The sequence below is a fragment of the Actinoplanes sp. NPDC051513 genome, from assembly GCF_044454685.1.
Lineage (GTDB): Bacteria > Actinomycetota > Actinomycetes > Mycobacteriales > Micromonosporaceae > Actinoplanes.
In genome coordinates this window covers 164,547-221,281 of sequence record NZ_JBITDW010000003.1, presented here as the reverse complement: position 1 = coordinate 221,281, position 56,735 = coordinate 164,547, and the positions used below count along the sequence as shown (strand labels likewise).

Here is a 56,735-nt window from a genome sequence, read left to right as displayed (position 1 = left end):
GGCGGTGAACTGGCGGAGCTTGAGTTTCGCCAGCTCGTCGCGGGTGTGCCAGCGGGCCAGGTCGGTGGGGTGGCCGACCCGGTCGATCAGCGTGCCACCGCGGATCGAGACCGAGTAGATGAGGCGGTCGGTGTGGATGGTGACGCCACGGTGCGGCAGCGAGCGCATGTCGGCCAGCACATCGCGCAAGCCGGTGACGGCGACGGACAGGCCCGTCTCGGCCGCGGTCTCGCGGACGACGGTGTGGTTGGGATCTTCACCATGGTCGACTGCGCCGCCGGGGAGCGACCAGACGCCGGGGGTGCCGGAGCGGCTCGAGGCTCGGACGAGCAGCACACGACCGTCGTCGTCGGTGGCGACGGCGTACGCGGCGATTCGCCGAAGTGGTTCCAGTGCGGGGGTCACGGGCGGCAATTCTGCCCGGAATATGTTACCTACAGAAAACGTCTGTCGGATTCCTGACAGCGTGATGACCGTGCGTTATCGCAGGTAAATTGGGTGTTCCCTACCGCCGGTTGCCACTTCGTCACCCTTTGTTCCTCGTCTTGTGAGGCCCGATTTCAGGGTCGTTCTCGGGGCTCTCACCGAGGTCGCCGGGCCCCCGCGGCAGCCACCATGGTGGCATGACTGACGCACCCTACCGCCGCCTCCTCCGCCCCCAGGACGACCGCATCGTCGCCGGTGTCTGCAGCGGCATCGGACGCTACTTCGGCGTCGACCCGGTGCTGATCCGGGTCGCGTTCGCCATCTTCGCCGTGGTGACCTGGGGCGTGGCGCTGATCGCCTACCCGGTCTGCTGGTTCCTCATCCCCGAGGCGCCGGTGCCGGCCGCGCCGGCCTGGCGCGACTCCTCCGACCCGACCTGGGGCCGGCCCACCAGCTGACCCGCAGCCGCCGCCGCCCGCGTTCCTCGATGTGATCGACGTCGATCACATAAGGCCAGAACCCAAAGATCTCCTGCAACGCGGCGCTCAGTCGCATTTCGGTGTCGCTGGGCATGATCGGCCCTCCCTTCACTCAGGGAGACACACCGACGACGCACGGAGGTTGCCTATTCCCACTCGATGGTGCCCGGCGGCTTGCTGGTGACGTCGAGGACGACCCGGTTGATCTCGCGCACCTCGTTGGTGATGCGGGTCGAGATGCGGGCGATCAGGTCGTACGGCAGCCGCGACCAGTCGGCGGTCATCGCGTCTTCGCTGGAGACCGGGCGCAGCACCACCGGGTGACCGTAGGTGCGGCCGTCGCCCTGGACGCCCACGCTGCGGACGTCGGCCAGCAGCACCACCGGGAACTGCCACACCTCGCGGTCGAGGCCCGATGCCGCCAGTTCCTCGCGGGCGATCAGGTCGGCCGCGCGCAGGATGTCGAGCCGGTCGGGGTCGACCGCGCCGATGATGCGGATCGCCAGCCCGGGGCCGGGGAACGGGTGGCGGCTGACCATCTCGTCGGGCAGGCCCAGCTCTCGGCCGAGCGCGCGCACCTCGTCCTTGAAGAGGGTGCGCAGCGGCTCGATCAGCGTGAACTGAAGGTCGTCGGGGAGGCCGCCCACGTTGTGGTGCGACTTGATGTTGGCGGTGCCGGTGCCGCCGCCGGACTCGACCACGTCGGGGTAGAGCGTGCCCTGGACCAGGAACTCGATGTGGCGCTCGGCGTCCAGCTCGCGGGCCGCGGCCTCGAAGGTGCGGATGAACTCCCGGCCGATGATCTTGCGCTTCTGTTCGGGGTCGGTCACGCCGGCCAGGTGGCCGAGGAACACCTCGGAAGCGTCCACGACCTTCAGCCGGATGCCGGTGGCGGCCACGTAGTCTTTCTCGACCTGCTCGGCCTCGCCGGCGCGCAGCAGGCCGTGGTCGACGAAGACGCAGGTCAACTGGTCGCCGACGGCCTTGTGCACGAGGGCCGCGGCGACGCCCGAGTCGACGCCGCCGGAGAGCGCGCAAAGGACCTGCTTGTCGCCGACCCGGGCGCGGATGGCGGCCACCTGGTCGTCGATGATGTTGCTGGGCGTCCAGGTGGGCTCGATGCCGGCGATGTCGTACAGGAAGCGCTTGAGCATTTCCTGGCCCTGCTCGGTGTGCGCCACCTCGGGGTGGAACTGCACGCCGGCGCGCCTGGCCGTGAGGTCTTCGAAGGCGGCGACGGGAGCGCCCGGGGTCGAGGCGGTGACCGCGAAGCCCTCGGGGGCCACCGCGACGCTGTCGCCGTGGCTCATCCAGACCGGAAGGTCGGCCGGGAGGTCGCGCAGCAGGGTGCCGCCCTGGGCGGAGAGCAGGGTGCGGCCGTACTCGCGGGCGCCGGTGTGCGCGACCGTGCCGCCCAGCGCCTGGGCCATCGCCTGGAAGCCGTAGCAGATGCCGAAGACCGGCACCTCGTTGTCGAACAGGGTGGCGTCGAGCGCGGGGGCGCCGGCCTCGTACACGCTGGACGGGCCGCCGGACAGGATGATGGCGGCGGGGTTCTTGGCGAGCATGTCGGCGACCGGCATCGAGTGGGGCACGATCTCGGAATAGACGCGCGCCTCGCGGACGCGGCGGGCGATCAACTGGGCGTACTGGGCGCCGAAGTCGACGACGAGCACGGGACGCGGGGTACTCACCCGCCGAGTTTACCGGCGGACGGTGACCGCCCGGACGTTGCCCGCCCTGTCGTAGGCACGGACCACGACGGTCTTCGCCTTCTTCGGGATGCCGAACCAGCGCAGGTAGCCGGCGTAGCGCGAGGTGACCTTGCCGTTGACCACCAGCTCGAGCCGGGCGATGCCGGAGGCGTCGGTGGCGCGGGCCGTCACCGAGGCGGCGCGGGGATAGACCGTGACCGCGGGCACGGTGTTGTCGGCGCGGACATAGCGACGGACCAGGGTCATGTTGCCGGCGCGGTCGTACGCGCGCAGGTCCAGCGGAACGTTGCCGGTCATGGATGCGGAGTTCCAGCGGAACGAGTACGGCGCGGTCGTGTCGGTGGCGATGAGCTTGCCGCCCGCGTACAGCTGAACTCGCTGAACCCCATGCTGATCCGCCGCGGCCGCGGTGACGGTGACCACTCCCCTGGCTCGCGTGGGTGTCGCGCCGAAGGCGACAGCCGGCTTCGTCTGGTCGCCGGTGTACGGCAGGGCAGCCAGCGAGCGCAAGGCGTCGACCCGGCCGCCGGTCAGCGCCTTGCGGATCACCGCGGCGGACGGCGCGGGGTCGGTCGAGGCGAGCAGGCCCGCGACACCGGCGACGAAGGGGGTCGCCGATGAGGTGCCGCAGTACTGGCCGATCGCGCCGTCGGGCCGCTGGGCGGGATTGCAGCCGGGGGCGGTCACGTCGACCCAGCTCGAGCCGTAGTTGGACCAGGAGTACCGGCGGTCCCGCTCGTCGACGCCGCCGACAGAGAGCACCGACGGGATGGCCGCGGGGTAATGCGGCTGCGGCGAGCCCTGGTTGCCGGCCGCGGCCACGACGAGCGAGCCCTTCGCGTCGGCGTAGGTGACCGCGTCGCGCAGGAGCTTGCTGTCGTCGGCGCCGCCCAGGGAGAGGCTGATGATGGTGGCGCCCTGGTCGGCGGCGTACCGGATGCCCTCGGCGATCTTGTCGTAGCCGCCGTTGCCCTTCGCGTCGAGGACCTTGACCGGCAGGATCCGGCAGTACCAGCAGACGCCGGCGACGCCGGTCTTGTTGTAGCCCGAGGCGGCGGCGACGCCGGCGGCCATCGTGCCGTGGCCGTTGTCGTCGGCGGGATCGTCGTCGTCGTTGACGAAGTCGTGGCCGGTCAGCATGCGCGGGGCCAGGTCGGGCAGGCGGGTGACGCCGGTGTCGACGATCGCGATGGTGACCCGGGCGTTGCCGCGGCCGGACGACCAGGCCTCGTTGACGTGGGTGCGGACGATGCCCCACTGGCCGGAGTAACCGGGGTCGTCGGGGCGGATGGCGTCGGCGTGCGCGACGGGGGTGGCCGCGAGCAGAAGACTCAGAAGTGCGCGCATCGACCCGCCCCCGTGACGTGAAAGAAGCCGGCCATGGTGGCCGGCTCCCTCACCTTCGGTTTGCGGTCAGATCTTTACGGTTCTTCGCAGTTGCAACCGGGTTGCCGTGGCGACCGCCGGATCATGAGGCATTGAGCGAGTGGATGGCGTCCTCTACTGTTCCGCTGTGCGGAACCGGAAGTTGTCGTGGTGGATCGTCGGTGCGGTCGTGGTCGTGCTTCTGGGCGGCGGCGGGATCGCCCTGGCCGTCGCACGCAAGCCGGCGCGCACCGAGCCACAGGCCGCGCCGCCGGCGTCGCCATCCGCCGTGCCGACCACGGAAAGCCCGTCACCGGCGCCGCCCCCGTCGCCCGGCGCGGACATCACCGGGCCCCTCGACCTCGTGCTGCTGGGCGTCGACACCCGGGTGAGCGTCCCGGACTGGGAGCCGCACTCCGACACGATCATGCTGTTGCACGTCGAGCCGGGACTGAAGAAGGCCTATCTCTACTCGCTGCCGCGCGACCTGCGGGTCAAGATGCCGGCGTTCGCCAAGGCCGGGTTCGGCGGCGGGACGTTCAAGCTGACCGAGGCGATGAGCCGGGGATCACGGGTTCCGGGGTCCAAGAAGCACAGTGTGCAGCAGGGCTACGCGCTGCTCACGAAGACGCTCACCGCGTACACCGGGATCAAGCAGTTCCAGGCCGGGGCGATCCTCAACTTCGGCGGGCTCGACAAATTGGTCGACGAGCTCGGCGGCGTCGACATGGTCGTCGACCAGAAGGTGAAGTCGCACCACCGCAAGCCGGACGGGTCGACCCGGCCGCTCAAGCCGGGCGGCGGCGACTACCTCGGCCCGCAGGCCGTCTACCAGCCGGGCAAGCGGCACTTCGTGGGGTGGCAGGCGATCGACTACGCGCGGCAGCGGTACGGCCTGCCCGACGGCGACTACGACCGCACCCGTCACCAGCGGCAGCTCGTGCGGGCGATCCTCGGCAAGGCGCTCGGCCAGGGCCTCGCCGACAATCCGGACAAGTTGCAATCGGTGATCTCCGCCCTCGGGGACGCGCTGGTGTACCTGGGCGGACGGACGCCGCTGGAGTACGCGTACGCGTTGCGCTCTTTGCGGCCGGAAGCGATCACGCTGGTGCAGCTTCCGGGCAGCGGGGTCGGCAGCGGCGGCTCCTACCTCGGGGAGCAGCTCACCGCCGAGAGCAAGGGCTTCCTCCAGGCCGTGGCGAAGCGGCAGATCGCGCCCTACCTCGCCAAGCACCCCAAGCTGATCAATAAGTAGGCGCCTTCTTGCCGTACAGCCAGGCCCGGAAGAACGTGTCGAGGTCCTGGCCCGAGATCGTCTCGGCCAGCGTGATCAGGTCGGCGGTGTCCACGTTGCCGTCGCGGTGCTCGCTGGTCCAGGTGGTGAGCAGCTTGCCGAAGGCCGCGTCGCCGATCTTCAGGCGCAGCGCATACACGGTCATGCCGCCGCGGTCGTAGACGGCGCTGCCGAACAGGTGCGCGACGCCGGGGTCGCCGGGCGCCTGGGTCCAGTCGAAGCCGGCGTACGTGCGCTCGAAGTTGTCCTTGATGGACTCGGTGCCCTCGTGCTCCTGCCACAGCCACTCGGCGTAGGTGGCGAAGCCCTCGTTGAGCCAGATGTCCTGCCAGCGCTCGAGCGCGACGCTGTCGCCGAACCACTGGTGGGCCAGCTCGTGCGCGACGACGGTGGGGTTGGGATCGGAACTGAAGAACCCCTGGCCGTACGTGGGCCGGGACTGCGTTTCCAGCGCGTAGTGGATCCGGTTGTCGTCGACGACGATCCCGCCGTACGAGTCGAAAGGGTACGGTCCGAACTTGGTGGCCAGGAAGTCCGCGATCTCGCCGGTGCGGGCCATCGACTTCGCGGCCGGCCCGGTGGCGGGCAGCGACGCGGGCACCGCGGTGACCATCGGCTTGCCGTCGTGGGTGGTCGTGGTGACCCGGTACTTGCCGATGACCACAGTGGAGAGGTAGCTGGCCAGCGGCGAGCTCTCGGTCCAGCGCCAGGTCGTCCAGCCGCCGGCGCTGTTGCGCGGCCCGGGCACGCCGATGCTGAGCGCGGTCAGGCCGTCGGGGACGGTGATCGCGAGGGCGAACGTGGCCTTGTCGGAAGGGTGGTCGTTGACCGGGAACCAGGTGCTCGCCGATTCGGGCTGGCCCAGGGCGAGGGCGCCGTCGGTGCCGCTGCTCAGCCAGCCGCCGTCGCCGAGGGTCTTGTTCGCCAGCTGGCCCGGGGTGCCGCCGTAGTCGATGACGACGGTGAAGGTCTTCCCGATGCGCAGGCCGGTCGCCGGGGTGATGACCAGCTCGTTGCCGTCGTCCTTCGCCGCCGCGGCCGCACCGTCCACGGTCACCTTGGAGGCGGTCAGGTGCGCGAGGTCCAGGTCGAACCGGGACAGATCCTGGGTCGCGGCGGCCGTGATCGTGGCGGTGCCGGTGAGCTCGCGCTTGGCCGGGTCGTATCTGACCTTCAGGTCGTATCCCGAAACGTCGTAGCCGCCGTTGCCGTAGGTCGGGAAGTACGCGTCACCGGCGCCCGGCGCGCCGGGCGCGAAGTTGACGCTGGGCGGGGCGGCGGGCGACGGATGGCCCGCCGAGCACCCGCCCAGCAAAAGCACAGCAACCAGACATCCCGCACGCCTCATGCGCCGAGAGTATCCAGTGAGGGTTATTCACGACGGTGGAGACCACGTCGCCTACCTCGCCCTTGCTGCAACTTGAGGAAGGTCGTGAATAACCCTCAGTGATTACCGGTCGAGGACCAACGCCACCTTCTGGAACTCCTTGACGTCGCGGTACCCGCACTTGGCCATCGCCCGTTTGAGACCGCCGAACAGGTTCAGCTGGCCGTCGGGCCGGTCGGCCGGGCCGTACAGCAGCTCCTCCAGCGTCCCGTCCGGCTCGCCGGCGATGCAGAAACCGCCGCGCGGCAGCGACGGGTGGCTCGCCGACGAGTGCCACCAGGCGCCACCGGCCGGCGCGCCCTCGGCCAGCGACAGCGGCTCGCCGAGCATCACCGCGTCGGCGCCGCAGCCGATCGCCTTCGCGATGTCGCCCGATGTGCTGATCCCGCCGTCGGCGATCAGGTGAACGTAGCGGCCGCCGGTCTCGTCCAGGTAGTCGCGGCGGGCGGCCGCGGCGTCGGCGATCGCGGTGGCCATCGGCACCCGGATGCCCAGGACCGTGTCGGTGGTCGACCACTCGTCGGCGCCCACGCCCACGATCACGCCGGCCGCGCCGGTACGCATAAGGTGCAGCGCTGTCTTGTAGTCGGTGCAACCGCCGACGATGACCGGCAGGTCGAGGTCGGCGATGAACTCCTTCAGGTTGAGCGGCTCGTCGGTCACCGAGACGTGCTCGGCGCTGACCAGGGTGCCCTGGATGACCAGCAGGTCGATGCCGGCGTCGAGCACCACCGGGGCGAGCGCGAGCGTGTGCTGCGGCGACACCCGGACGGCGACGGTGACGCCGCCCTCCCGCATCGTCTTGACCCGCTCGGCGATCAGTTCCGGCCTGATCGGCTCGGCGTACACCTCCTGGAGGCGCTTGGTGGCGTCGGCGTCCTCGCCGAGCGACGCCAGCTCCTCCAGGATCTTGGTGGGGTCCTCGTAGCGCGTCCACAGGCCCTCGGCGTTGAGCACGCCCAGGCCGCCGAGGCGGCCCAGGGCGACCGCTGATTCCGGGCTCATCGTGGCGTCGGACGGATGGGCGACGCAGGGAATCTTGAAGGGGTACGCGTCGACGCGCCACTCGGTGGACACGTCATCCACGTCGCGGGTGCGCCGGCTCGGGACGATGGCAATGTCGTCCAGGTGGTAACCGCGCTGAGCGGTCTTGCCGAGACCGATCTCCACGACGTCACGCATCTCTTCAGTCCTTGTTAGCGGGAGTGATAATTCGGAGCTTCGACCGTCATCTGGATGTCGTGCGGGTGGCTCTCCTTCAGACCGGCAGCGGTAATCCTGATGAGCTGGCCACGCTCCTGCAAGTCCGGAATGGTCTCGGCGCCCGCGTAGCCCATGGCCAGCCGCACGCCGCCGACGAGCTGGGCGAGCACCCGCGACAGCGGCCCGCGGTACGGCACCTGGCCCTCGACGCCCTCGGGAACGAGCTTCTCCTCGGGCACGTCGTGCTGGAAGTAGCGATCCTTCGAGTACGACTTCGCCTGGCCGCGGGACTGCATCGCGCCGAGCGAGCCCATGCCGCGGTACTGCTTGTACTGCTTGCCGTTCACGAAGATCAGGTCGCCGGGGCTCTCTTCCGAGCCGGCCAGCAGCCCGCCCAGCATCACGGTCTCGGCCCCGGCCACGAGCGCCTTGGCGATGTCGCCGGAGTACTGGATGCCGCCGTCGGCGATCACCGGGACGCCGGCCGGGCGGCAGGCACGGGTCGCCTCCATCACCGCGGTGATCTGCGGTACGCCGACGCCCGCGACGATGCGCGTCGTGCAGATGGCGCCCGGGCCCACGCCGACCTTCACCGCGTCGGCGCCGGCCGCGACCATGGCCTTGGCGCCCGCGAAGGTCGCGACGTTGCCGCCGACGATATCGGTCACCGTGTCGCGCTTGAGGCGGGCGATCATGTCGAGCACCTGGCGCTGGTGGCCGTGCGACGTGTCCACAATGATCACGTCGACGCCGGCGTCGATCAGGCCGCGGGCCCGCTTGTAGGACTCGTCGCCGACGCCCACCGCGGCCGCGACCCGCAGCCGGCCCTGCTCGTCCTTGGTGGCGAACGGGTACTGCTCGGACTTCGTGAAGTCTTTCACCGTGATCAGGCCGCGGAGCCGGCCGTTCTCGTCGACCAGCGGCAGCTTCTCGACCTTGTGGCGCTGCAGCAGCGCGAGCGCGTCGTCCTTGCTGACGCCGACCGGCGCGGTGATCAGCGGCGACCTGGTCATCACCTCGCGCACCTTGACCCCGTGGTCGGTGACGAAGCGCATGTCGCGGTTGGTCACGATGCCGACCAGCGTGCCGTCGCCGTCCACGACCGGCACGCCGGAGATGCGGTACCGGGCGCAGAGCGCGTCGACCTCGCGCAGGGTGTCGTCGGGGCTGCAGGTCACCGGGTTGGTGATCATGCCGGACTCGGACCGCTTCACCAGGTCGACCTGGGCCGCCTGATCTTCCGGGGAGAGGTTGCGGTGCAGGACGCCGATGCCGCCCTCGCGAGCCATGGCGATCGCCATGCGCGCCTCGGTCACGGTGTCCATCGCCGCGGACAGGACCGGGACGGTGAGCCCGATGTTCCGCGTCAGGCGGGTATTGGTGTTGACCCGGCTCGGCACGATGTCCGATTCGCCGGGCTGGAGCAGCACGTCATCGAAGGTCAGACCGAGTGGAACCGTACGGGCCGAGTCGCTTTCCACGGAGCATCCCTAACTGCCGGAAGACGGATGGTTCATCGTACCCATCCACCTGGTGCGGCCCCGTGCGACGGACAGGACGTGCGGGCCAGCACACATCCGCCCGAGGTGAGTACGGTATGAGGGTGCAGGATGAGCCCATCGACCCGTTCAACGGCGACCCCACCGACCCGGCGGCGGAGCTCGAAGACCTCGGCGACGACGCCGAGGCCGAGCCGCTGACCGAGGCGGAACGGCAGGATGTCCTCGAGGACCTCTCCGACCTGGAGATCTACCAGGCGCTGTTGAGTCCCACGGGCATTCGCGGGCTGGTCATCGAGTGCGAGGACTGCCACGAGCCACACTACTTCGACTGGGACCTGCTGCGGGGAAACCTGCGGCATCTGCTGTCGAGCGGCCGCCCGCGGGTGCACGAGCCGGCGTACGACCCCGACCCTGATCACTATGTGACGTGGGAGTACGCGCGGGGTTACGCCGACGGCGTACACGACACCCTGACAGAAGGAACCGACGACGCTGAGTAGGTTGGCTGAGCTAGCTGGCTCCGCGTCGCTCCGCGGGCAATCGCCCCTTCGGGGCCGATGAGCGGGCAGGCGATTTCCCGGCGCCGCAAACCCCGCGGCGACGACAAATCGACTGCCCGCTCATCGGCGGGGCGATCGCGAATATTCAATCAGGCCACTAGTTCGTCAGGCCACTAGTCCGGCGCGGAAGCCGGCTGCTACCGCGTGTGCGCGGTCGCGGGCGCCCAGCTTGCGGAACAAGCGGCGGGCGTGGGTCTTGACCGTGTCCTCCGAGACGAAGAGCTCGCGCCCGATCTCGGCATTGCTCTTGCCGTCGGCCATCCCCCGCAGCACCTGCAGCTCGCGCTCGGTGAGCGTGAGCCGCCGGCCGGCGGGCGCCGGGTCGGCGACGCCGACCTGGGTCTCGTTGCCCGGCCAGGCCACCATGGGCCGCCCGGTGGCCGGGTCGATCGGCGCGTCGCCACGCTGGGCGGGCACCATCGGCGAGTTGGGCAGCATGGCCGGCACGGCCGCCGCGTTCGGCGCACCCATGCCGAGGCCGTTCTGATAGGCGGCGGCCCGCGCCGCCGGCGAGTTGTTGTTCCGCGCGCCGCCGGCGACCCCCGCCGGCTGCGCGTTCGTTCCGTTGATCGGCATGCCCTGCGGCCGCACCGGCAGCAGGAGAAGCAGCAACGCCTTGGCGACGACGCTGACCAGGTCGTGCTCGACGCCGCGGATGACGCCGCGGGCGCCGGCCGCGACGGCCGCCGCGGCTACCCGCGGATCTTCCGCGCCGAAGAGCACCAACTGCGCCTGCGGGGCGCGGGCGAGGACGCGCCGGGTGAAACCGACGCTGTCGGGACGGGTCACAGCGGTGTCGGCGAGGACCACTTCGGCCGGCCGTTCAGCCAGTCGGATCATGGCCTCGGTCTCGCTGACCGCGGTCCGGACGACGCCGGTCATGCCGAGCCGGGCCGCGGTGGACGCGACGGTCTGGGCCGCCAGCGGGGTACGGACGCACACGAGGACGGTACGCACAGTGATCCTCCTTCTCTCTCAGAGGAGATCACGCGAGGGCCGCAGCATTACGCGCTTTAGATGGAAAAAATGGGAAAGATCGGTATGAGTTGCTCTACCGATGTCATGCGGCTCGTGAAGACATCGAAGATCGGTGTGTGAGCCGGGGATCACCGGGGTAACACCCCGCCAGGCCTGTGCAAGGCCCCTCATGACCGAGGAGGGCGATTGATGTCGAACGTTCGCAGACTGCCCGGGCCCATCGCCGACCTGTGGGACTGGCAGCGACTCGGCCTGTGCCGTGGTCGGGACAGCGCGCAGTTCTTCCACCCCGATGGCGAGCGCGGATCGTCCCGCAACCGCCGCGAGGCCAAGGCCAAGGCCATGTGTGGCGCCTGCCCGGTCCGGGCGGAATGCGCCGCGCACGCCCTTGCGGTTCGCGAGCCGTACGGGGTCTGGGGAGGTTTCAGCGAAGCGGAGCGGCTGCGGCTGCTCGCCGTCGGCTGGGAAGACCTCGCCGACCGTCATCACGGACGCGTCGACCTTGCTCGGCTCGAGGCGCGCCTGGGCCGCCCCCACAAGACTGCCGTGCCGGCGCAGCGGCAGGCCCCGGCGGCCTGAGACCGCCCGGCGCGGGGCATCACCCCCACGACCCGATACCCGGACGGAGGCCGCCGGGTCCGGTTGTACGACGGCTCTTCAACAACCGCATCGGTGGACATGCAACCCACCGTATGAGCGACTTGCGCTCCGAAGCCGCACTGGTAGTGCGGCGTCGGGCCAATGGCACTACCCGACGCTGACCTGCACGGAATGCCATCCTGTCGCCCCGTCGGGTGCCGGAGAGGCCGGCGTGCTCGTCTGTGTGTACCCCGAGTTGTCGGTTGCGCGTACCCGGATCGTGTGCTCTCCCCCGGTCGCCTGCCAGGCGTAGTTCCATTGCCGCCAGGTGTCGCTCGAGACGGTGGCGGCCAGCGTCGCCTCCACCCACGCGTCCCCGTCGATCTGTACCTCGACCTTCTTGATCCCTACGTGCTGCGCCCAGGCCACCCCCGCGATCACCACCGTGCCGGGCGAGCGTTGGGCGCCGTCGTGGGGCGTGTCGATCCGCGACTCGGTCTTGATCGGCGCCTGCTGGGCCCAGCCACGCGGCACCCAGTAAGCGTCGAAATCGGAGAACCGCGACAACTCGATCTCGGTGATCCACTTGCAGGCGCTGACGTAGCCGTACAGGCCGGGCACCACCATCCGCACCGGGAAGCCGTGGTTGACCGGCAGCGGCTCGCCGTTCATCCCGATCGCGAGCAGCGCGTCCCGCCCGTCGCGCAGCGTCGCGGTCGGGCTGCCGCAGGTCCAGCCGTCCACCGACCGCTGCACGACCTGGTCGGCGCCGGGCAGCGGGCCGGCCTCGTCGAGCAGCTCCTTGATCGGCGTGCCGAGCCACAGCGCGTTGCCGATGAGATCGCCGCCGACTTCATTGGACACACAGGCCAGCGTCACGTACCGCTCGATCATCGGTCGTTGCAGCAGCTGCTCCCAGCTGATCGTGATCGGGTTGCGCACCATCCCGTGGATCCGCAACTGCCACGTCGAGGGATCGACCTGCGGCGGATACAGCGCGGTGTCGATCCGGTAGAAGTCTTTGTTGGGCGAGATGTAGGGGGTCGCACCGGGCGCCTGCACCCCGGCGGGCAGCGGCGGCGGGGACTGGCGCGGCGCCGGCAGCACGACCGCCTTGCGCGCCGTGGTGACGGCCTTGCGCGAGGTGAGCAGGCGTCCGGCGACGCCGGAGACAAGAGCGGCGCCGGCCGTGATCCCGAGGGCTTTGAGAAAGCGCCGGCGGCCTTCCGCATTGAATTTTTCGTACGGGTCGGGAGAAGCACCCCGGTTCGGGGCTACGGCGCCGTCGTGGTCCGGGCCGTCTCCCGCCGCCGGGCCGGCGCCAACGGACACGGCCGGCCCCACCCGGCCGACGCCGACCCCCGCCGGGAGCGCCGCCTCGGCCGGTGGTGCCACCGCCAGCTCGGCGCCCGCCAGTTCCAGCAGATAGCGCAGCAGCCAGACCGCCAGGCCGGCGCCGATCAGCGTGGGCAACGCCGCCACGATGCCCGCGTCGTGCCGGGTCAGGGCCGAGGCCACCCCGATCGCCGCGAACAACCCGATCCCGGCCAGGCCGAGCCGCCACCACCGCGCCGCCACCACGCCGAGCCCGAAGGCATAGGCCGCGAGCAGGATCGCCGTCCCGGTGATCAGGGCCGTCTTGTCGTGCACGCCGAAGACCTGCACGCCGAAGTCCTTGACCGCGGGCGGCACGTGATCGACCACCACGCCGCCGACCGCCAGCAGCGGCGCCGACAGCGGCCCGGTCCAGACCGCCACCACCTCCGCGACACCCACGGCCGCGCCCGCGGCCGCCACGCCGGAAAGCCCGGCGCGCACGGAAAGATTCACCCCACCATCCTGCTCCGCGCGGGCCCGGGCGACGACCTCCGTAAGCGGCCGGTAAGAACTACCGCGTCACAGTCCCCGGCCGCCGACGGACCCGGTCAGCGCTGCCCGCGCAGCCGCCGGGTCGAAGCCCGGATGCCGAAACCGCCCGAGATCGCCACCGCGATGAAAAGCACCATCGGGACGGCCAGGTAGACGCGGTCCTCGGTCTCCGTGAACAGCGAGATGAGCATGAGCACACCGACGACGCCGAAGACGATCGTGACCGGCCACAGCACGATCAGGAAGAAGATGTTGACGGCGCGGTGCGCCCCTGTGGCGCCGCCGCTTCCCGCGGCCGGCCGGGACCGCGGCTGCGGCGTCGGGATGTCGTCGGGGTCGCGCGGAGGCTGGAACACCCGCACCGGTCCGGTCGCGGCGTCGATCGCGGCGACCGCCCGGTGACCGTCGGCGAAGAGCGTCGGCTCGGCCCGCACCACGATACCGTCCGCGCCGACCAGCTGCCGGCCGCCGTCCGGCCAGGCCCGGACGATCGAGCAGTCGGCGTAGAGAACGGTCGCGACGCTCTCGGCGTCCACGACGCTGACGCCCTCCGGCGCCACGATCAGGATCTCGCCCTGGCCCTCCAGCGACCGGTGCGCCTGGCCGTGCACGGCCGCCTCGGACCGGCTCGGCGCGGCGGTGAAGCCGAGGTGGCCGGGCCGCGCCGGCGACATGAGCAGCCCGGACTGCCAGGCCATGGCGGCCACCTCGGCCACGTCGGCCGCGGTCACCGCCCGGGACTGCCCGATCACCTGCTCGACGTCCTCGACCTCGCGGCCGACCAGCAGGTTCAGCGCCTGCCCGGGCAACCGGCCGGCGACGCTCTCGGCGTGCCGCAGCTGCTCCTCCCGCTTGTCGAGCACGGCGGTCACGTCGGCCGTGTCGACCCGGCCGGCCCGCAACGTGGCCAGCACGTCGACGAGCGCGCCGAGCACCGCGCCCTCGTTCTCCGGCAGGCCATCGGCGACCGCCGTGACCACCGCGCCGTCGCGCCCGATCGGCTCGTAGTCGGTCTGCGCCATGTACGACAGGCCGGACTCCTGGCGCAGCTCGCGGAACATCATCCGCTCGAGCACGTCGGCGAAGATCGCGGACTTCGCGCCACGCGGAAGCACCGCATCCCAGACGACGATCCCCGGGGGGCCGGGGAAGTAGGCGGGCGTGACCGGCAGCGCCGACGAGGGCGTCGGCGTCGGGTGGCGTACGCCGGACGGCAGGTCGAGAGCCAGCCCGGCCGGCACCGCGTCGCCGGCCACCCAGAGCACGGCGTTCTCCCGGGTGAAGTAGCGGGCCACCCAGGCGCGCAGCTCGTCCGGTGTGAGCGCGGGCAGCCCCCACTCGGGGTAGGCGTGCGTGCCGTAGTCGCGCGCGCCGTGCCGCCACAGCGCCATCGGCTCGGCCACGTTCGTGCCGCGGCCGCCCGCCTCGGCCTGGAGCACGTCCTTCTCGACGGCCAGCCGCTGCATCGGCAGGTCGCGCAGCGCGGCGCAGACGCCGTTGAGGAAGGAGACGATCCTCTCGTCGCCCTGCATGTGGAAGTAGGTGAACTCGACGCCGGTGGCGCCGTTGTAGTGGTAGTCGGTGACGCCCATCGAGTGCAGCGCCAGGTGCTCGATCAGGTGGGTGATGCCGCGGCGGGACAGCGGCTCGTCGGCGAACCCGACCCGGAACGCCAGCCCGGCATGCGTGGGCCCGCTGGTCGGCGCGAGAAGGACCGGCACGCCGCCGACCTCGGTCTGCTTGATCATCGCGAGCCCCCGTTCTCCAGCGCCCACTTGCGGTTCCGGCGGATCCGGTCGCTGACCTCGCCGGCGCCGAAGTAGTGCCACGGGTGCTCGGTGCCGAGGTCGCCGAGCAGGCCGAACGCCGCGGCCGCGGTCTTCGCGTCGTCGAACAGGACGAACAGCATCGCGAACGTGCTGGCCGCCTGGACCCAGCCGTAGTTCCGGCGGAACTCGGCGTGGAAGATCGACCGCTGCGCCGCCTCGTAGACCTCGGCCCGGACCGGCGGGGACTCGAGGTAGCGGGCGTCGGCGCCGTCGTCCAGGTCGAGCCAGTGCTCGATGTGCGCGTCGGCGACCAGCACGCCTTGGACGGCGCCGGGCGGCGCGGCCAGCATCGCCTCGCGGCACCACGGGTGCAGCGTCTCCCAGCTGCCGCTCCATTTCGGGCACAGCCGCTGGAGGTACTGGCTCTGGCCGGGCAGGTGGTGCGGGTCGATCGCGGCCAGCTTCTGGTAGCGGCGGCGGGTCTCGGCCAGGCCCAGCTCGAGGCCGCGGGCCGAGGTCAGCCGCGCGAACCAGAGCGCCGGGTCGGCCGGGTTGCGGGCCACGCCGTCCAGCAACACCGCCTCGGCCCGGCGCAGCCAGTCGTGGAAGCTCTCGAACTGCTCGCTCGACACGTACTGGGCGCGGGCGCCGGACCGGATGTTCCAGCCGATCTTGATCAGGTGCATGCCGAGCATCGCCACGGCCGCCGTGTCGTCCGGGTCGGTGGCCACCACGTACTGCAGGAAGTCCTCGAGGTCGTCGCCCTCGGCGGCAAAGTCGATGAGCATCGAACGGCCCGCCGGCGACGCCGCGTCGAGCACCGCCCGCGCGGCGCTCCAGTCACGGCCCGCGAGGGCGTCGCGGACCTTCGTCACCTCGGGATAGGCGTCCGCTGCATCGAGCAGCACGCGGTCGGGCATGGCCAGGGAGCATAAATGACAGTGATCATTTATGGTGACCCGCTTCCGGGCAGACCCTAGGCGAGGAGCAGCGGGTCCTCGAGGAGGTGCTCGAAGGCGAGCTCCGCGGCGCCGATCAGGGCCGCGTCGTAGCCGAGCTCCGGGGTGCGCAGGCGGATGTGCTCGCGGCAGGCCGGCAGGGCGATGGCGTTCAGGCGGCTGCGGATCTGCGCGGCCGCGACCAGGTAGACGTCCCGGAGGGTGCCGCCGAAGATGACGGCCTCGGGGTTGAAGATGTTCATGAGGTTGCCGACGCCGAAGCCGATCCACTCGCCGACCTGACGCACGGCGAACTGGGCCTGGCTGTCGCCGCGCATGGCGGCGTCGACCACGCCGAGGACCGCCTCGCGGCCGGTCTGGTCGCCGCGGCCGGCGTGCTTGAGCAGCGCGTACTCGCCGATCTCGGTCTCCCAGCAGCCGCGCGAGCCGCAGCTGCACTCACGGCCGTACGGGTTGACGACCATGTGGCCGACCTCGCCGCCGTACCCGCCGTGACCGGCCACGCGCCGGCCGTCGGTGATGATGCCGGCGCCGACGCCGACGTCGCCGTACAGATAGACAACGTTGTCGCAGCCGGCAGCGGCGCCCCGGCTGTGCTCGACCAGGGCGGACACGTCGGCGTGGTTGCCGACCGTGAGCTTGCCGGCGTCGCCGAGCTCGGAACGCAGCGCGGCGCCGACCGGCTCCTCCACCCAGCCGATCGTGGGCGCGAGCCGGACCATGCCGTCCTCGCGCCGGACCATGCCGGCGACCGCCACGCCGGCGCCGACGTAGATGGCGTCGTCGGAGACCGCGGCACGCATCTCGTGGACGAAGCTCGCCAGCGGCTGCACCGCGTCGAGCACCTGCATGCCGCGCGGCCGGTCGGTCTCCCGGCGGTCCAGGATCTGGCCGCCGAGGCCCACCCGGGCCGCGCGCAGGCGGTCGACCTCGATGCTCAGGGCGTACGCGTAGACCTTGGACGACTCGGGCCGGACGACCAGCGACGGTCGCCCGGCCCGGCCGGTATCCCGCGGTGTCGCCTCGCTGACCAGCCCGGCGGTGGTCAGTTCGGCGGTCAGGGCCCCGATGGTGCTGCGGTTGAGGCCGAGCCGGCTGGTGAGCTCGGCCCGGGAGGTCGCGCCGTGCACGTGCACGTACCGCAGCAGGGTCCCGAGGTTGTGCCGGCGAACCTCCTCCTGGCTGGGGCCGGCTCGCATCAGCGTGCCGTCCCCGCGCCCAGGATCTCTCTCATCGGTTTCCGGTAGCTGCCGCCCTGCGTCGCGCGAGGGCGTCGACGCTCGCGGCGACCAGCAGGATCAGACCGGTCACGATGTACTTCGTGCCGGCCGAGTAGCCCAGCAGGCCCATGCCGTTGTCGATGACCGTGATCACCGCGCCACCGATGACGGCGTTGATCGCCTTGCCCTTGCCGCCGAAGAGGCTGGTGCCGCCGATGACGGCCGCGCCGACCGAATACAGCAGGATGTTGCTGCCGCCGGTGTTCGGGTCGACCGAGTTGGCCCGGCTGACGGCCAGAATGCCGCCGATCGAGGCCATGAACGAACAGATCATGAAGACCGAGATGCGGATCCGGTCGACCGGGATACCGGCACGGCGGGCCGCCTCGGTGTTGCCGCCGACCGCGTAGACGTGCCGGCCGTAGGTGGTGCGGCCGAGGACGAACGTCCAGATCACCAGGAACACCGCGATGATCGGTACGACGATCGGGACGCCCTTCACCGAGTTGAGCACCGGGTTGATCGAGCGCTCCTGGGTGAGCACGATGGTCGGGATCACCAGCACGAGGGCGACGCCGGCGATCCGCATCGCCACGATCCCCATCGGGTCGGTGACCAGGCCACGAGCGGCGCGGCTGCGGACCCGGTTGAGCTGCAGCAGCGCGTAACCGACGATCGCGACGATCGTGAGGGCCCAGCTGACCACCGCCGACAGGTTGCTGTTGGCCAGCTTCAGCACGAAGGTGTCGGTGATCGAGATGTTCTTGCCGCCGCCCAGCAGGTACAGCAGGATGCCCTGGAACGCGAGGAACGCGGCGAGGGTCACGACGAACGACGGGATCCCCAGCTTGGCCACCATGAAGCCGAGCACGAAGCCGATCACGATGCCGGTGACCATGGCCGCGGGGATGGCGCCGTACCACGGCCAGCCGTGGTTGGTCAGCAGGATCGCCATGATCGCGCCACAGACGCCGGAGGCGAAGCCAGCGGAGAGGTCGATCTCGCCCAGCAGCAGGACGAAGACCAGACCCATCGCGATGAAGATGTACTGAGCGCCCTGCGAGAACAGATTCGCGAAGTTGAGCGAGCTGAAGAACGTGTCGCGCGCGACGCCGAAGATCAGGCTGAGAATGATCAGGCCGATGACGGCGGGAAGGCTGCCGAGGTCGCCGCCGCGGACCCGGCCCCAGTAGTCGTGGAAGAAGCCCGCGACGGTCGGCTTGACGACCTTGACGCCGCCGGCGGTGGTGGTCGTTGCGGTCACTGGTCGCCTCCGGGCGTGATGTCGACGACGTCGCCGTTGAACTCGGACGGCTTCTCCGGGGGAAGGCCGATGTTGCCGCTACGGCCCGCGGTGATCAGCTCCACGATCTGGGAGTGGGTCACGTCGGTGGCCTTGACCTGGGCGGCCAGCCGGCCGAGGTAGAGCGCCGCGATCCGGTCGGACACCGCGAAGACGTCGTTCATGTTGTGCGAGATCAGCACGACCCCGAGGCCGTTGTCCGCGAGGCGGCGGACCAGCTCCAGCACCTGGGCGGTCTGCGCGACGCCGAGCGCGGCGGTCGGCTCGTCGAGGATCACGACGCGGCTGTTCCAGAGCACCGCCTTGGCGATCGCCACGGTCTGCCGCTGGCCACCGGAGAGGCTGGCCACGAGCTGCCGCAGCGACTTCACCGTGCGGACCGAGAGGCTCGCGAGCGTGTCGCCGGCCATCTGCTCCATGGTCGGCTCGTCGAGGATGATGCCGCGCTTCTTCTCCCGGCCGAGGAACATGTTCTGGACGATGTCCAGGTTGTCGCAGAGAGCGAGGTCCTGGTAAACGACCTCGATGCCCAGCGCGGATGCGTCGCGCGGGCTGTGGATCGCCACCGGGTTGCCCTCGAAGGTGATCGTGCCCGAGTCGATCGTGTAGATGCCGCTGACGCACTTGACCAGCGTCGACTTACCGGCGCCGTTGTCGCCGACGAGAGCCGTGACCTCGCCGGGGTAGACGCTCAGACCGACGTCATGCAGGACCTGAACAGGACCGAAGCTCTTGTCGATCCCGCTGAGCTCCAGGAGGGGTGTCGCGGCCACGGTGGTTCTCCTTCGCTTAGTGACCGGTTTCGTCGTCGTGGCTCCGCCACAGGCGAGAAGGGAGGGGGGTGTGACCCAACTCCGGCGCCGCCCACGCCCCGATGGCCGGGGGTGAGCGGCGCCGTCGTCAGTCGTTCGGGACTAGCCCGTCACAACTCGGGTCAGCTGATGCCCGCGTCCGTGCAAGCCTTCGCAAAGTCAGCGGTGCAGAGCTCCGCCTTGGTGACGAAGCCGTCGTTGACGACGTCCTTCACGTTGTCCTTGGTGATCGACTGCGGGACCAGCAGCACCGAGGCGACGTCCTTCTTGGACTCCGGGTCGTTGACCTTGCCGGTGGCCGAGGTCGGCTTCTGGCCCTTGGCGATCGCGATGGCGAGCTCGGAGGCCGCGTCGGCCTCCTTCTTGATCGCCTTGTAGACCGTCATGCACTGGTCGCCCACGAGGATGTTCTGCAGACCCTGAACGGTAGCGTCCTGGCCGGTGACCGGGACCTGGCCGTTGAGCTTGTTCTTCTTCAGAACCGAGATGACCGCGTTGCCGAGGCCGTCGTTCGCCGCGAGGACACCCTTGATGTCCTTGTTCTGGGTCAGCATCTGCTCGAAGATCGTGCCGCCCTGGGCGTTGTCCCAGTCCGGAACGGCCTGGTTCGGGCCCTTGGTCAGGGTGCCGTCGGTGTACAGCGGGTTGAGCACCGAGTCGTAGCCCTGGGCGAACAGGGTGGCGTTGTTGTCGGTCGGGGAGCCGTTGAGCTCGGCGACGACCGGCTTGGTCAAGTTCTTGGCCTTGAGGCAGTCGACCAGGCCCTGGCCCTGCAGCTCGCCGACCTTCACGTTGTCGAACGACACGTAGTAGTCCGCGCCACCGTTCAGGGTGAGACGGTCGTAGTCGATCGTCGCGATACCGGCGGCCTTGGCCTTGTCCAGCACGGCCTTGCCGGTGCCGGAGTCCAGGTTGACGATGATGAGGACCTTGACGCCGCTCGAGATCATGCCGTCGGCGATGGTCTGGAACTGGGTCTTGTCACCCTGCGCGTTCTGGATGTCGGCCTGCACGCCGGCCGCCTTGAAGGCGTCCGTCAGGTATTTGAAATCCGCGGTCGCCCATCGGGCCGAGCTCTTGGTGTCGGGGAGGATGACACCAACCTTGCCAGTACTCGAGCCGCTGCTGCTGCCGGAGTCGCCGCTGCTGTCGTCGCCACAGGCAGCGATGCTGCCGGTGGCCAGCAGGCCGACCGTGGCAAGGGCGAACAGTCCCTTACGCATTCCTTGTGTCCTTTCGGGTAATCCGGGCCTTCGATCGGATTCGATGGTGTGCGCTGCGGGAGTGTCGCTCCCCGAGACGCCGAATGATCAGGAGCTAGTTTGTTGTGCCCGGCAACGTATTCCCGTTGCGGCCCGTCGCACAAGCGGTGCGCCCCGGCGATCTCGTAACCCGGCATAACAATCCGGCAACACAGCGGTGATACGGGGATTCCGGACCCGGCGAGGGCCGGGAACCGGTTCCGGACGATCGCTTGAGGTCGCTCACCTTGTGACGCTAAGTCACGCCCGTGCCCGATCTCGCCCGATCTCTGGAGAAAGATCCCCCCAGTCAGTAACGTTGTCGTAACGGCCTGCCCGCCGACGGGGCTTATGTCCGGATAGTGGCGGTAACTGCGTCGGTCAGCCGAATCAGGTCGGCCGGCGCGAGCCCCACCTGGAGGCCGCGGCGGCCCGCCGAGATGAACATCCGGTCAAGGGCGAGCGCCGACGAGTCCACCACCGTTGGCAGCTTCTTGCGCTGGCCGAGCGGGCTGATGCCACCCCGGACGTAACCGCTGCTGCGCTCGGCCGCGGCCCGCTCGGCGAGGACGGCCCGCTTCCCGCCGGCCGCGCCGGCGAGGGCCTTGAGGTCGAGGTCGCCGGTGACCGGCACGACGCCGACGACCAGCCGGCCGTCGACCTCGGCGACGAGCGTCTTGAAGACCCGCTCGGGCCCGATCCCCAGCGCCTGCGCCACGAGCGCGCCGTAGTTGGGCGCCTCCGGGGAGACGTCGTAGGGGTGCAGCGTGTGCTCGATCTGCTGGTCGTTCAGCACGGCGGTCGCCGGGGTTCCGGCCGCGGCCTTCTTTGCCATGGCAAGAAAGTACTCGTCCCGCCTTCGGGCCGCCCGTGTGATTTTTGCCCTTTTGCCCGGCTGTACCTGCCCATCCGCTCGTGCGTGGTGTGCCTCAGACCGGTCGGCAGAGCAGCGCGGTCGGGGCGCCGGCCACCCGGGTCAGCACCAGCGAGGCCGCCTCCGGTCCGGACAGCCGCAGGTCACGACGAAGTTGATCAGGCTCGAGGGCGGAGCCGCGCTTGCGGATCTCGAGGCGGCCGACGCCGCGCTCCCGCAGCAGGGCCCGCAGCCGTTTCAAAGAGAAATGCACCACATCCGTTATCTCCAGCCGCCGGCCGAAGGGGGTCTCGGCGGGCTCGTCGGCGTAGACGTAGGCGATGTCCGGATCGGCGAGCCGGCCGCCGATCGAGGCCGCGAACTCGGCCACCAGATGCGAGCGCACGACGGCAGGGTCCGGGTCGAAGACGTACGCCCCGACGGGACCGACCGGCGCCCGCACCTCACCGCTGCCGGTCAGCTCGGCGCCCCCGGGGAGCAGCGTGGCGCGGCGCGGGGCAGCGGCGAGCGGGCCGCACCAGAAGGCGGCCTCGACCAGGTCGCCGTCGACGCTCACCCACTCACCCTCGGCGCCCGGCGGCAGGAGGGCGTGGTCGATGCCGGGGGCCAGCTTCAGCACCGTGCACGGCACGCGGCCGGCGAGCGCGGCGACGAAGTCCCACGGCGGCGAGTAGGAGCGGGGGTCGAACACGCGGCCGCGGCCGGCACGCCGGCGGGCTGGATCGGCGAAGACCGCGTCGTAGTCCTCGACCCGGACCGTCGTGGCGTCCGCGCAGTCGACCTCGACCCGGTCGTCGAGGCCCAGGGCAGCCACGTTCGCGGCGGCGATCGCGGCGGTCAGCGGATCGGCCTCCACGGCGTACACGTCAATGCCGGCACTTGCCGCCGCCATTGCATCGGAGCCCAGCCCGCACCCCAGATCGGCCATGCTCCTGACCCCGGCCGCCGCGAGGCGCGCCGCGCGGCGATCCGCCACCACCGCTCGCGTCGCCTGCTCGAGCCCGGGCCGGGTGAAGAACATCCGGGCGGCCCGTTCCCCGAACTTGGCGGTCGCCCTCCGGCGCAGCTCCACCTGAGTCAGCGCCGCGGCGGCCAGCTCCGGAGCGAAGCCCCTCGACCGCAGCGCCGAGGCCGCCGCCAGTGGGTCGCCATGATCAACGGCGGCCGCGGTGGCCAGGGCGTTCACCCCTTCGGGGGTACGGAGGCGGGCCAGGAGGTCAGGAGTCACGAAGGCATTCTCCCCGGCGTGACGACACTGGCACTCTGGTTGACGGAGTGCTAGTTCCGGCATAACCTCGCGATTAGCACTCTCAACATGAGGGTGCCAACCGAAAGCCCTCACGGGCCGACGGTCAGGCACCAGGCGGACCGGCACCCGCGACGACGGCCCCGCCCGGTGGCATGAGGCATGAGACCGGCCTGGTTCATGGCCGGCAAACCTGTACCCAGGAGGGTATGCCCGTGACTACCGCGACCAAGGTTGCGATCAAGCCGCTCGAGGACCGCATCGTGGTCCAGGCGAACGAGGCTGAGACCACCACGGCGTCGGGCATCGTGATCCCCGACACTGCCAAGGAGAAGCCGCAGGAGGGCACCGTCCTCGCCGTCGGCCCGGGCCGCATCGACGACAAGGGCAACCGCGTCCCGATCGACGTCCAGGTGGGCGACACGGTCCTCTACTCGAAGTACGGCGGCACCGAGGTCAAGTACGCCGGCGAGGAGTACCTGGTGCTCTCCGCCCGCGATGTCCTCGCGGTCATCGAGAAGTGACCTACTGACAGTGCTTGCCGCCCTGGCCCGGGCTTCCGGGCCAGGGCGGTGGCGCGCGAAGGGACCTATACATGGCGAAGATTCTCAGCTTCTCTGACGACGCCCGGCACCTGCTGGAGCACGGCGTCAACACGCTCGCCGACACGGTCAAGGTCACCCTCGGCCCGCGCGGCCGCAACGTCGTCCTCGACAAGAAGTTCGGCGCGCCCACGATCACCAACGACGGCGTCACCATCGCCAAGGAGATCGAGCTCTCCGACCCGTACCAGAACCTCGGCGCCCAGCTGGTCAAGGAGGTGGCGACGAAGACCAACGACGTCGCCGGCGACGGGACCACCACGGCGACGGTGCTCGCCCAGGCGCTGGTCCGCGAGGGCCTGCGCAACGTGACCGCCGGCGCCAACCCGCTCGGCCTCAAGCGCGGCATGGACCTGGCGGCCGAGGCCGTCTCCAAGGCGCTGCTGGCCAAGGCGGTCGAGGTCGACGACCACAAGGCGATCGCCAACGTCGCCACCATCTCGGCGCAGGACGCCACCATCGGCGAGCTGATCGCCGAGGCGATGGACCGCGTCGGCCGCGACGGTGTCATCACCGTCGAGGAGGGCTCGGCGATGCTGACCGAGCTCGAGGTCACCGAGGGTCTCCAGTTCGACAAGGGCTTCATCTCGCCGAACTTCGTGACCGACGCCGAGTCGCAGGAGGCCGTCCTCGAGGACGCGTTCATCCTGATCACCACGCAGAAGATCTCCAGCATCGAGGAGCTGCTCCCGCTGCTCGAGAAGGTGCTGCAGACCGGCAAGCCGCTGCTGATCATCGCGGAGGACGTCGAGGGCCAGGCCCTGTCCACCCTGGTGGTCAACGCGATCCGCAAGACCGTCAAGGTCGCCGCGGTGAAGGCGCCCGGCTTCGGCGACCGTCGCAAGGCGATGCTGCAGGACATGGCGATCGCCACCGGCGGCGAGCTGATCGCGCCCGAGCTCGGCTACAAGCTCGACCAGGTCACCCTCGACATGCTGGGCAGCGCCCGGCGCATCGTGGTCGACAAGGAGAACACCACCATCGTCGATGGTGGCGGCAAGACGTCCGAAGTCACCGACCGGGTCGCGCAGATCCGCAAGGAGATCGAGGCGTCCGACTCCGACTGGGACAAGGAGAAGCTCGCCGAGCGTCTGGCCAAGCTCTCCGGTGGCATCGCGGTGATCAAGGTCGGCGCGGTCACCGAGGTCGAGATGAAGGAGCGCAAGCACCGCATCGAGGACGCCATCGCGGCGACCCGGGCGGCCGTCGAGGAGGGCACCGTCCCCGGTGGCGGCGCCGCCCTCGCGCAGATCGTCTCCGAGCTCGACGGCAACCTCGGCCTGACCGGCGAGGAGGCGATCGGCGTCGGCATCGTGCGCAAGGCGCTCGTCGAGCCGCTCCGCTGGATCGCACAGAACGCCGGCCACGATGGCTACGTCGTGGTGGGCAAGGTCGCCGAGCTGGGTTGGGGCCACGGCCTCAACGCGGCCACCGACGAGTACGTCGACCTCGCCGCATCCGGCATCATCGACCCGGTCAAGGTGACCCGCAACGCGGTCTCCAACGCCGTGTCGATCGCCGGCCTGTTGCTGACCACGGAAGGCCTCGTGGTCGAGAAGCCGGCCGAGCCGGAGTCGGCCGGCGGCGGCCACGGTCACAGCCACGGTGGCCACGGCCACCAGCACGGTCCGGGCTTCTGATCGGGTCAGCTGTTCCACCGAAAGGGCGCGCCGGACGGCGCGCCCTTTCGCTTTGCTCCCGGCTCCTGCTCTTCGCGGTCGCCGCGATCACGCTCATCGTGCTCGGCGTCTTCATCGCTCTGAGCCGCTAACGGGTGGCGCTGGCGGCGTCGGTGTCGGCCAGGGGCTCGTCGGTGTCTTCCGGGGTGCGCTCGCCGTGCCAGGAGCGCCACAACGACGCGTACGGGCCGTTCGCCGCGACCAACTCGTCGTGGGAGCCGAGCTCGGTGATCCGGCCGTCCTCCACGACGGCGACGCGGTCGGCGTCGTGGGCCGAGAACAGCCGGTGCGCGATCGCCACCACCGTGCGCCCGTGCAGCACCGCGCCGAGCGACCGTTCCAGGTCGCGCGCCGCCCGCGGGTCGAGCAGCGACGTCGCCTCGTCGAGCACCAGCGTGTGCGGGTCGGCCAGGACGAGCCGGGCCAGCGCGATCTGCTGCGCCTGCGCCGACGACAACGGCCGGCCACCCGCGCCGACCGTGGTGGCCAGTCCCTCGGGCAGCGCCAATGCCCAGTCGAGCGCGCGCACCGCCGCCAGCGCCGATCGCACCTCCGCCTCGCCGGCCTCCGGACGCACCATCGCCACGTTGTCCCACACCGAGCCGATGAAGACGTGGTGCTCCTGGCTGACCAGCGCCACCTCGGTGCGCAGCTTGTCGAGCGGCAGGTCGCCGAGCGGCGCCCCGCCCACGGTGATCGTCCCGGCGGTGGGCTGATGCACCCCGGCCAGCAGCCGGCCGAGCGTCGATTTGCCCGCGCCGGACGGCCCGACGATCGCGAGCCGCTCCCCCGGCTCGAGCGTCAGGTCGATCCCGTGCAGCACCTCGCGCCCTCGCACGTACGAGAAATGCATGTTGCGGATCTCGATGCGCGTCCCCTCCGGCTGTGGCGCCACCTCGGCCGGCGCGGGCGGCTCGTCCTCGGCGACGCCGAGCAGCCGGGCCAGCGACGCCGTGCCGACCTGGAGCTCGTCGAGCCAGCCGAGCAGCCGGTCGAGCGGGTCGATCAGCAGCTGCACGTAGACCACCGCGGCGGTGAGCTGCCCGAGCGTGACCGCGCCGTCCAGGTAGAGCAGGCCGCCGACCAGCAGGGTCGCCACCACCGGCAGCACATAGCCGAACTCGACCACCGGGAACCAGACCGTGCGCAGGAACAGGGTGTACTTCTCGGCGAGCCAGGTGCGGTGCAGGTCGGCGTCGGTTCGATCGATCCGGCGGCGACGGCGGCGCAGCGCGTCGACCGTGCGGGCGCCGTCGACCGTCTCGGCGAGGCCGTCGGTCACCGACGAGTATTCGGCGTTCTGTTTCAGGTACGCCGACGGGGAACGCCGCAGGTACCACCGGGTGCCGATCCACAGGATCGGCACGGCGATCAGCAGCGGCAGCGCCAGCAGCGGAGTCACCACGACGAGCGCGCCCACCACCAGCACGATCGTGATGACCGCGATCATCGTCTCGGGCACGGCGAGCCGCACGCACCGCGACAGCGCGTCCACGTCCCGGGTCGTACGGGTCAGCAGGTCGCCGCTGCCCGCCCGCTCCACGGTGGACAGCGGCAGGGCGAGCACCCGCTCGACGAACTCCTCGCGCAGGCTGGCCAGCACCCGCTCGCCGAGCTGGGCGGAGGCGAGGTACGCGAAGCGGGTCAGCACCGCCTGGAGCACCACGAACCCGGCGATCAACGCCGCGAGCCGGTCGATCACGCCCGCGCCGCGATCGTGCTGGATGCCCTCGACGAGGTCGCCCAGCAGGCGCGGCCCGACCAGCCCGGCGATCGCGGCGAGAACGTGCAGCGCGACCGCGCCACCGAGCACCCGCGGATAGCGCCGGAACAGCTCGCGCACGTACCGCCGCACCTGGGCGATGTCGGCGACCGGCAGCATCCCGCTCATTCGGGGTCCTCGCCCCTCAGCACGGTGCGGGCGTAGCGCGGCTCGTGGTCGAGCAGGCCGTGGTGGGTGCCGGTCGCGACCAGGCGGCCGTCTTCGACGAAGCAGACCCGGTCGACCCGGTCGAGGACCAGCGGGCTGGACGTGCAGATCACCGTGGTGCGGCCGGTCCGGGCGGTGATCAGCCGCTCGGCGATGCGCGCCTCGGTGTGGGCGTCGACCGCGCTCGTCGGCTCGACCAGGATCAGCGTGTCGGGGTCGGCGACCAGGGCCCGGGCGAGGCGCAGCCGCTGCTGCTGGCCGCCGGAGAACGACCGGCCGCGCTCGGCCACCTCGCTGTCGAGCCCGTCGGGCAGGGCCTCGACGATGTCGGTCGCGGCCGCCGTGTGCAGCGCGGCCGGCAGCGAGCCACGGTCGTGCGGGTCGAGATCGTCGTGCAGCCGGCCGGTGAACAGGCGGGCGTCGTTGTCGGCCACCAGGATCCGCTCGCGGACCGTGGCCATCGCGAACTCGTCCAGCGGCCGGCCGCCGGCCGTGCCGCCCTCGGCGTAGCGCCCGAGCCGATCGGCGATCTCGGTGGCCTCGGCCGGGGCGGCCGCCACGATCGCGGTGATCTCGCCGGGGCGAACGACCACACCGGACCGCGGGTCGGCGAGGTCGCCGGCGAGGCGCTCGGCCGGCAGCGGCGCGGACGGGTCGGGCAGGTCGGTGACCGCGCCGAGCATGGCCACGACCCGGCGGCTCGCCACGTGGCCGCGGGTGATCTTGTCGAGCGTCTCGGTGAGCTGCCGCAGGGGCGCGACGAGAAACGCCGCGTACGCGTAGAAGGAGACCAGCTGCCCCACCGTGATCTGCCCGTTCAGGGCGAAGTGGGCGCCCAGCCAGGTGACCAGCACCAGGAAGACGCCGGGCAGCAGCACCTGGGCGGCCTCGAGCAGCGACTCGACCCGGGCGGTGCGGACCCCGGCCGCGCGCAACGCCTGCGACTCGGCGCGATAGCGCTCGGCCATCACCGCCTCGCCGCCCACGCCGCGCAGCACGCGCAGGCCGCCCACCAGGTCGGCGGCGCGGCCGGTGAGCAGGCCCTGCTGTTCGCGGGTGACCTGCTGCCGGTGGTGCAGCGGCTTGATCAGCAGACCCACGACGGCCATCAGGATCGGCACGCCGAGCACCACGACGAGGCCGAGCGGCACCGAGGTGAACAGCAGGATGACCGTCACGGTGACGACCGCGACCAGCGAGCCGGTGCCGCGGGCCGTGATGTCGATGGCGGCGCCGATCGCCCGGATGTCGGCCGTGCCGATCGCCACCACCTCGCCGGTGTCGAGCCGCCGGGACAGCGCCGAGCCGAGCCGGGCGGCGTGCCGCACGGTGATCTGGACGGTGACGAACATGGCGCTCAGGAAGTTGACCACCGCGAACCGGTGGCGGGACACGCCGGTGATCGCCTGGACGGTACCGACGCCGAGCAGCACGAGACACCAGATCAGCAGGTCGTGGTCGTCGCGCCGGGTCGCGGCGTCGATGGCCCGGCCGATGATCGCGGGCACGACGGCCTGGCAGAGCATCCAGACGACGGCCAGCGCGATGGCGGGGACGACGGTCAGCCGGTAGCGCCGGACCAGCCAGCCCAGGTAATGGGTGGCGGACCGGCTGTCGGGTACGCCGCAGTCGGCGTCGGGCAGCGTTCGCATCAGGGCCCGACGTTACGGGCGGGGTCTGACGTTTTGCGACCCGTTTCCTACCGGCCGATCGGTGCTGACGAGACCGGCGCTACCGATCTACCGGCGAGAAGTCCCATACATGCGGCGCGCGGGCGACGAGCTTCGCCGGCGGCGCGGGCAGACTCTCGGGCGTGTTGCGCCACTTCGAGATGACCACGATGCGGTGGTCGGTCGACGAGTACACCTCGCTCGACACATGTTGCGGCAGCACCTCGAGCCGGGGCACCGCCACATCGCAGACCCAGGTCAGCAGCTCGTCGAAGCCGCTAGCCAGGGCCCGCACCTCCCACATCCGCGCGATCATGGTGGCTTCCTACCCCGCCACGCTGACCGAGGTCAATGCCATCGAGGAATCGGCGGGCAGATCGAGACGCGACGGGGCGACGCCGGCCGCCACGAGCCGCGAGCCGAGGGCGGCGACCATCGCGCCGTTGTCCGTGCACAGTTGAGGGCGCGGAACGCGTACGAGAATGCCGTGTTTTGCTGCCTTTTGCTCGGCCAGCACGCGCAACCGGGAGTTGGCCGCGACCCCACCGCCGATGATCAGGGTCGCCACGCCGTTGGCCAGGCACGCGTCGACCGCCTTGGCGGTGAGCACGTCGCAGACCGCCTCCTGGAAGCTCGCCGACACGTCGGCCACCGGCACCGGCTCGCCGTCCCGCTCGCGGGCCTCGACCCAGCGCGCGACCGCGGTCTTGAGGCCCGAGAAGGAGAAGTCGAAGCGGTGCGCGGCGAGATCTTTGGGGGCGGTCAGTCCACGCGGGAACGCGATCGCGGCCGGATCGCCCTCGCGCGCCCGCCGGTCGATCACCGGCCCGCCCGGGAAACCGAGCCCGAGCAGGCGGGCCACCTTGTCGAACGCCTCCCCGGCCGCGTCGTCGATCGTGGCGCCGAGCGGGGTCACGCCGTTGGCCAGATCGTCGACCAGCAGCAGCGACGAGTGTCCGCCGGACACCAGCATCGCGATCGCCGGCTCGGGCAGCGGACCGTGCTCCAAAGTGTCCACTGCGACGTGGGCGGCGAGGTGGTTGACGCCGTAGAGAGGCTTGTCGGCCGCCAACGCGTACCCCTTGGCGGCGGCGACGCCCACCAGCAGCGCGCCCGCGAGACCGGGCCCGCTGGTCACCGCGATCGCGTCGATGTCGGCGAGGGTGACTCCGGCGTCGTCGAGCGCGCGCTGCATGGTCGGCACGATCGCCTCGAGATGGGCGCGGCTGGCGACCTCGGGCACCACGCCACCGAACCGGGCATGCTGGTCCACACTGGACGCGAGCGCGTCGGCGAGCAGGGTGTGGCCGCGCACGATGCCCACGCCGGTCTCGTCGCAGGAGGTCTCGATCCCGAGGACCAGGGGCTCGTCAGGCATTGCGCATCATCACCAGGGCGTCCGTGTTGCTGGGTTGGTAGTAGCCGCGCCGGATCCCGACCGGCTCGAAGTCGTAGGTCGCGTACAGCTGCTGGGCGGGCGCGTTGTCGACCGCGACCTCGAGCAGCGTCTGCTTGATGCCGCGCCGGGCGGCCTCGGCAAGCAGCGCCTCCAGCATGGCGCGTCCGACGCCGCCGCGCTGGGCGGTGCGGCGGACCGCGATGTTCTGCACCCAGGCCTCGTCGGTGGTCATCGCGAGACCGGCGTAGCCGAGCAGCTCGTCGCCGTCGAGCGCGACGATGTAGAAGTTGCGCTGGGCCAGCTCGTTCCAGAACATCGCCGACGACCACTTCTCGGCGCCGAACAGCTCCTGCTCGATCGGCAGCGCCTCGGCGATGTGCCACCACCGGAAACGCTCGATGCCCACCCGGACTTTGTCACCCATCAGTTCAGCACGTGCTTGCGGCGAGTCAGCTCGACGGCGTCGGGGCGCCGCAGGTAGAGCGGCGTGAGCGGTTCGCTCGGCGAGGCCTCGCGAATCCGCTCGGCCGCGAGGGCCACGAGGGCAGCGCCGGGCGGGTAGAGAAGATGTTCTTCCATGGGTACGCCGAAAACGTCGCCATATTTGAGGCCGCCCTCGCCGCACACGCGGTCGTACTCTCCTTCTACCTCTGTGGGCTTGGCCACCTGGGGGCCGGTGGCGCGCACCCCGTCCACATAGGTCGCGTAGTAGACCTCGCGCCGGCGCGCGTCGGTGGCGACGAGCACCCGGCCCGGGCCGGCGGCACGGCCGAGCCCATCGAGCGAGCACACGCCGTAGGTGGGGATGCCGAGCGCCTGCGCCATGCTCGCGGCGGTGGCCAGGCCGACCCGCAGGCCGGTGAACGGCCCCGGCCCGAGCCCGGCGACGATCGCCGTGAGGTCGGCGGGCCGGACCCCGGCCTCGGCCAGGGACGCCGCGATCTCGGGCGCCAATCTCTCCCCGTGGGCACGGGGGTCGACGGTGCGCCGCTCGGCGACGCCGCGCAGGCCGTCGGCGGTGACCTCCACCAGCGCGGCCGTCGACGCGGGGGTCGCGGTGTCCAGAGCGAGTACGAGCACGTGCCGACCCTAACGCGGATCCCAGTCGATCAGCGGACGGCCGCCGTCGGCCAGGGCCTTGTTGGCGGCGCTGAACGGACGGACGCCACGGAAGCCCTCCCGGTTGAGGGGGCTCGGGTGGCCCGCCTCCAGCACGACGTGCGCCGGGTTGGTGATCAGAGCGGCCTTCTTGCGGGCGTACCCGCCCCAGAGCAGGAACACGACCCGCTCGCTGCGGGCGTCGAGCGCCCGGATGGTGGCGTCGGTGAACACCTCCCAGCCCTTGCCCGCGTGCGAGGCGGCCGCACCGCCGCGCACGGTGAGCACCGCGTTGAGCAACAGCACCCCCTGCCGGGCCCAGCCGGTGAGGTCGCCGGACTTCGACGGCGCGACACCGGCGTCCTCGGCGAGCTCCTTGAAGATGTTGCGCAGCGACGGCGGGATCCGGACCCCGTCGCGGACGCTGAAGCTCAGGCCGTGGGCCTGCCCCGGCCCGTGGTAGGGGTCCTGACCCAGGATCAGCACCCGGGTCTCGGCCGGCGGGCACAGCCGGTAGGCCGCGAACAGGTCCTCGATCGGGGGATAGATGGTGTGCGCCGCGTACTCCGCGGCCACGAACTCGCCGAGCTTCGCGGTTGCTTCGGCGTCCAGGAAGGGGGTCAGCTCGTCCCGCCACTCGGCCGGCAGCAGGTCAGGCAGATTCAACTAGCTCTCCAGTTCGTGAAGGCGGATGGCCCAGTCACCGCCGTGCGGCACCAGCTCCACCGTGCGGGTGTCGTCGTCCAGCCGGTCGATACGGACCTGCAGGTATTCGTCGTTGAGCTGCTCGACCAGGCCCGCGCCCCACTCGACGACGGTGACCGCGTCCTCGGCCGAGGCGTCCAGGTCGAGGTCGTCGATCTCGGCGCGCGGGTCGGGCCGGTCGCCGAGACGGTACGCGTCCGCGTGCACGAGCGGGACGGGACCCCGGTGCACCCGGGCGATCACGAACGTCGGCGAGGTGACCGCGCCCTCGACACCGAGGCCGGCGCCGATGCCCTGCACGAGAGCGGTCTTGCCGGCCCCGAGCGGGCCGGTGAGCAGCACGAGGTCGCCGCGGCGGAGGACGCCGGCCAGTCTGCGCCCGAAAGCCTGGGTGTCCTCGACCGTCGCGAGCTTCACCTCGGTGGTCACGAGATCTTCTCCACGAAGGGCAGCATCGCGGCGTTGACCTCGTCGGACTTCTCCAGCATCACCACGTGCCCGGTGTTCTCGATGGTGACGAGCCGGGCGTCGGGCAGCCGCTTGATGATTTCCTGCGAGTGGGCGACCGGAGTCAGGTAGTCCTTGTCGCCGACGATGACCAGCACCGGAACACCGCGCAGCGCCGCCAGCGCCGGGTATCGGCTGTGGTTGTACAGCGTGGCCAGGTATTTGGTCAGCGTCTCGACCGAGGTCTTGGAATTCATCCCCTCCACGAACGAGACCAACGACGGGCTCGGCTTGCCGTCGCCGAAGCCGTACCGCCGGGTGAGCAGCCAGGCCAGGTCGGAGGAGGCGAACCGGGCCCGCTCGATCACGTTGCCGCCGAGGTGGGCGGCGGTGCCCCAGAGCGGGAAGAACGGCGCGCTGGCCCGCGCGACCAGCGACGGCAGGGCCAGCTTGGCGCGGTCGATCAGCCGGGCCGAGGTCGAGATCAGCACCACGCCGGTGACCCGGTTGCCGAACCATTCCGGGTACTTCTCGGCGAACGACATGATGGTCATGCCGCCCATCGAGTGGCCGACCAGGATGATGTGGCCATCGGGCACGGTCGCGTTCAGGACCGCGGCGAGCGACTCGCCGAGCCCCGCGATGTCGTAGTTGCCGGACTTGAGCTTGCTGGACTTGCCGTGGCCGGGCTGGTCGTAGAAGACCAGACGGTGGTCGCCGCGCTCGGTGAACATCTTGCGCTGGAAGTAGAACGTGCCCATGTCGAGCGCGAACCCGTGCACGAAGACGATCGTCGGCTTGCCGGTCGGCGCCTTGGGCTCGACGACCTCGACGTGCAGGTTGGTGCCGTCGCCCGCGGTGACCGTGAGCTCGGCGTCGAACGACGGGTCGGCGAAGTCCTCGTCGGCGTGCGGGTCGCCGGGGGCGTTGACCGAGCGGCGGACCAGCGTGCGCTCGACCGCGAACGCCGTGGCCAGGCCGGCCGCCACCACGCCGAGGGCGGCTCCGGCGATGCCGACCTGCTTGGCCCGCCGTCGCGGGATCTTGGGGCTCACGCGGATGTCACCGTCCCGGCGGCGCCGTCGTACACCCGCGGGACCCGCGAGCTGCCGAAACGGGTCACGATCTCGTAGTTGATCGTGCCGACCACCTCGGCCCAGTCGTCGGCCGTCGGGCCGCCGTCGTCACCGGGCCCGAAGAGCGTGGCCACGTCGCCGGCCGCCACCTCGTCGTCGCCGACGTCGAGCACGATCTGGTCCATGCAGACCCGGCCGGCGACCCTGCGGCGCTTGCCGCGCAACTGCACCGGCCCCGCGTTCGAGGCGGCGCGCGGCACGCCGTCGGCGTAACCGAGCGGCACCAGCGCCAGCGTCGTCTCGCGCTCGGTGAAGTAGGTGTGGCCGTAGGAGACGCCCTGACCGGCCGGAACCCGCTTGGTCTGCGCGACGCGGGCGTGCGCGGTCATCGCCGGGCGCAGCCCGAACGTCTCCCCCGGCACGGGCGACAGGCCGTAGACGGCGATGCCCGGCCGGACCAGGTCGTAGTGGGCGTCCGGGCGGGTCAGCGTGGCCGCCGAGTTGGCGATGTGCCGGTAGCGCGGCGCAATCCCGAACCGCTCGGCCACGGCCAGCCCGTCGGCGAATACCGCCAGCTGCCGGTCGGTGATCTCATCGGCGGGCGCGTCCGCGCTGACGAAGTGGCTCCACACCCCCACAACGTCGATGTCGCCGTCGGCCTGCGCCTTCGCTGCGGCCTCCAGCAGGGCCGGCCATTCGGCCGCCGTCGCGCCGCCACGGGACAGGCCGGTGTCGAGCTTCAGGTGTACGCGTGCCTGCCGTTCCGCGCGGCGTGCGGCCTCGACCAGCTCGCCGACCAGCTGGAGCGAGCTCGCGGACAGGTCGATGCCGGCCGCGACCCCGTCGTGCAGCGGCATGCCCGGCGAGTGCAGCCAGGCCAGCACCGGCACGTCGAGACCGGCCCGGCGCAGGGTCAGCCCCTCGTCGAGGGTCGCCACGCCGAGCCAGGTCGCGCCGCCGGCCAGCGCCGCCCGAGCGGACGGCAGCATGCCGTGCCCGTAGCCGTCGCCCTTCACGACCGCCATCACCTCGGCGGTTGTGCCGGCGCGCATCAACGCCACGTTGTCCCGGATGGCGTCCAGATCGATCCGGACCTCGGCCTGCCACATGATTCCCAGCCTAACGATCGGTACGACAGTTTCCGTTACGGCTGCTCAGCGGGGTCACCCCAGCAACGCCGCCAGCGTCGGGCGAAGCGCGGCCGCGACGTCGGGTGAGGTCACCGGGCCGGACTCGGCCGCCCAGCGGCCGGCCAGGCCGTGCACGTACGCCGCCGCGACCGCGGCCCGTTCGGGAGCGAGCCCGCCGGCCAGCAGCGAGCCGAGCAGCCCCGCCAGTACGTCGCCGCTGCCCGCGGTGGCCAGCGCCGAGCTGCCGGTCGGGTTGGCCCAGACCTCGCCACCCGGGGTCGCCACGATCGTCCGGTCGCCCTTGAGCAGCACCACCGCGTTGATCCAGGTGGCCAGCCGGCACGCGGCCCCCACCCGGTCGGCGCCCGGCGCCTCACCCGCCAGCCGCTTGAACTCCCCGTCGTGCGGCGTGATCACCAGCGGCGCGTCCCGGCGCAGGTCCTCGGCGTGCGAGCCGTCCACCAGCAGCGTCAGCGCGTCCGCGTCGAGCACCACCGGCACCGAGGTCGCCAGCACCGAGCGCAGCGTCGTACGTGCTTCGTCGTCGGTGCCGAGACCCGAGCCGCACACCCAGGCCTGCACCCGCCCGGCGTCGCCCACCCGGCTCACCGCGACCACCGACGGATGCGCCCGGACGACCTCGCGGTAGCCGCTCCCGGCATAGCGCACCATGCCGGTCGGACCGGCCAGCGCGCCGCTCGTCGACAGCAGGGCCGCGCCCGGATACTTCGCCGAGCCGGTCGCGATGCCGACCACGCCTCGGGTGTACTTGTCGGAAGCCGGGCCCGGGGCCGGCCACCACTCGGCGATGTCATCGGCGTCGGGCACCCGCACCGCCGGGTCGGCCCGCAGCACCCGGCCCAGCCCGATGTCGACCAGTTCGACCTGCCCGCAGCGCACCGCGGCCGGCCCCAGCACGTGGGCCGGCTTGAGGCAGCCGAAGGTCACCGTGACATCGGCCGTGACCGCCTCGCCCGGCACGTCGCCGGTGTCGACCGCCACGCCGCTCGGCACGTCGACCGCGACCACCGGCGGCCGCGCGCCGGACCGCCCGCGCAGGTCACCCAGGCGGGCCACGTAGCCGGCCGCCGGTGCCCGCAGGCCGCCGCTCGCCCCGATGCCGACGATGCCGTCGAGCACGAGATCGGCCCGATCGGGCAGCTCGCGCACCGTGACGCCGCCGGCCGCCCGCAGCGCCGCGAGCCCGGCCAGGTGAACCCGGTCGGGCCGCAGCAGAAGAGCCCGCACCTGGGCGCCGCGCTGGGCCAATGCGGCGCCCGCATAGAGTGTGTCGCCGCCGTTGTCGCCGCTGCCGACCAGCAGCAGCACCCGCGCGCCGTACACGCCGCCGTCGTCGTCGTCCAGGAGAAGCGCGCAGCGCCGGGCCAGGCCGGCCGCGGCGCGCTGCATGAGCGTGCCCTCCGGCAGCGTCGCCATCAGCGCCTTCTCGGCCGCCCGCACGTCGGCGACCCGCCATGCCTGCCGCATCTGCCCTGTCCTCCAAGCCGTTCGTGATGCCGTCGGTTTTAGGCCCCGGGTACGACAGTTTCGCGTTCGCGGTGGTCGAGCCCTTGATCAGGACTCCGCGACGACCATCGCCGACGCGATGCCACCGTCGTGCGAGAGCGAGAGGTGCCACCGGGCGATGCCACGCTCGGCCGCGGCCGCGGCGACCGTACCGGACACGGTCAACCAAGGGCGCCCGTCCGGGTCGGCGACGATCTCGCAGTCGTGCCAGAGCATGCCGGCCGGCGCCCCCAGCGCCTTCGCCACGGCCTCCTTCGCCGCGAACCGGGCGGCGAGCGACTCGGCCGAGCGCGGATTGCCGGTGCCGCTCAGCCGCTCCCCCTCGGTGAACAGCCGAACTCCCAGCAGCGGGGTCCGTTCGAGGGCCCGGGCGAAGCGGTCCACCAGGACTACATCGATGCCGACAGCCACGATCACGGCCCAACCCTATCGGGCGAGCTAACGCACGGCCGGGTACGGCGCAAGACCTGTGGACAACCTCGGCACACGCGACCGCGCGGTTGTCCACAGGCACCGCCGGCGGCCCTCCCCGGCCCCTAAGGTCGGCGCATCCCGTTGCCCCACATGGAGGTTGCCGATGAATCCCGATCTCGAGGTCGACACCGAAGAACTACGTCGCGCCGCCTCCTCCCTGACCACAACCGCGGCCGAGACGTCGGCCGGAGCCACCGCGGCGCCCACGGTGCCGCACACGCCGCGTTGGCGCACGACCGACGCCGCGTCGCTGGCCACGGCGGCCGCCCAGCAGCAGCTTCAGCATCTGGGCGTCGGCGCCGCCGAGACGGCCTGCCAGGTCGCGGCCGCCGCGGCGGCCTATCAGGAGGCCGACGCCCGCGCCGCGACCCGCCTGCGGCTGTCCCGGTGACCGCCGCCGTCTACGCCCGGTTGCGCGTCGCCGACCCGGGCCTCTGGCGCGCGGTCGCGCACGCCTGGCGACGCTGGGCCACCCTGGCCGGCCGGCTGACTGCCCAGCTCACGGCCGATCTGATACGCCTCGGCGGGGCCTGGTCCGGCACGGCGGCCACGGCAGCCGCGGCCCGGCTGACGGAATTGCGCCGCGGCCTGATCCAGTTCCGGGTCCTGTGCTGGCAGGCCGACCAGGCGGCCGGCGAGTTCGCGGCCGCCCTCACCCGCGCCAAGCGGCTGCTGGCCCAGGCCATCTCCGCCGCCCACCGCGCCGGCCTGACCATCGACGACGAGGGCATCATCCGCGGCGGTCTCGCCACCCCGGGCGCGGGCGGCGCCGCCACGCGCGAGGCGGGCGGTCCGGCCACCACATTCTGGGCGGCCCATCCGGGCACCACGCGAGCAGTGGGCCACCCGGGCGCCACGCAGGCAGCGGGCCATCCGGGCGCGGCGCAGGCGGCGGGCCATCCGGGCGCGGCGCAGGCGGCGGGCCATCCGGGCGCGGCGCAGGCGGCCGTGGCGGAGGTCGCCGACGATCTGTTTGCGGCCATCGCGATCGCGGCGGCGGCCGACGAGGTGGCGGCCGAGCGTCTGGAGCGGATCGAGGCTGCCGCCCGGCAACCGGCTGTCCCGGCCGGGCCGGCGCGGCCGGACTGCACAGCGTCGCCGGCCCAGGTACGGCGCTGGTGGGATGGACTCACCCCGGCCGAGCGGCAGTGGCTGCTGGCGACCGAACCGGCCTGGCTCGCGCCGCTCGACGGAATCCCCGCCGCCGACCGCGACACGGCCAACCGCCTGCTCCTCGACGACCGGCGGGCGCAGATCGAGCGGGCGCTCGCCACGGCGCACGGCAGTGAGCGCCGGAGGCTGCAAGATCTCCGGCACGGGCTCGACGCCCTCGCCGACCGGCTGGCCGAAGACGAGGGCCCGCGGGCGTACCTGCTACGGCTCGACCTGAGCGAGGAGGGCCGCGTCGTGGTGGCGCTGGGCGACCCCGACCGGGCCGACAACGTGGTCACCCACGTGCCGGGGATGACGGCGGAGCTGGCGTCGTTCGGCGGCGAGCTGACCCGCGCCGAGCGGGTGGCCGGCCGGGCGGCGGAACTCTCCCCGGCCGCGTCGACCAGCGCGGTGCTCTGGCTCGACTACGACGCCCCCGACTTCGTCGACGAGGCGGCGAGCGCCCGCCGGGCTGAGGCCGGGGCGCCGGCGCTGCGCCGCTTCCAGGAAGGACTGCGGGCCACGGTCGACGGCCCGCCCGCCCGGCAGACCGTGATCGGCCACAGCTACGGCTCGCTGCTGGTCGGCAAGGCGGCCGCCGGGAGCGGCCTGCCCGCCGACAACGTGGTCTTCGTCGGCTCACCGGGCGTCGGCGTCGAGTCGGTTCGCGACCTGTCCGTCCCGCCCGGCCGCGTCTGGTCGACCACCTCGAGCAGCGACGTCATCCAGTACGCGGCGCCCGGCCCCGCCGCCCTCGCCCGCGACCTGGCGGTGTCTCGCCTCGTACCCGTCCTGGGCCCCGCGATCGCCTTCGGCAGCCCCGAGCGCGACCTGTGGTTCGGCCACAACCCGAGCGATCCCGCCTTCGGCGCCCGCACCTTCGCGAGCGCCCCCGGCGCGGGCCACCTCGGCTATTGGGAGCGCGGCAGCCCTTCCCTCGACACCCTCGCCGCCATCACCCTGGGCACGGCCCGATGACCCCGGCCGCCCTCCACCACAAAGCGGCCCCGGCACCCGGCAGGGACTGGCTGCCGGCAACGCCAGCAGCTGGCAGAGCCGACAACGCCAGCAGCTGGCAGAGCCGGCAACGCCAGCAGCCGACGGGGCCGGCACCCGGCGAGGCCGGTCAGGTCATTCGACGGTGACGGACTTGGCGAGGTTTCGGGGCTGGTCCACGTCGAGGCCGCGGGCCGCGGCGATCTCGCAGGCGAGGATCTGCAGCGGGACTGCGGTCATCAGCGGGGCCAGCAGGGTCGGCGTGTGCGGGACCGGGATCAGGTGGTCGGCGTAGGCCTTGACGCTCTCGTCGCCCTCCTCGGCGATCACGATGGTGCGGGCGCCGCGGGCGCGAACCTCCTGGATGTTGGAGACGACCTTGTCGCGCATCACGCCGCGGCCGGCCGGGGAGGGCACCACGCAGACCACGGGCGTGCCCTCGTCGATCAAGGCGATCGGGCCGTGCTTGAGCTCGCCCGCGGCGAACCCCTCGGCGTGCATGTAGGCGAGCTCCTTGAGCTTGAGCGCGCCCTCGAGGGCCACCGGATAGCCGACGTGCCGGCCGATGAACAGTACCGTGGACGCCGTCTTGAGGTCACGGGCCAGGGCCCGCACGTCCTCCATCTGGCCGAGCAGCCGCCTCAGGCTCTCGGGGGTGCTGCTGAGCTTCTCGACCACGGCCGCGACCTCGTCGGCGTACATGACGCCGCGGATCTGGGCCAGATGCAGGCCGATCAGATAGCACGCGACCAGCTGGGTGACGAACGCCTTGGTGGACGCCACCGCGATCTCGGGGCCGCCGTGCGTGTAGAGCACCGCGTCGGACTCGCGCGGGATCGTCGAGCCGTTGGTGTTGCAGACGGCGAGCACCCGGGCCTTCTGCTCCTTGGCGTGCCGCAGGGCCATCAGGGTGTCCATGGTCTCGCCGGACTGGCTGATCACGATCATCAGGGTCGAGCGGTCCAGGATCGGGTCGCGGTAGCGGAACTCGCTGGCCAGCTCCACCTCGCACGGGATGCGCACCCAGTGCTCGATGGCGTACTTGGCGACCATGCCGGCGTGGTACGAGGTGCCGCAGGCCACGATGAAGATCTTGTCGACGTCGCGGAGGTCCTGATCGGTGAGGCGGACCTCGTCGAGGACGATCTCGCCGCGCTCGGAGAGCCGGCCGAGCAGGGTGTCCGCGATGGCCTGCGGCTGCTCGGCGATCTCCTTGAGCATGAAGTAGTCGTAGCCACCCTTCTCCGCGGCCGACGCGTCCCAGTCGATGTGGAACTCGTGCGCGGCGGCCGGCTCACCGTCGAAGCTGGTGATCTCGATGCCGGCCGGGGTGATCAGCACGACCTGGTCCTGGCCCAGCTCGATCGCGTCGCGGGTGTGCTCGATGAACGCCGAGACGTCGCTGGCGAGGAAGTTCTCTCCCTGGCCGCGACCGACCACCAGCGGCGAGTTGCGCCGGGCCGCGACCACGGCGTCGGGCACGTCGACGTCGACGGCCAGCAGCGTGAAGGCGCCCTCGAGCCGCCGCACCGTGCGGCGCATCGCCTCGGCGAGCAGCTGCGGCCCGGACAAGCCTGCGGAAGAGGCGCGCAGCTCGCGCACCTCGGCGGCGAGCAGGTGGGCCGCGCACTCGGTGTCGGTGTCGCTGGCGAACTCGATGCCGGTCGCCTCGAGCTCGCTGCGCAGGCGGGCGAAGTTCTCGATGATGCCGTTGTGGATGACGGCGACCCGGCCGTCGGCGGAGAGGTGCGGGTGGGCGTTCCGGTCGGTCGGGCCGCCGTGCGTGGCCCACCGGGTGTGCCCGATCGCCGTGCTGCCGGTGGCGATGTTGTCGCCGGCCCGCTCGGTGAGCGCCTTCTCCAGGTTGGCCAGCTTGCCGGCCTTCTTCTCGGTCAGAACGGTGTCGCTGTCGACGACGGCGACGCCCGCGGAGTCGTAACCGCGGTATTCGAGCCGGCGGAGGCCGTCGAGAACGATGCTGAGCGCCGGCCGACCGCCGACGTAACCCACGATGCCACACATGCGGGGCAGCGTAACCGACGATCGCTCATGCGTCATGCTCGAGAAGCACACTTTTGAGCAGCCGAGTTGCTCGAAAGTGTGTCCGGAGGATGACCGACGGCGACATGCCCGGCACCCGCCCATGGCGTCGTTGGCGTACCGTCGGCTTGCGCGCCGCAGGACCGCGCCCGCACCGGGAGAGACGCTTGACCAACCAGCACGACACCCCGCAGCCGGAGGAGCCGACGCCGCCCGGCGGGAGCGCGCCGATCTCCGGGCAGCCCTGGTCGACGCCCTCGGGCGACCCGCTCTCCCCAGAGCCCTACCAGCCACCGGCGACGGCCTACGCGCCCGGCTCCGCACGTATCCCCGAACCCGACTCCCCGCCGACGTCGCAGTTCCCGCCCGTGGGCCCGGTGAACTATGCACCGCCCGGCTACGCGCCCGACTACGGCGGCTATGCCCCGCCACCGGGCTATGCCCCGCCACCGGGCTATGCCCAGCCCGGCTATGCCCAGCCCGGCTATGCGCCGCCTCCGCCTCCGCCGCGCAAGAACAACGCCCCGCTCGTCGCCGTGATCCTGGCCGTCACGCTCCTGCTCTGCGGCGGCGTCGTCACCGCCGGCGTCCTGGTCGCGCGCGGCGTCGCCGAGAAGGCCAAGGAAGTGGCCGCCCCCTTCGACGTGCCCACCGAGGCGCCCACCTTCCCGGGCCTGCCCACCGGGCTCCCGACCGACGCGGCCGGCAGCGGTCGCAAGATCGACGTGACCTACGAGGTCACCGGCGACGGCCCGGTCTCGATCGTCTACCTCGAGAAGGCCGGCGACACCCCGGTCCGGCTCAGCGACGTGAAGCTCCCCTGGAAGTTCACCACCCAGATGGAGACCCCGGCGCTGCTCTCCGTGGTCGTCCTGCGCGTCGGCGCCAGCGCCGGCACGGTCGGCTGCAAGGCCTCGGTCGACGGCGACGAGGTCAAGTCCAACACGTCCGACGATGCCAACTTCGCGACCGTCACCTGCACCCACCTGGCCCTGGATTGAGATGACGAACGATCCCCTGGTCGAGCGCATGCGCGCGTTCGGCACCACGATCTTCACCGAGATGTCCGCGCTGGCCCTCCGCACCGGCTCGATCAACCTGGGCCAGGGCTTCCCGGACACCGACGGCCCCCAGGAGATGCTCGACGCGGTGGCCAGAAGCGGCCCCGCCAACCAGTACCCGCCCCTGTACGGCATCCCCGTCCTGCGCGCGGCCATCACCGAGCACGAGCGGCGCTTCTGGGCCCTCGACCGCGACCCCGACAGCGAGGTCGTGGTCACCGCGGGCGCCACCGAGGCGGTCGCCGCCGCGATCCTCGGCCTGTGCGAGTACGGCGACGAAGTCGTGTGCTTCGAGCCGTACTACGACTCGTACGCGGCCTCGATCGCCCTGGCCGGCGCGGTGCGCCGCCCGGTCACGCTGCGCCCCGGCCCCGGCGGCCGCTACCGCTTCGACGAGGGCGAGCTACGCGCCGCGTTCGGCCCGCGCACCCGCCTGGTGCTGCTCAACTCGCCGCACAACCCGACCGGCAAGGTCTTCACCCGCGCCGAGCTCACCCTGATCGCCGAGCTCTGCCAGGAGCACGACGTGTACGCGGTCACCGACGAGGTCTACGAGCACCTGGTCTTCTCCGATGCCGGGGAGAAGCACACGCCGCTGGCAACCCTGCCGGGCATGCTCGAGCGCACCCTGCGCATCTCCTCGGCCGGCAAGACCTTCTCCTGCACCGGCTGGAAGGTCGGCTGGGCCACCGGCCCGGCCGCGCTGGTCTCGACCGTCGCCCGGGTCAAGCAGTTCCTGACGTTCGTCAACGCCGGCCCGCTCCAGCCCGCCGTCGCGGTCGCCCTGGGCCTGCCCGACGCCTACTTCACCGGCTTCCGGGCGGGCCTGCAGGCCCGCCGCGACCGCCTGGTGACCGGTCTCACCGAGGCCGGCTTCACGGTCCTGCCGTCGGAGGGCACGTACTTCGTCACCGCTGACATCACCCCGCTCGCCGACATCAAAGCGAGCGACGGCGAAGGGAGCGACGGCGTCGACTTCTGCCGCGAGCTACCCGCCCGCTGCGGGGTGGTGGCCGTGCCCACCCAGGTCTTCTACGACCATCAGGAGGCCGGCCGCCACCTGATCCGCTTCGCGTTCTGCAAGCGCGAGGAGGTCATCGACGAGGCGGCCCAGCGTCTTTCGAAGCTGAGCCGCCCGTGAGCCGCTAGAAGGCTTCGACCTCGGCCGCGATCCGTTCGGCGACCGAGCGTGCATGCTCCTCGGTGCCGGCCTCGACCATGACGCGTACGAGAGGCTCGGTGCCCGACGGACGCAGCAGCACCCGCCCGGTCTCCCCCAGCTCGGCCTCCGCCGCCGCCACCGCGGCGAGAACGGCCGGCGCGGCCGCGCCAGCCGCCCGGTCGCTCACCCGCACGTTGATCAGCACCTGCGGCAGCTTGTGCACCACTGAGGCCAGGTCGGCCAGCGACTTGCCCGACGCCGCCAGCTGCGCCATCAGGTGCAGCCCGGTCAGCACGCCGTCGCCGGTCGTCGCGTAGGCCGGCATCACGATGTGGCCGCTCTGCTCGCCACCCAGCGCCAGCCCGCCCGCGTTGAGCTCCTCCAGCACGTAGCGGTCGCCGACCTTGGCCTCGATCAGCTTGATGCCGGACTGCTTCATCGCGATCCGCAGGCCCAGGTTGCTCATCACGGTCGCGACCAGCGTGCCGTCGGTGAGCGTACCGGCGTCGCGCATGGCCAGCGCCAGGATCGCCATGATCTGGTCGCCGTCGACGATGTCACCCGATGCGGTGACGGCGAGGCAGCGGTCGGCGTCCCCGTCGTGGGCGATGCCCAGGTCGGCGCCCTCGGCGACAACCCGCTCGCGCACCTTGTCCATGTGCGTCGAGCCGCAGTCCTCGTTGATGTTGAGGCCGTCCGGGTCGGCGTGGATCGAGATGACCTCGGCGCCCGCCTCCTCGTACGCGGTCGGCCCCACCTCGCTGGCCGCGCCGTTCGCGCAGTCGACCACGACCTTGATCCCGTTGAGCGGGTGCGGCGTCGAGCCGACCAGGTGCTTGATGTAATGCTCGGCGCCGTCCAGCAGGTCGTGCACCCGCCCGATCGCGGCGCCGGTGGGCCGCCCGATCAGGCCGTGCCCGTCCTCGATCGCCTGCTCGATCCGCGCCTCGAGCTCGTCCGGCAGCTTGGCGCCGCCGGGCGCGAACAGCTTGATCCCGTTGTCGGGCATCGGGTTGTGCGAGGCGGAGAGCATCACGCCGAGGTCGGCGTTGGTCTGGGCGACCAGGTACGCGACGGCCGGCGTGGGCAGCACCCCGACCCGTACGACGTTGGCGCCCGCGCTGGTCAGCCCCGCGACCACGGCGGCCTCGAGCATCTCGCCGCTGGCCCGCGGGTCACGCCCGACGATCGCCATCGGCTGGTGGCTGCTGTCGCTTTCCACGAGGACCCGCGCCGCCGCGACCGCGACGGAGAGGGCCAGTTCCGGGGTCAGGTCGCCGTTGGCGAGCCCGCGCACGCCGTCGGTACCGAAGAGTCGCCCCATAGCGCCTTCCTTTCCCGGGAGCAAAACAAGCCTTTCACGGGTGCAAAACGGCCGGGCCCGCCCCCAAGTTGGAGGGGGCGAACCCGGCCGCCTGTCAAGCGATCAGCGCTTCGAGTACTGCGGAGCCTTACGGGCCTTCTTGAGGCCGTACTTCTTGCTCTCCTTGACCCGCGCGTCGCGGGTGAGGAAGCCGGCCTTCTTGAGGGCCGGGCGGTCGTCCGGCTCGTTCGTGATGAGCGCGCGGGCGATGCCGAGGCGCAGCGCACCGGCCTGGCCGGTGATGCCGCCGCCACGCAGGTTCGCGATCACGTCGAACTGCTCGGTCTTTTCGGTGGTGGTCAGCGGCTCGCGGATGAGCTGCTGGTGCACCTTGCTCGGGAAGTAGGCCTCGAGGTCACGACCGTTGCAGGTGATCTTGCCGGTGCCGGGCATGAGGCGCACCCGGACGATGGCCTCCTTGCGGCGGCCGACGGTCTGGATCGGACGGTCACCGGGACGCGGGGCGCGGACCGGGGCCGGCGCGGGCGTCTCGACGACGACGACCGTCTCAGCGGGCTCCTCGACGGTCTCGACGACCTCGGGCTCGATGATGTCGGACATGCTGCTGCCTTCTCCCGCGCTCACTGCGCGATCTGGGTGATTTCGAAGGGCTGGGGCTGCTGAGCGGCGTGCGGGTGCTCAGCGCCCGGGTAGACCTTCAGCTTCTTGATGATCTGCCGCGCGAGCTTGTTGTGCGGGAGCATGCCCTTGACGGCCAGCTCGATCGCCTTCTCGGGGCGCTTCGACAGCAGCTCCTCGTAGCCGATCTGCTTGAGACCGCCCGGGTAGCCCGAGTGGCGGTAGGCGACCTTGGTCTGCCGCTTGTTGCCGGTCAGAGCCACCTTGCCCGCGTTGATGATCACCACGAAGTCGCCGGTGTCGACATGCGGCGCGAAGGTCGGCTTGTGCTTGCCACGCAGAAGGTTGGCGGTGTGGGTAGCCAGGCGGCCCAGGACGACGTCGGAAGCGTCGATAATGTGCCACTGACGCTCGATCTCACCCGGCTTCGGGCTGTACGTACGCACAGAATTACCTTGTCTTGTCGTCGGTCTGGGGTCGCGCGCTGGTCGCCCCGAGCGCAAAAACGTCTCGAGCACAACGGCTGTCACACAACAGCAGGCAACAATACCCGGCCGCGCGGCGCGTGGTCAAAACGACGGTCCTGCCGGACCCCCAACAATATGCCAGCCAAGCATACTCCGCTGCGACGACGCACCCGACACCGGGATACGGAGGAGAACGGACGTAGCGGAGGTCACAGGTCGATGCCTCTTAGCAGGCTCGAAACAAACGGGACGCCGTGGTGAAATCCCCCACCGGCACGCTTCGCACATGGCCAATGGTGCGCACCCCTCGACGACGCGGGCAGGGCATAGCCGCCGCGTGCGGGTACGGCGCACTATGGAGAGGCCACCGTCAGGGTTGAGGACGGACCTGACGGTGACCGTCGAACCGGTTCACCGGTTCGGCGAGGAGGAGTCGCGGTGTGCGCCGGACGGAGGTACGGCGGAGAACGCAGGCGTGACATGGGAGCGGGTCGACGCTGAGGACGGCGGGCTCCGAGCGTGCCCTTCGGTGGACCGTACGGCCACGCCGCGACTTCTCGAAAAACGATGACCGACCGGACGGGGGGAACGCGCCGGGCGGTGATCACCGCGGCCGGCCTGACGGAGCCGACCGCGTCGCTCTCCGGATACACCGTCGGCGTCACCGCCGATCGGCGGCGCGACGAGCTCGCCAACCTGCTCGAGAGCCGGGGCGCCCGCGTGGTGCTGGCGCCCGCGCTGCGCATCGTTCCGATCGCCGACGACGCCGAGCTGCGGGCCGCGACCCGCGCGTGCCTCGACAACCCGCCCGACATCGTGCTGGTCAACACCGGCATCGGCATGCGCGGCTGGCTGGAGGCCGCCGAGGGGTGGGGCCTGGCCGAGCCGCTGCGTTCGCAGCTCGCCCGGGCGTACCTGATCGGCCGGGGCCCGAAGGCGCGCGCCGCGATCCGGTCGGCCGGCCTGCACGACCAGTGGTCCCCCGAGGGGGAGAGCTACGAGGAGGTCGTCGACCACCTCAAGGCCCGGGGCGTCAACGGGCTGACCGTGGCACTCCAGCTGCACGGCGAGAGCCAGCCGGAATACACCGAGGCGCTCGAGGCGGCCGGAGCCCGGGTGATCGAGGTGCCGGTCTACCGCTGGGGGCCGCCCACCGACCCCGCCCCGCTGCACCGCCTGGTCGACCTGGTCACCGGCCGGCTGGTCGACGCGGTGACGTTCACCAGCGCCGCGGCCGTGAACGCGCTGCTGCGGGCGGCCGGGCCGGCCGGTGACGCCCTGCTGGACGCGCTACGCGCCGACGTGCTGGTGGCCTGCGTGGGCCCGGTGACCGGCGCCCCGCTGCGCCGGCACGACGTGCCGATCGTGGCGCCGGCCCGGGCCCGGCTGAGCGCCCTGGTCCGCACGATCGTCGAGGAACTGCCGAAGAGGGCGGTCACGCTCGAGGTGGCCGGCCACTCGCTGACCCTGCGGGGGCACGCCGCGATCGTCGACGGCGATCTGCGGCCGCTCGCCCCGGCCCCGATGGCCGTGCTGCGCGCGCTGGCGGCCGCGCCCGGCCGGGTTCTCTCCCGGGCCGCCCTGCTGCACGCGCTCCCCCGCGGCGCCGACGAGCACGCGGTCGAGATGGCGGTGGCCCGGCTCCGGGCGGGCCTGGGCGCGCCCGGAGTGGTCCAAACGGTCGTGAAGCGCGGCTACCGGCTGCCGAACTGAGCGAGCTCAGCCGACGACGGCCGGGTAGCCGCCACTCTGCTCGGCCACCAGCGTGGCCATCGCGTGCTCGACGACCTGCACGAGCACACTTTTCACCGAGTCCCGGTGGCGGGCGTCGCACAGCACCAGCGGCACGTGCGGCGGGATCGCCAGGGCCTCGCGCACCTCGTCCGGCTCGTAGCGCGGCGCGCCGTCGAAGCAGTTGAGGGCCACGATGTACGGAAGATGCCGGTTCTCGAAGTAGTCGAGCGGCGCGAAAGCGTCCGCGATCCGTCGCGTGTCGACCAGCACGGCGGCGCCCACGGCGCCCCGGATGAGCTCGTCCCACATGAACCAGAAGCGGGTCTGCCCGGGGGTGCCGAAGAGGTAGAGGATCAGGTCGTCGGCCATGGTGATACGGCCGAAGTCCATCGCCACCGTGGTGGTCTCCTTGCCAGGCACCTTGGACGCGTCGTCGACGCCCTGACCGGCCGAGGTCATCAGCGCCTCGGTGGTCAGGGGCTCGATCTCGGAGACCGATCCGACGAGCGTCGTCTTGCCGACGCCGAAGCCGCCCGCAATGACGATCTTCGCGGAGGTGATCTCCCTGGGTTGCGCCCCCGCCCGCTCAGAGCTTGCGAAGTCCACTCAACACCCTTTCCAGCAGATCCATCCGCTCCGTGAAGCCCTTCTTGGGAGCGGCGCTGTGCAATGACAGCAGTCCGTCGGCGACCATGTCCGCGACCAGGACCCGGGCAACACCCAGCGGGAGCCGGGTGAGCGCCGAGAGCTCGGCCAGTGACTGCGGCTTCGCCTCACAGAGCACCGCGATGCGGTACTTGTCGTGCCCGGCGAACCGGGCCTCTTGCACGGCGGCCTGGCTGGCTACCAGGACCGCCTCGATCGGAATGTCACGGCGTGGCTCGGTCCGTCCGCGGGTGACCGCGTACGGGCGTACCAGGTTGCCCCGTGGGTCCTGCGGCTGCCCCATGACGCGATCACCCCCTTCCGGCCACTCGCCGGCTAATGACTGACGGCCTCACGGGGGGAGGGCGTCAGCGCGGCGCCCACCCGTTCGACGAGCAGGGCCATCTCGTAGCCGACCTGGCCGACGTCGCAGCTGCGCGCCGCGAGCACGGCCATCGACGAACCGTCGCTGACGGACATCAGGAAGAGATACCCGCTGTCCATCTCGATGATCGTCTGCTGGACCGCGCCGGCGTCGAACATCCGTGACGCGCCCTCGGTGAGGCTGACCACGCCGGAGGCGATGGCCGCGAGCTGGTCGGCGCGGTCCGCCGGCAGGTCGCGTGAACACGCCAGCAGGAGGCCGTCCGCCGACACCGCCACGACGTGGGCGATGCCGGCGACGCTGTTGGCGAAGTTGTTGAGCAGCCAGCCCATGTCATGCATGGTGGGGGGCCTGGTCACTGGTCCTTCTCCTTAGCCGGGAGGGTGCCGGCTTCGGCAGTGCCGTCCGTACGCCCTCGTTGCACACCACGGTGGTACGCGGACAGGAGTCCACGAACCTCGTCCGGGCTGCGACGGTTCTGGTGGCGCGGTCCCGCCTGCACGCCGCCGGGCACCAGCTGTGCCTGCGGTACGCGCTTGGGCAGACCGGACCGGGTGGTGCCGGCGTCGACGGGCTCAGCCGCCGCCATCGCCAGCTTCCAGCCATCGTCGGCAGCCGTCTTCCACCGGTCCTCCGCCGCCTGTCGCGGCCGCGGAACCGATGATCCATTGTGCCCGGTCGTCTCGGACCTCGTCGCGGCCGGGGGTGCCGGCGATGCCGGCGCAGGCGGCGGCGAAACGGGCACTGCCGCAGGCGAGGCCGGCGCCGCCGGTGGCGGCGAAACGGGCGCCGCCGGCTGCGAAGAGGTCGATTTCGAGTTGGGCGGCGGTGCGTACCCGGCGGTCGGCATCCCCCACTCCTCGGTGGCCGCCGCGTCATGGTTGCGGAACCAGCTCTGCTGCATCTGCACGAAGATCGGAGCGTCGTTCCGCTCCTCGGCAGGCGTCGGCATCGGCATGGCCGGCACCGGCGGCATCGCGGCGAGGGCAGCCCCCCAGCTGCCCGAGTCCGGCTGAGTCGGCGCCGGGGTCGGCGGCATCGGCGTCGGGGTGAACCCGTTCATCGAGGTCGTCGCGGTCTGCGCGGTGGCCGGCTGGGCCACCCGGGTGGGCAGCGGCGGCCGGTTCGGGGTCGGCGCGGCGGGCGCGGACGGCGCCGACGCGGGCGGTCGCTGCGACGGGAACATCGGCAGCGACGGGTGCGACGGCTGGTCGGACCAGCGCTCGGGCCCGGCGGCAGCCGGGGAGATCGCCGGCAGGGTGGCGGTCGCGGTCCGGGAGGCCCAGCCGCCGGCCGGCGCGGGAAGCTCCGGCGTCTGCCCGCCGCTCGGCAGCGCCCCGCCGCCGCGGTGCGGGAGCACCACGATGCTGCTCGGCAGGATCACCTGGGCGACCGTGCCGCCCTCGATGTTGGCCCGCAGCTCGACCCGGATGCCGTACCGGCCGGCGAGCCGGCTGACCACGGCGAGACCCATCAGCCGGAAGGCGGCCACGTCCACGTCGGCCGTCTCGGCGAGCCGGCGGTTGAGCTGGTCCATCTGCTCCTCGGACATGCCGAGGCCGCGGTCCTCCACCTGGATCACCACGTAGTCGCGGATGCGCCGGGCGTCGGCGACCACGCTCGTGGTGGGCGGGGAGAACCGGGTGGCGTTGTCGAGCAGCTCGGCGACCAGGCGGACGACGTCGTTGACGGCGAGCGCGGCGATCGCGATGTCGGTGTCGACCGTGCCGAACTCGATCCGGTTGTACAGCTCGACCTCGGACTGGCTGGCCCGCAGCGCGTCGACCAGCAGCGCGTCCTCGCGGCGCGGCGCGCTGGAGTCGGCGCCCGCCAGCACCAGCAGGTTCTCGTCGTTGCGGCGCATCCGGGTGGCGAGGTGGTCGAGCTCGAAGAGCCGGGCGAGGCGCTTCGGGTCCTCCTCGGTGCGCTCGATGCTGTCCAGCTCGCCGATCATGCGGTCGACCAGGGACTGCGAGCGGCGGGCCAGGTTGAGGAACATCGCCGAGACGGTGGTGCGCAGCGCCGCCTGCTCGGCCGCGATGCGGACCGCCTCGCGGTGGACCACGTTGAAGGCCTGGGCGACCTGGCCGATCTCGTCGCGGTTGGTGAGCCGGATCGGGTCGCGCAGCTGGCCGACGATCTCGTCGGCGCCGCTCTCGCCGAGCGTCCGGGCGTCGCGCAGCCGGGCCACGGCGTCGGGCAGGTCGCGGTTGGCCACGGCGAGCGCGCCCTCACGCAGCCGGCGCAGCGACAGGTTGAGCGAGCGGGCCAGGATCACGGCGAGGGCGATCGCGACGATCAGCACGAGGACCACCAGCGCGGCCTCGAGCGCGGCCTGCCGTACGACCGCGGCGCTCTCGTCCGCGGCGAGCTTGAGGTTCCGGTTCTCCAGCTCCTGCTCGGCCCAGCGCATCAGGTCGACGACGGCGCCGAAGGAGTTGGTGACCTCGACGGCCGGCACGGTCACGCCGCGGCCGAGCTGGATCGAGATCTGGTCGGTCAGGTTGACGGCGTCGCCGGTGACCACGTTGTCCACGAGGGACTGCTGCTCGGGCGAGGCGAACGCGGCGAACGTCAGCAGACCCTCCTGCTGGCTGGTCTGTGCCCCGATGAACGAGGCGCGCTGCTCGTTGCTGAGGTCGTTGGAGACCAGGGCCGAGTACGCCATCGACTCGAGATCGGCGGCGCCAGCCTTCGCCTTGGCGAATGCGCTGGTGGCCCGCAGACTGTCGCCGACCTCGTCGTCGCCGGCGTACTGGCTCACGGCGTCGCCGTAGCCGAGCAGGTCGGTCAGGACGACCCCGTACCGGGACATCGCCTCGGCGACACCGAGGCCGTCCTTCTTGCCCACCTGGTTGCGCGTGGAGTCCAGCGCGTTCAGGTTGTCGTCGATCTGCACGAGGCGGTTCTGCACGGCCGGCGGCGGATCCTCGAGCGCGCGCCGGTCGTCCCGGTACACCTGGATCTCGGCGTCGGTCTTCTTGACCGCGGCGTTGTACGTCGCGACCGGCGCGCCCGGCGTCGCCAGGTACGCTGCGGCCTGCATCCGTTCGTTGTGCAGGAGCTGGGTCAGGGTGGAGACGTCGGTGCCGAGCTGGGTGAGCTTCTCGACCTGGCCCGCCTCGGTGGCACGCTGACTCACGTCGACCAAACGGGCGGTCGCGAGCACGATCACCGCGGCAAGCGGAACGAACAGGATGAGGGCCAGCTTGGCCCGGATCCGTGCGTCCCTCAACCGGGGGAAGACACCACGGCGCGTCACCTGGGTCGAAGATCCGGTGCTCACGACTTCTCCTCCGTGGTCATCCCCGTATCTCTTCGCCCGCCAGAGGCTGCGGCTCGGCGATTTCATCAGAGAGAGTTGCCGTTTGGGAAGTCGAAGTACGCCCGGAAACAAACTTGTTGTCCGATGAGTAACTACCCTTTCGGTTCCACAATCGACACCAAACGCGTGTTGACGTGCACGAATGTCCGACCAGCCACTGATTGTAATTTTCCGGTTACCGAACACCGTCAAGATTCCAACCAATATGTGAGACGACTATCCCGCGCCGGCGATCCGCACCGGCTTGACCAGCCGCCTTCACGTTGGCAAGGTTTGGCGCGATCAGACGGACACGTTGTCCGTACAGACGCGCTCGCGGCCGGTCACCGTTGCCGCCCGTGCTCCGCGTTTCTGCCCCTCGAGGAGGCACCGCAGTGAGGCTCCCCCGCCTCGCCACGGCATCCGTCGTGGCCTCGACGCTTCTCGTCGCCGGACTGGCCGGCTGCACATCGGATGACGGCGGTTCGGGCGGCGACGGCGACACCATCGTGATCGGCGCCGACCTGAACAACTCGTCCAGTGTGGATCTCGCGTACGGCCGCGCCCTTCAGTTGCGGATCGAGCAGGTGAACGCGTCGGGCCGGTTGGGCAAGCGGAAGCTGGCGCTGCGCACCCAGGACAACCGCTCGGACCCGAAGGCGTCGCTGAGCAACCTCACCAGGTTCGCCGACGACCCGTCGGTGGCCGCGGTCGTGACCGGCTCGTGCGACCTGTGCGTGGTGGAGAACGTCAAGACGATCAACGACCGGAAGCTGCCGACGATCGCGCTGGCCGCCTCCGACGAGGTCGCCCAGCCGGTCTCCGAGCGGCCGTACATCTTCAAGATCGGCCCTAACTCGTCCGACAGCGCCGCCACCCTGGTGGCCGAGCTCCGCCGCATCCAGGTCCCCGACGTCGCGGTGCTCTACACCGACGACTACTACGGCCGGGGCGCCGACAAAGCGCTGGACGCCGAGCTCCTCAAGGCCGGCATCGACCACCCCGCCGCACGCTCGGTGAAGCCGGCCGCCACCGACATCACCCAGGCGGTCGGCACGCTCACCGACACCGAGCCGGGCGCGCTGATCGTGCTGGCCTCGCCGGACCAGGCCGCGCTCGCTGCCTCCAGCGCCCGGAGCGACGGCTTCAAGGGCCGCATCTACTTCGACGCGGCCGCCGCGAGCGACATGTTCATCCCGATCTCCGCGGCCGCCGCCACCAACAACACCACGATGGTGTTCACCCAGATCCTGGCGATCGACGACGTGATCGCCACGACGCCGGCCAAGGCCTCGCGCAAGCAGTGGTTCCGCGACTACGTCTCGCGGTACGGCAGCTACTCGGGGGTCGCCTCATTCGCGGCCGACGCCGCCGACCTGATCGCCGCCGCGGTCGCCCGGGTGGGTGTCAACCGCGATCAGATCCGGCAGATCATCGAGACCTCCCAGGTGGACGGCATCTCGGGCCCGATCCGCCTCACCCCGGCCAACCACTCGGGCCTCATGCCGCAGGCGCTGACGCTGCTGGTGGCGCGGGCCGGACGCTGGCGGCTGGCATCATAAATGATCACTACGCGCCACGCAGAGTGATCGCCCAAAAGGTTTCTTAAGAAACGGGCATGGAGTGGCGGTGCAGGGCACGGATTCCGTAACGTGCCCGGCATGGCATTCCGGACCTCGGCCAAACTGTTGGGGGTCACGCTCGGCGTTGCCGCGCTGGCCGGCGCCAGCCAGCTCGGGCTGGCGTACGGCCTCGGCATAGTCGGCCTCACCCGCACGCTTGACATCACCATGCGTGACCACTGGACTGCTCAGCTGGCCTGGGTCGCCTGGTTCGCCATGACCGCGGCCGTGGCCGGTGGCATGGCCGGCCGGCAATACCTGCCGAAGGGGTCGGGCGCGGGCACCCGGCTCGTCTCCGCGGTCGCCGCGGCCATCGGCGCGGGGGTGGTGGTGCCGCTGACGATGCAGCCGGCCCGCAACACCCACGTGGCCGGGGTGCAGCCGGTGGTCGTGATCGGCATCTGCGCCGCGCTGGGCGCGGCGGCCGGCATCTTCGCCGCCTACGCGGCGCTGAGCCGCTGGGTCGCCCGCTGGAGCTTCGCGACCGTCGGCATCGCGGTGTGGGTGATCGCGGTGGTCTCGGTGGCGCCGTCCATGGCCCCGGGCAAGACCCTTCCTTCCGTACGCCTCGGCGTGCTCGACCCCGAGTTCCTCTCGGCCGAGGCCACCAGGCGCACGGCGCTGTTCACGATGCCCGCGCTCGCCCTGATCAGCGGCATCGCGATGGGCTGGGCGTCCCGGCGTCGCGGCCTGTCCACGCTGAACATCGCCCTGTCCGGCCTGGCCGGCCCGGCCCTGCTCACGGTGGCCTACCTGATCGCCGGCCCCGGCACCGACCAGTACCAGACCGTCCCGTACTGGGCGGCGATGACCGCGGCCGGCGCCGGCGTGCTCGGCTCGGTCCTGGCCGCCATCCTCCGCCGCGCCCCCGCCTCGACGACCGGCTCCGACGCGTCCGCCGACGCGACGCCGCAACGCCCGCCGCTGCCCAAGCGCGACGCGCAGCCCGCATCGGCCATCGCCCAGGCCGCGGCGGTCGCCGCCCAGCGCCCCGAGGAGCAGCTGCGCCCCTCCGACACCGGGGTCCTCGCGACGCAGGACATGCCGCCGTTCAACGGCTTCGCGCCCGTGACGCCGGCGCCCGCGCCGGTCAAGTCGGCGCCCACGCCCATCCCGCAGCAGCCCGCCAGGGGGCGGGCCCGCCGCGGTCGCCAGCAGCCCGAACAGCAGCAACAGCAGTCCGACAACGTGGCCGACTGGGTGAGCGGGCTAGGTAACGGATAGAAGACCGGCAACCCCGCACCCGCCTCGGCCGGTTCCTCGCCGGCCGCGGTCTACGCCGGGTTCACCCCCGACCACTACGTGACGTTCTACAAGCTCTGATCAGGGGACGGCGGGGTTGCCGACATCGCGACGTAGACCTTTCCTCCGCTGGCGCGGAACTCGTCCGATTTATCGCGCATCCCCGCCGCCCGAATCTCGTGCGAGATCTTCATCGAGCAGAACTTCGGCCCGCACATCGAGCAGAAATGCGCGGTCTTGGCGGGCGCCGCCGGCAGCGTCTCATCGTGATAAGCACGCGCGGTCCCGGGATCGAGAGCCAGCTCGAACTGGTCCTCCCACCGGAACTCGAAGCGGGCCTTCGACAGCGCGTCGTCCCAGGCCTGCGCCCCCGCATGCCCCTTGGCCAGGTCGGCCGCGTGCGCCGCGATCTTGTACGCGATCATCCCGGCCTTCACGTCGTCCCGGTTGGGCAGCCCTAGATGCTCCTTGGGGGTCACGTAGCAGAGCATCGCCGTCCCGAACATCCCGATCATCGCGGCCCCGATCGCCGAGGTGATGTGGTCGTACGCCGGCGCGATGTCCGTGGTCAGCGGCCCGAGGGTGTAGAACGGCGCCCCGCCGCACAGCGCGACCTGCAGATCCACGTTCTCCTTGATCTTGTGCATCGGCACGTGGCCCGGCCCCTCGACCATCACCTGCACGTCGTGCTCCCAGGCCAGATGCGTCAGCTCCCCCAGCGTCCGCAGCTCGGCGAACTGCGCCTCGTCGTTGGCGTCCGCGATCGACCCCGGCCGCAGCCCGTCCCCGAGCGAGAACGTGATGTCGTATTCCGCGAATATCCGGCACAGCTCTTCAAAGTTCGTATAGAGGAAATTTTCCTGATGGTGAGCCAGACACCAGGCCGCCATGATCGACCCACCCCGCGACACGATGCCGGTGACGCGAGTGGCGGTCAGCGGCACATACGGCAGCAGCACCCCCGCATGGATCGTCATGTAGTCCACGCCCTGCGCCGCCTGCTCGAGCACGGTCTCGCGGAACACCTCCCACGACAGCCGCGACGGCTCACCCTTGACCTTCTCCAGGGCCTGGTAGAGCGGCACGGTCCCGATCGGCACCGGCGAGTTCCGGATGATCGCCTCCCGCGTCTCGTGGATCCGCGGCCCGGTCGACAGGTCCATGACCGTGTCCGCGCCCCACCGCGTCGCCCAGGTCATCTTCTCGACCTCTTCGTCCACCGACGAGGTCACCGCCGACGTCCCGATGTTCGCGTTGACCTTCACGAGGAACCGCGACCCGATCACCATCGGCTCCGACTCCGGGTGGTGGTGGTTGGCCGGCAGCACCGCCCGCCCCGCCGCGATCTCCTCGCGCACGACCGACGGCTCGACTCCCTCCCGGATCGCCGCGAACTCCATCTCCGGCGTGATCACTCCCGCACGCGCGGCCGCCAGCTGCGTCCCGTGCGCACCCCGCCACGGCGCCCGCAGCGGCGGCAGCCCGGCCGAGGGATCGCTGCCCGGCCCCGATGTGTCGTACAGCCGCACCGGCTCGTTCCCGTCGCTCAGCAGTACCTCGCTGAACGGCACGCGCACGTCGGCGCGCGTCCCCTCGACGTAGACCTTCCGCCTCATTTTTTCTCCCCAATCAGTACATAACGGACGACACGAGGCAGCACAATTCCCCTGCACCGGGCCCGGCCGAGATCAGGCGAAGTGGTTCAGCGGCCCGGGCCCGGCGCCCAGCCGCCAATCGCTGCCACCTCGCAGCGCGGCGGTCACATATTTCTTGGCGGCGCTCACCGCCGAGGGCACCGAGTCGCCGAACGCCAGCCGCACCGCGAGCGCCGACGAGAAGGTGCATCCCGACCCGTGGTTGTTGATCGTGTCGACCGGCTCGCCGTGCAGTGTCGTGGTCACCCCGTCGTGCCACAACACGTCCGTCGCCAGCTCGCTGCCGGTCACCACCACCGCGCGCGCTCCGCCCGCGGCGAGCCGGACGGCCGCCGAAACCATTTCCCCGGCCGTTTCCACCGGGCTTCGCGTGAGGGCGCCGGCTTCCTGCCGATTAGGCGTCAAGATGCATCCGTACGCGAGGAGCGGCTCGACAGCCGCAGCGGCCGCGAGCCGTGCTCCCGAGGTCGCGACGAGAACCGGATCGACGACCAGGTTCGGCAATTGCGACCCTCGTGCCCGGATCAGCTCGGCCACCGCCTTGTCGCCGATCATCCCGACCTTCACCGCCGCCACCTCGAAATCGCAGAGCACCGCGTCGAGCTGCGCCTCCACCACCTCGATCGGCACCGGGTGAATGGCCGTGACCCCGAGCGTGTTCTGCGCCGTGATCGCCGTGATGACCGACGTCCCGTAGGCGCCCAGCGCCGCGAACGTCTTGAGGTCGGCCTGAATCCCCGCTCCCCCACCGGAGTCCGACCCGGCGATGGTCAGCACCACCGGCGGCGTCATTGCGGCCCCACCACCAGG

At 71.4% G+C, this 56,735-nt stretch carries 52 protein-coding genes (2 of these 52 cut by a window edge); 13 read left to right on the top strand and 39 right to left on the bottom strand.

The window, feature by feature from the left end; translation table 11 throughout:
- On the bottom strand, positions 1-405 hold the 5' end (the start) of the coding sequence (locus ACIA5D_RS11055) for an NUDIX hydrolase (protein WP_396029702.1). Its footprint begins 546 nt before the window's first position; 405 of the gene's 951 nt are visible here — the first part of the coding sequence; its start codon is at positions 403-405; its stop codon lies off the left edge, out of view.
- A 218-nt stretch (positions 406-623) separates the two neighbouring features.
- Between ACIA5D_RS11055 and ACIA5D_RS11050 the strand changes: the two genes are divergently transcribed.
- A complete protein-coding gene (locus ACIA5D_RS11050; RefSeq protein ID WP_396029701.1) occupies positions 624-884 on the top strand; it encodes a PspC domain-containing protein in 261 nt (86 codons plus the stop codon).
- A gap of 167 nt (positions 885-1,051) precedes the next feature.
- Here the strand turns inward: ACIA5D_RS11050 and guaA are convergent, their stop codons facing one another.
- Both guaA and ACIA5D_RS11040 read right to left on the bottom strand, forming a co-directional pair.
- Positions 1,052-2,599, bottom strand: coding sequence for a glutamine-hydrolyzing GMP synthase (guaA, locus tag ACIA5D_RS11045; protein WP_396029700.1), 1,548 nt, complete (start codon positions 2,597-2,599; stop codon positions 1,052-1,054).
- A gap of 9 nt (positions 2,600-2,608) precedes the next feature.
- Positions 2,609-3,967 carry a S8 family serine peptidase gene (locus ACIA5D_RS11040; RefSeq protein WP_396029699.1) on the bottom strand — a complete coding sequence of 453 codons (1,359 nt, stop codon included), beginning with the start codon at positions 3,965-3,967 and terminating at the stop codon, positions 2,609-2,611.
- A 166-nt stretch (positions 3,968-4,133) separates the two neighbouring features.
- Between ACIA5D_RS11040 and ACIA5D_RS11035 the strand changes: the two genes are divergently transcribed.
- Positions 4,134-5,240, top strand: coding sequence for an LCP family protein (locus ACIA5D_RS11035; protein ID WP_396029698.1), 1,107 nt, complete (start codon positions 4,134-4,136; stop codon positions 5,238-5,240).
- Here ACIA5D_RS11035 and ACIA5D_RS11030 read toward each other — a convergent pair.
- The 3 genes from ACIA5D_RS11030 to guaB form a co-directional block, all read right to left on the bottom strand.
- Positions 5,230-6,627 (bottom strand): M1 family aminopeptidase, encoded by a 1,398-nt coding sequence (locus ACIA5D_RS11030; RefSeq protein ID WP_396029697.1) that lies wholly within the window; start codon positions 6,625-6,627, stop codon positions 5,230-5,232. The two genes, ACIA5D_RS11035 and ACIA5D_RS11030, sit on opposite strands and share 11 nt — an antisense overlap.
- A 102-nt stretch (positions 6,628-6,729) precedes the next feature.
- Positions 6,730-7,848 (bottom strand): GuaB3 family IMP dehydrogenase-related protein, encoded by a 1,119-nt coding sequence (locus ACIA5D_RS11025; protein WP_396029696.1) that lies wholly within the window; start codon positions 7,846-7,848, stop codon positions 6,730-6,732.
- Between the two features lie 14 nt (positions 7,849-7,862).
- The gene (guaB, locus tag ACIA5D_RS11020; RefSeq protein WP_396029695.1) at positions 7,863-9,350 is read right to left on the bottom strand and encodes an IMP dehydrogenase; all 1,488 of its coding nucleotides are present in this window, start codon (positions 9,348-9,350) and stop codon (positions 7,863-7,865) included.
- Positions 9,351-9,472: 122 nt separating this feature from the next.
- On the opposite strand from guaB, the gene ACIA5D_RS11015 reads away from it, so the two are divergent.
- Positions 9,473-9,871: a DUF5319 domain-containing protein gene (locus ACIA5D_RS11015; RefSeq protein WP_396029694.1), complete on the top strand. Its 399-nt coding sequence runs from the start codon at positions 9,473-9,475 to the stop codon at positions 9,869-9,871.
- 165 nt (positions 9,872-10,036) lie between these two features.
- Here the strand turns inward: ACIA5D_RS11015 and ACIA5D_RS11010 are convergent, their stop codons facing one another.
- A complete protein-coding gene (locus ACIA5D_RS11010; RefSeq protein WP_396029693.1) occupies positions 10,037-10,888 on the bottom strand; it encodes a response regulator transcription factor in 852 nt (283 codons plus the stop codon).
- Between the two features lie 210 nt (positions 10,889-11,098).
- Between ACIA5D_RS11010 and ACIA5D_RS11005 the strand changes: the two genes are divergently transcribed.
- A complete protein-coding gene (locus ACIA5D_RS11005) occupies positions 11,099-11,488 on the top strand; it encodes a WhiB family transcriptional regulator (protein WP_396029692.1) in 390 nt (129 codons plus the stop codon).
- Positions 11,489-11,656: 168 nt separating this feature from the next.
- Here the strand turns inward: ACIA5D_RS11005 and ACIA5D_RS11000 are convergent, their stop codons facing one another.
- The 9 genes from ACIA5D_RS11000 to ACIA5D_RS10960 form a co-directional block, all read right to left on the bottom strand.
- Positions 11,657-13,318, bottom strand: a complete 1,662-nt coding sequence (locus tag ACIA5D_RS11000; RefSeq protein ID WP_396029691.1) for a molybdopterin-dependent oxidoreductase — start codon at positions 13,316-13,318, stop codon at positions 11,657-11,659.
- 95 nt (positions 13,319-13,413) lie between these two features.
- Positions 13,414-15,105 (bottom strand): M16 family metallopeptidase, encoded by a 1,692-nt coding sequence (locus tag ACIA5D_RS10995; RefSeq protein ID WP_396029690.1) that lies wholly within the window; start codon positions 15,103-15,105, stop codon positions 13,414-13,416.
- On the bottom strand, positions 15,102-16,046 hold the full coding sequence (locus tag ACIA5D_RS10990; RefSeq protein ID WP_396029689.1) for a hypothetical protein: 945 nt from the start codon (positions 16,044-16,046) through the stop codon (positions 15,102-15,104). Before ACIA5D_RS10990 ends, ACIA5D_RS10995 begins: the two co-directional genes overlap by 4 nt.
- 56 nt (positions 16,047-16,102) lie before the next feature.
- Positions 16,103-17,284, bottom strand: coding sequence for an ROK family protein (locus ACIA5D_RS10985; RefSeq protein ID WP_396029688.1), 1,182 nt, complete (start codon positions 17,282-17,284; stop codon positions 16,103-16,105).
- 31 nt (positions 17,285-17,315) lie between these two features.
- Positions 17,316-18,569: a sugar ABC transporter permease gene (locus ACIA5D_RS10980; protein WP_396029687.1), complete on the bottom strand. Its 1,254-nt coding sequence runs from the start codon at positions 18,567-18,569 to the stop codon at positions 17,316-17,318.
- Positions 18,566-19,381, bottom strand: coding sequence for an ATP-binding cassette domain-containing protein (locus ACIA5D_RS10975; protein ID WP_396029686.1), 816 nt, complete (start codon positions 19,379-19,381; stop codon positions 18,566-18,568). The genes ACIA5D_RS10980 and ACIA5D_RS10975 overlap by 4 nt, the downstream gene beginning before the upstream one ends.
- A 161-nt stretch (positions 19,382-19,542) precedes the next feature.
- Positions 19,543-20,643, bottom strand: coding sequence for a sugar ABC transporter substrate-binding protein (locus ACIA5D_RS10970; RefSeq protein ID WP_396029685.1), 1,101 nt, complete (start codon positions 20,641-20,643; stop codon positions 19,543-19,545).
- Between the two features lie 367 nt (positions 20,644-21,010).
- On the bottom strand, positions 21,011-21,496 hold the full coding sequence (ybaK, locus tag ACIA5D_RS10965) for a Cys-tRNA(Pro) deacylase (RefSeq protein ID WP_396029684.1): 486 nt from the start codon (positions 21,494-21,496) through the stop codon (positions 21,011-21,013).
- A gap of 94 nt (positions 21,497-21,590) precedes the next feature.
- Positions 21,591-22,763 (bottom strand): methyltransferase domain-containing protein, encoded by a 1,173-nt coding sequence (locus ACIA5D_RS10960; RefSeq protein ID WP_396029683.1) that lies wholly within the window; start codon positions 22,761-22,763, stop codon positions 21,591-21,593.
- A gap of 227 nt (positions 22,764-22,990) precedes the next feature.
- Between ACIA5D_RS10960 and groES the strand changes: the two genes are divergently transcribed.
- Positions 22,991-23,305 carry a co-chaperone GroES gene (gene groES, locus ACIA5D_RS10955; RefSeq protein WP_084297906.1) on the top strand — a complete coding sequence of 105 codons (315 nt, stop codon included), beginning with the start codon at positions 22,991-22,993 and terminating at the stop codon, positions 23,303-23,305.
- A gap of 71 nt (positions 23,306-23,376) precedes the next feature.
- Positions 23,377-25,023 (top strand): chaperonin GroEL, encoded by a 1,647-nt coding sequence (gene groL / locus ACIA5D_RS10950; RefSeq protein WP_396029682.1) that lies wholly within the window; start codon positions 23,377-23,379, stop codon positions 25,021-25,023.
- Positions 25,024-25,150: 127 nt separating this feature from the next.
- Here groL and ACIA5D_RS10945 read toward each other — a convergent pair whose 3' ends face one another.
- From ACIA5D_RS10945 to ACIA5D_RS10890, 12 genes are all read right to left on the bottom strand, one after another.
- Positions 25,151-26,953, bottom strand: a complete 1,803-nt coding sequence (locus ACIA5D_RS10945) for an ABC transporter ATP-binding protein (RefSeq protein WP_396029681.1) — start codon at positions 26,951-26,953, stop codon at positions 25,151-25,153.
- Positions 26,950-28,644, bottom strand: a complete 1,695-nt coding sequence (locus ACIA5D_RS10940) for an ABC transporter ATP-binding protein (protein ID WP_396029680.1) — start codon at positions 28,642-28,644, stop codon at positions 26,950-26,952. The genes ACIA5D_RS10945 and ACIA5D_RS10940 overlap by 4 nt, the downstream gene beginning before the upstream one ends.
- A gap of 79 nt (positions 28,645-28,723) precedes the next feature.
- A complete protein-coding gene (locus ACIA5D_RS10935) occupies positions 28,724-28,978 on the bottom strand; it encodes a hypothetical protein (RefSeq protein WP_396029679.1) in 255 nt (84 codons plus the stop codon).
- A gap of 9 nt (positions 28,979-28,987) precedes the next feature.
- Positions 28,988-30,040, bottom strand: a complete 1,053-nt coding sequence (tsaD, locus tag ACIA5D_RS10930; RefSeq protein WP_396029678.1) for a tRNA (adenosine(37)-N6)-threonylcarbamoyltransferase complex transferase subunit TsaD — start codon at positions 30,038-30,040, stop codon at positions 28,988-28,990.
- Positions 30,033-30,485: a ribosomal protein S18-alanine N-acetyltransferase gene (rimI, locus tag ACIA5D_RS10925; RefSeq protein WP_396029677.1), complete on the bottom strand. Its 453-nt coding sequence runs from the start codon at positions 30,483-30,485 to the stop codon at positions 30,033-30,035. The genes tsaD and rimI overlap by 8 nt, the downstream gene beginning before the upstream one ends.
- Positions 30,485-31,141 carry a tRNA (adenosine(37)-N6)-threonylcarbamoyltransferase complex dimerization subunit type 1 TsaB gene (tsaB, locus tag ACIA5D_RS10920; RefSeq protein ID WP_396029676.1) on the bottom strand — a complete coding sequence of 219 codons (657 nt, stop codon included), beginning with the start codon at positions 31,139-31,141 and terminating at the stop codon, positions 30,485-30,487. Before tsaB ends, rimI begins: the two co-directional genes overlap by 1 nt.
- Positions 31,142-31,150: 9 nt before the next feature.
- Positions 31,151-31,825, bottom strand: coding sequence for a uracil-DNA glycosylase (locus tag ACIA5D_RS10915; protein ID WP_396029675.1), 675 nt, complete (start codon positions 31,823-31,825; stop codon positions 31,151-31,153).
- A complete protein-coding gene (tsaE, locus tag ACIA5D_RS10910; protein WP_396029674.1) occupies positions 31,826-32,293 on the bottom strand; it encodes a tRNA (adenosine(37)-N6)-threonylcarbamoyltransferase complex ATPase subunit type 1 TsaE in 468 nt (155 codons plus the stop codon).
- Positions 32,290-33,366 carry an alpha/beta fold hydrolase gene (locus tag ACIA5D_RS10905; protein WP_396029673.1) on the bottom strand — a complete coding sequence of 359 codons (1,077 nt, stop codon included), beginning with the start codon at positions 33,364-33,366 and terminating at the stop codon, positions 32,290-32,292. Before ACIA5D_RS10905 ends, tsaE begins: the two co-directional genes overlap by 4 nt.
- A complete protein-coding gene (gene alr / locus ACIA5D_RS10900; protein WP_396029672.1) occupies positions 33,363-34,496 on the bottom strand; it encodes an alanine racemase in 1,134 nt (377 codons plus the stop codon). The genes ACIA5D_RS10905 and alr overlap by 4 nt, the downstream gene beginning before the upstream one ends.
- Before the next feature lie 54 nt (positions 34,497-34,550).
- Positions 34,551-36,005, bottom strand: coding sequence for an NAD(P)H-hydrate dehydratase (locus ACIA5D_RS10895; protein ID WP_396029671.1), 1,455 nt, complete (start codon positions 36,003-36,005; stop codon positions 34,551-34,553).
- Positions 36,006-36,092: 87 nt separating this feature from the next.
- A complete protein-coding gene (locus tag ACIA5D_RS10890; protein WP_396029670.1) occupies positions 36,093-36,461 on the bottom strand; it encodes a holo-ACP synthase in 369 nt (122 codons plus the stop codon).
- 160 nt (positions 36,462-36,621) lie between these two features.
- Here ACIA5D_RS10890 and ACIA5D_RS10885 point away from each other — a divergent pair, with 160 nt between their 5' ends.
- Entirely contained in the window at positions 36,622-36,909 is a 288-nt protein-coding gene (locus ACIA5D_RS10885) for a type VII secretion target (protein WP_396029669.1), read from the top strand.
- Complete coding sequence (locus ACIA5D_RS10880; protein WP_396029668.1) at positions 36,906-38,648, top strand: alpha/beta hydrolase; 1,743 nt, start codon at positions 36,906-36,908, stop codon at positions 38,646-38,648. The genes ACIA5D_RS10885 and ACIA5D_RS10880 overlap by 4 nt, the downstream gene beginning before the upstream one ends.
- Before the next feature lie 153 nt (positions 38,649-38,801).
- Here ACIA5D_RS10880 and glmS read toward each other — a convergent pair whose 3' ends face one another.
- Positions 38,802-40,688, bottom strand: coding sequence for a glutamine--fructose-6-phosphate transaminase (isomerizing) (gene glmS / locus ACIA5D_RS10875; protein WP_396029667.1), 1,887 nt, complete (start codon positions 40,686-40,688; stop codon positions 38,802-38,804).
- A 185-nt stretch (positions 40,689-40,873) separates the two neighbouring features.
- Between glmS and ACIA5D_RS10870 the strand changes: the two genes are divergently transcribed.
- Both ACIA5D_RS10870 and ACIA5D_RS10865 read left to right on the top strand, forming a co-directional pair.
- Complete coding sequence (locus ACIA5D_RS10870; RefSeq protein ID WP_396029666.1) at positions 40,874-41,707, top strand: MmpS family transport accessory protein; 834 nt, start codon at positions 40,874-40,876, stop codon at positions 41,705-41,707.
- A 1-nt stretch (position 41,708) separates the two neighbouring features.
- Positions 41,709-42,908 (top strand): pyridoxal phosphate-dependent aminotransferase, encoded by a 1,200-nt coding sequence (locus tag ACIA5D_RS10865; protein WP_396029665.1) that lies wholly within the window; start codon positions 41,709-41,711, stop codon positions 42,906-42,908.
- A 4-nt stretch (positions 42,909-42,912) separates the two neighbouring features.
- Here the strand turns inward: ACIA5D_RS10865 and glmM are convergent, their stop codons facing one another.
- The 3 genes from glmM to rplM all read right to left on the bottom strand — a co-directional run bounded on the left by glmM (position 42,913) and on the right by rplM (position 45,317).
- Positions 42,913-44,253 carry a phosphoglucosamine mutase gene (glmM, locus tag ACIA5D_RS10860; protein WP_396029664.1) on the bottom strand — a complete coding sequence of 447 codons (1,341 nt, stop codon included), beginning with the start codon at positions 44,251-44,253 and terminating at the stop codon, positions 42,913-42,915.
- Between the two features lie 102 nt (positions 44,254-44,355).
- Complete coding sequence (gene rpsI / locus ACIA5D_RS10855) at positions 44,356-44,853, bottom strand: 30S ribosomal protein S9 (RefSeq protein WP_396029663.1); 498 nt, start codon at positions 44,851-44,853, stop codon at positions 44,356-44,358.
- A gap of 20 nt (positions 44,854-44,873) precedes the next feature.
- On the bottom strand, positions 44,874-45,317 hold the full coding sequence (gene rplM, locus ACIA5D_RS10850; RefSeq protein WP_020513634.1) for a 50S ribosomal protein L13: 444 nt from the start codon (positions 45,315-45,317) through the stop codon (positions 44,874-44,876).
- 588 nt (positions 45,318-45,905) lie between these two features.
- Between rplM and ACIA5D_RS10845 the strand changes: the two genes are divergently transcribed.
- Positions 45,906-47,051 (top strand): uroporphyrinogen-III synthase, encoded by a 1,146-nt coding sequence (locus ACIA5D_RS10845; RefSeq protein ID WP_396029662.1) that lies wholly within the window; start codon positions 45,906-45,908, stop codon positions 47,049-47,051.
- Between the two features lie 6 nt (positions 47,052-47,057).
- Here ACIA5D_RS10845 and ACIA5D_RS10840 read toward each other — a convergent pair whose 3' ends face one another.
- From ACIA5D_RS10840 to ACIA5D_RS10825, 4 genes are read right to left on the bottom strand one after another with little or no spacing between them, the layout of a single operon-like run.
- On the bottom strand, positions 47,058-47,678 hold the full coding sequence (locus tag ACIA5D_RS10840) for a GTP-binding protein (RefSeq protein ID WP_396029661.1): 621 nt from the start codon (positions 47,676-47,678) through the stop codon (positions 47,058-47,060).
- A complete protein-coding gene (locus ACIA5D_RS10835; protein ID WP_203730233.1) occupies positions 47,659-48,021 on the bottom strand; it encodes a DUF742 domain-containing protein in 363 nt (120 codons plus the stop codon). Before ACIA5D_RS10835 ends, ACIA5D_RS10840 begins: the two co-directional genes overlap by 20 nt.
- A 32-nt stretch (positions 48,022-48,053) precedes the next feature.
- Positions 48,054-48,461: a roadblock/LC7 domain-containing protein gene (locus tag ACIA5D_RS10830; protein ID WP_396029660.1), complete on the bottom strand. Its 408-nt coding sequence runs from the start codon at positions 48,459-48,461 to the stop codon at positions 48,054-48,056.
- Positions 48,458-51,454: a nitrate- and nitrite sensing domain-containing protein gene (locus ACIA5D_RS10825; protein ID WP_396029659.1), complete on the bottom strand. Its 2,997-nt coding sequence runs from the start codon at positions 51,452-51,454 to the stop codon at positions 48,458-48,460. Before ACIA5D_RS10825 ends, ACIA5D_RS10830 begins: the two co-directional genes overlap by 4 nt.
- Positions 51,455-51,801: 347 nt before the next feature.
- Here ACIA5D_RS10825 and ACIA5D_RS10820 point away from each other — a divergent pair, with 347 nt between their 5' ends.
- Both ACIA5D_RS10820 and ACIA5D_RS10815 read left to right on the top strand, forming a co-directional pair.
- A complete protein-coding gene (locus tag ACIA5D_RS10820; RefSeq protein WP_396029658.1) occupies positions 51,802-52,968 on the top strand; it encodes an ABC transporter substrate-binding protein in 1,167 nt (388 codons plus the stop codon).
- A 99-nt stretch (positions 52,969-53,067) separates the two neighbouring features.
- Positions 53,068-54,252, top strand: coding sequence for a hypothetical protein (locus ACIA5D_RS10815; RefSeq protein WP_396029657.1), 1,185 nt, complete (start codon positions 53,068-53,070; stop codon positions 54,250-54,252).
- An 86-nt stretch (positions 54,253-54,338) separates the two neighbouring features.
- Here the strand turns inward: ACIA5D_RS10815 and thiC are convergent, their stop codons facing one another.
- The 3 genes from thiC to ACIA5D_RS10800 form a co-directional block, all read right to left on the bottom strand.
- On the bottom strand, positions 54,339-55,886 hold the full coding sequence (gene thiC / locus ACIA5D_RS10810) for a phosphomethylpyrimidine synthase ThiC (RefSeq protein WP_396029656.1): 1,548 nt from the start codon (positions 55,884-55,886) through the stop codon (positions 54,339-54,341).
- A gap of 72 nt (positions 55,887-55,958) precedes the next feature.
- Positions 55,959-56,717 carry a bifunctional hydroxymethylpyrimidine kinase/phosphomethylpyrimidine kinase gene (thiD, locus tag ACIA5D_RS10805; protein WP_396029655.1) on the bottom strand — a complete coding sequence of 253 codons (759 nt, stop codon included), beginning with the start codon at positions 56,715-56,717 and terminating at the stop codon, positions 55,959-55,961.
- On the bottom strand, positions 56,714-56,735 hold the 3' end of the coding sequence (locus tag ACIA5D_RS10800) for a thiamine phosphate synthase (protein WP_396029654.1). The gene runs 740 nt beyond the window's last position; 22 of the gene's 762 nt are visible here — the last part of the coding sequence; the start codon falls outside the window, past its right edge; its stop codon occupies positions 56,714-56,716. Before ACIA5D_RS10800 ends, thiD begins: the two co-directional genes overlap by 4 nt.

Coding starts and splice junctions, on each gene's coding strand:
- rimI (WP_396029677.1), bottom strand. CDS start 30,485: ATGGGTGACAAAGTCCGGGTGGGCATCGAGCGTTTCCGGTGGTGGCAC.
- ACIA5D_RS11040 (WP_396029699.1), bottom strand. CDS start 3,967: ATGCGCGCACTTCTGAGTCTTCTGCTCGCGGCCACCCCCGTCGCGCAC.
- ACIA5D_RS10815 (WP_396029657.1), top strand. CDS start 53,068: ATGGCATTCCGGACCTCGGCCAAACTGTTGGGGGTCACGCTCGGCGTT.
- ACIA5D_RS10990 (WP_396029689.1), bottom strand. CDS start 16,046: ATGCCCGACCGCGTGCTGCTCGATGCAGCGGACGCCTATCCCGAGGTG.
- ybaK (WP_396029684.1), bottom strand. CDS start 21,496: ATGGCAAAGAAGGCCGCGGCCGGAACCCCGGCGACCGCCGTGCTGAAC.
- ACIA5D_RS10985 (WP_396029688.1), bottom strand. CDS start 17,284: ATGCGAGCCGGCCCCAGCCAGGAGGAGGTTCGCCGGCACAACCTCGGG.
- ACIA5D_RS10845 (WP_396029662.1), top strand. CDS start 45,906: ATGACCGACCGGACGGGGGGAACGCGCCGGGCGGTGATCACCGCGGCC.
- glmS (WP_396029667.1), bottom strand. CDS start 40,688: ATGTGTGGCATCGTGGGTTACGTCGGCGGTCGGCCGGCGCTCAGCATC.
- ACIA5D_RS10835 (WP_203730233.1), bottom strand. CDS start 48,021: ATGGGGCAGCCGCAGGACCCACGGGGCAACCTGGTACGCCCGTACGCG.
- ACIA5D_RS11025 (WP_396029696.1), bottom strand. CDS start 7,848: ATGCGTGACGTCGTGGAGATCGGTCTCGGCAAGACCGCTCAGCGCGGT.
- alr (WP_396029672.1), bottom strand. CDS start 34,496: ATGTGGCAGGCCGAGGTCCGGATCGATCTGGACGCCATCCGGGACAAC.
- ACIA5D_RS11050 (WP_396029701.1), top strand. CDS start 624: ATGACTGACGCACCCTACCGCCGCCTCCTCCGCCCCCAGGACGACCGC.
- ACIA5D_RS10885 (WP_396029669.1), top strand. CDS start 36,622: ATGAATCCCGATCTCGAGGTCGACACCGAAGAACTACGTCGCGCCGCC.
- ACIA5D_RS11005 (WP_396029692.1), top strand. CDS start 11,099: ATGTCGAACGTTCGCAGACTGCCCGGGCCCATCGCCGACCTGTGGGAC.
- ACIA5D_RS10995 (WP_396029690.1), bottom strand. CDS start 15,105: ATGATCAAGCAGACCGAGGTCGGCGGCGTGCCGGTCCTTCTCGCGCCG.
- tsaD (WP_396029678.1), bottom strand. CDS start 30,040: ATGCCTGACGAGCCCCTGGTCCTCGGGATCGAGACCTCCTGCGACGAG.
- thiC (WP_396029656.1), bottom strand. CDS start 55,886: ATGAGGCGGAAGGTCTACGTCGAGGGGACGCGCGCCGACGTGCGCGTG.
- ACIA5D_RS10895 (WP_396029671.1), bottom strand. CDS start 36,005: ATGCGGCAGGCATGGCGGGTCGCCGACGTGCGGGCGGCCGAGAAGGCG.
- ACIA5D_RS10945 (WP_396029681.1), bottom strand. CDS start 26,953: ATGAGCGGGATGCTGCCGGTCGCCGACATCGCCCAGGTGCGGCGGTAC.
- ACIA5D_RS10825 (WP_396029659.1), bottom strand. CDS start 51,454: ATGAAATCGCCGAGCCGCAGCCTCTGGCGGGCGAAGAGATACGGGGAT.
- ACIA5D_RS10970 (WP_396029685.1), bottom strand. CDS start 20,643: ATGCGTAAGGGACTGTTCGCCCTTGCCACGGTCGGCCTGCTGGCCACC.
- groL (WP_396029682.1), top strand. CDS start 23,377: ATGGCGAAGATTCTCAGCTTCTCTGACGACGCCCGGCACCTGCTGGAG.
- groES (WP_084297906.1), top strand. CDS start 22,991: ATGCCCGTGACTACCGCGACCAAGGTTGCGATCAAGCCGCTCGAGGAC.
- thiD (WP_396029655.1), bottom strand. CDS start 56,717: ATGACGCCGCCGGTGGTGCTGACCATCGCCGGGTCGGACTCCGGTGGG.
- glmM (WP_396029664.1), bottom strand. CDS start 44,253: ATGGGGCGACTCTTCGGTACCGACGGCGTGCGCGGGCTCGCCAACGGC.
- ACIA5D_RS10865 (WP_396029665.1), top strand. CDS start 41,709: ATGACGAACGATCCCCTGGTCGAGCGCATGCGCGCGTTCGGCACCACG.
- ACIA5D_RS11030 (WP_396029697.1), bottom strand. CDS start 6,627: ATGAGGCGTGCGGGATGTCTGGTTGCTGTGCTTTTGCTGGGCGGGTGC.
- ACIA5D_RS10935 (WP_396029679.1), bottom strand. CDS start 28,978: ATGATCGCGCGGATGTGGGAGGTGCGGGCCCTGGCTAGCGGCTTCGAC.
- rpsI (WP_396029663.1), bottom strand. CDS start 44,853: ATGTCCGACATCATCGAGCCCGAGGTCGTCGAGACCGTCGAGGAGCCC.
- ACIA5D_RS10940 (WP_396029680.1), bottom strand. CDS start 28,644: ATGCGAACGCTGCCCGACGCCGACTGCGGCGTACCCGACAGCCGGTCC.